This window comes from Paenibacillus sp. J31R109 (assembly GCF_059692055.1).
This window is the reverse complement of record NZ_JCAUAR010000002.1, coordinates 288,358-346,028: the sequence shown is the minus strand read 5'-3', so window position 1 is coordinate 346,028 and position 57,671 is coordinate 288,358. Positions and strand designations below refer to the sequence as shown.

Sequence of the window (57,671 nt, the reverse complement as noted above, 5' to 3'; positions counted from 1 at the left end):
CATCCTTCTTTATGTATCCGACATTATTCTAAAATTAGGAGCATTTACCTTAGGATCGTTTAGGTTCCTATGATAAAATTTAACTTACATAACCACTTTTTGTATATGAAACGGAGCTGCTGGAATTCATGAGAATAAACAGGAATTTCGTAATCATTAGCCTCGTTTTGGTGGGAATAGCCGCCATTTATTATATGTATCGCGTTACTCTGGGGGATAGTCTGCAAAGACAGCCCAATAGCCAATACAGTGAGACCATGCAAATTTCAATAAATCGAGATTTGTTAGTTAGTTTTATCCAAAATAAGCTTACTAGTAAGTATGGCACTTATACAAATCTGCTGGATACGGATCAAAATGGAGCCGCGGCATCAGGACACGAGGTCTTAAGTGAATCCGCAGGACTCTGGATGCGCTATTACGCGATCACAGGACAACAAGATAAGTTTGATGCACAGTGGCAGCAAGCCAGGCGTATTTTTGATACATCGATTGGCTTTAGTTACCGTTTCAGTCCCAAACCCAATAGACTGTATCCGATGAATGCAAGTGTTGATGATTTGCGCATCATTCGTGCTTTAGATGAAGCTTCAATCGCTTTTGGGACGAAGAGCTATAACAAGGAAGCCAAAGCTTTTGGAAACCGTTTGTATGAACATAATGTTGTGAATGGTCAATTGCGAGATTTCTATGATCCCACCTACAAAGTGACCAATTCGTTCCTTACTTTATGCTACATAGATGCGGCATCTTTGGAAATTGCTTCGGTATCTAGGAAGAAAAAAACGACACTTGAATCAAACATGCTGCAGATTGCCCAGAATGGCTACTTGTCAGATGCGTTCCCATTTTACCAAACACGCTTTGATTTCACTACGAATCAATATCAATCTGAGAGTATCAGTACCGTTGAATCATTGCTAACGATTTTGAATTTGGCTGAAGTTCAGCAACAAAAAGCGGCAAGTATTCGTTATATCAAAGAACGAGTCAAAGCAGGGACTTTATACGGGCAATACGATCTGAACGGAAAACCTTTAAACAACATTAGGTCAACAGCGATTTATGCAATATCGGCTATGATTGGCTCGGTCATCAAGGACCAAGAGTTGTATACAGATAGCATTCTCCAAATGAATGAGTTTCAAATACAGGATCCTCAGAGTCCGCTATATGGCGGATTCGGGGATACCCGCAATGGACAAGCCTATTCCTTCGATAATTTGATGGCGTTGTTAGCCTACGTGTATTGACAGAAAGGAGTACGATCACATGTGGAACAATCGCGTGGTGAAAACCGTGCTCCGTATGGTGTCTCCAGCCAGTTTTGCCGCTATTAGCGTGCTCCTAATTACGGTGATTGCACTGTTTACGCCTCCCTATATTGGGATGGCTGATAATGGGGACTATGCACGTATTTTGAATGGTCTATACGTGAACGATCCTACCTATACGAGCCAATACTTTGGTTATTTTATCAAAACTTTTGGTATTTTTCAGTACTATAACGAGAATAGTGCTTCTATATTTTCCACACAAACGTTTTTTATGAAAGCCGCTATTCTCATCAATCAACTTTTGTATCGGGAAGATATGTTTGATATTCGCTTTCAAGCGGGTATGTATGTGATGTTATATATAGGTGCGATCTATTTGCTCGTCGAAGCACTGACTTGGAAAATGTCAAAGAAGCTAGGCTATTTGATGGCTGCCCTCGTTATTTTTATGTTAGGTGATACAGGGTATACAGCTTATTTTAGCTCATTTTATGGAGAGAGCGTAGTATTGATCATGACGGTGTACATGGTCGCTTTCGGCGTACTTCTCTATCGAAAACGATATAATGACTATCTGATGATCATCTTATTTGTCCTTAGTGCCATGATTTTGACAGCAAGTAAACAGCAAAATGCTCCTGTTGGTATGATTGCTGCTCCTATTGGCATGTTCTTCATTTATTTAAGGAAGAATGCCTTGTACCGCGTCATGACATCTGTATTGCTTATCGCATTACTTGGTGTTGGTGTTGGCACCTACGTGCTCATACCGAAGGAGTTTGTCAATATTAACAAATATCATGCCATGACCCGAGGCGTACTCATGGGCGCAGAGAACCCAGAGAATACCCTCAAAGGATTTGACATCGATAAACAATATGCAATTTTGAATGAAACCGAATATTTCGATGCCTATACGACGGTAAATGTGGAATCGGAGATACTTCAGAAACAGTTCTATAGTAAATATGGTTTCGTATCTATTTTAACTTATTACATGATGCATCCGAACCAAGCTGGTCAAATGTTGAATTTGGCTGCGCGCGACGGTTTCAGCATCCGACCCAAAGCCATGGGGAACTATGAGCGATCTGTGGGTAAACCATTTGGCGCACAGACCGTGTTTTTCTCAGGATATAGTCTACTAAAGAGTGCGGTTGCTCCTAAAACGTTCGGTTTTGTTTTACTATGGATCTTAACGATCCTAGGACTTTATTTACCTTCCTTTATATCAGCTATTAGGTCACGTTTATGGAGGAATGCTATCAGGTTGCCACTGATTCTGATGCTAATAGGGATTGGTCTTTCCGGGATTTTTGTGTCGATCATAGGCGCCGGGGACGCGGATCTTGCTAAACATGAATTTTTATTCACGTTAATTTTCGATTTAGTATCATTGATTACGGTTGTAGATCTCTTCGCAAAGCGGCTATGGAGCCAAGAAACGTGAGCCGCCATTGGATGGAGAAGGGAGGAGACCAAAAGGCATGTTGAAGAGAAACAAATTAAGTACTTCGTTATTGGTATTCGTTCAATTATTATTTTTTTTCTGCTTACCTAAAGTTACCTCTGCGAATCCAGTGGTGACAGCTCCTGTTTTGATTGTTTATGATAGCTTAGCTATCGGCACACCGTATGAAGGGAATATCGAAGCGCTGCAGCGTATACTAGCATCTTTTAGTTCCCAGGTAACGATAACTTCAACGGATAAATATGAGGCAGGAACGCTTCAGAAATTCAATAAAGTAATTACTATCCATAACTTGGAAGACATTCCGCATTCATCTGAAGCTTTTGACCGTGATATGAAAAGTTACTTTGGAGATTATATGCATATAGGGTATCAACTCCCACAGCTTGTTGCTCAAGAAATGGGGGTAGAGGTACAACGGCACGCCAACGATACTCTGAAAATTACCATGGGTCAACTTACAGAAGATTCAATAATGGCAAAGGACATCTCGTATATCACGAAGTTTAAGGGAACCCCTTATGGGTCTAGCACTTCTGACAACGGGAATGTCAGCTATCCTTTTGGCGTGATTCAGGGCAAAAATGCTTATATTCCATACATGGTGAAAGGGAATGTCAGCGAACTGGCAACGTCCTTCGTCATGAAGGATTGGTTACATGTGAATACGACAGGGCAAAACTATGTTTTGCTAAATGAGATATATCCATTCTCAGATTTGGATTTGCTTAATGAGGTTGCCGATCGGTTATACAATGCTGGAATTCCCTTCATTGCGAGTGTTCAACCCGTGTTTAGCAACTTCCAATTCCCCGCGATGCAGCGATATTTGGAGACATTAAAGCACATGCAATCGCGAAATGGCAGTATTGTGGTGAATGCACCCGTTGTTGCATCAACAATAAGTCCAGACATCGCTGGGTTAAAATCACAGATGAGTGCTTTTCTTGACGTATTAGCCCAAAAAGAAATTGTTCCTCTTGGCATTAGTTCAGAACTATATTGGACCTATGATCAGCATTATACGGATTATGGATTGTCGATCTTCGATTCAGGCATTGTTTATGATAATCGTAATATTAGATATCACACACAACGAAATACTTCAAGTGTCTTTCAATCAGCGATGTATACCATCCAGGGGAAGGACATAAACAAGTATGTGAACGCATCTAAAATACGAGATTCCTTACCAATGAACACAGCGTTCGTATATCCGTTTCCAATTGATCGTAAAGAAATGGAAGCCACACTGGACACGTTATTAACAAGCTGGACGACATTTTCTGACTTTAAGAATGCGGAGCATACGGTGAGGACGGCAACGAATGAATTGGCTTCGCATAACGGCCACTTGCAAATCAATGGACAAGTTATCGCATTGAACAATAAGATGGCTGAGGTTGACGCTGATCACACCTACGTGCAAGAAGTGAAGAAAAGCTTTAAGACTTTATTTTCAGTCCAAAATAACATCTTTATAGCCCTTATCCTAATGACGCTTCTTATTTTCATGGTATTTCTCATTATTGGTTACCGTCTGTATAGACGCAAATTCATGCATCAGGAGAAGTCATTATGACAATCGCAGATATTCTCATGCTAATCGCCGTCTTCTGTATTTGGTCGCTCCTCTTGGTCAATGTGGGTTTGATTGTCGCGGGGTACATGTACTATATACAAATTGAGAATAAACCAGTTGCTCCCGTGGAAGGGGAGTATCCCTTCGTAAGTATCATGGTGCCTGCGCACAATGAAGCGAAGGTCATTACCAAAACCGTAGAATCTCTGCTGGCTCTTTCGTATCCACATGATCGTTATGAGATTATCGTCATCAATGATAATTCCTCCGATAATAGCAGTGTGTTATTAGGTAAGCTGCAAGAGAATTATCCTGGGCGCAATCTGATCATCTTGAATACGGATAATGTGGTAGGGGGAAAAGGGAAGTCCAATGCTTTGAATTTGGGTCTAAAGGTGAGCAGAGGAGAACTTATTGCCATTTATGATGCAGATAACACGCCTGAGAAAACAGCGTTACTTTATTTAGTATCTGAAATTACCCAGGATGCAACGTTAGGAGCTGTTATCGGGAAATTTCGAACACGTAATCGAGATGCCAGCCTATTAACTCGTTTTATCAATATCGAGACGTTATCTTTTCAATGGATGGCGCAGGCAGGACGATGGAAGTTATTCAAGTTGTGTACGATTCCCGGTACGAATTTCATTATTCGGAGGTCGATCATCGAGCAAATGGGTGGCTGGGATGTAAAGGCAATTGCGGAAGATACCGAAATTAGTTTTCGTATCTACTTGATGGGATATAAGATTAAATTCCAGCCCAAGTCGGTAACGTGGGAGCAAGAACCTCAAACCGTCAAGGTTTGGTTTAAACAGCGAACAAGGTGGGCCAAAGGCAATATTTATGTCATTGTCAAAAACATACCCTTGTTATTTAAACGATCAGCGAAGAACATTCATTTTGACATTTTATACTACCTCTCCATTTATGTCTTACTGTTAACCTCACTAGTGATGTCTGATTTACTTCTAATACTTCATGCATTGGGTTATGTGAGAACAACGATAGCAAGTTTTAGTTCCTTCTTATGGGGGCTGGCCATCATCTTATTCATTGTAGGAACATTTATTACGCTTGTGACTGAAAAAGGGGAAATGAAACTTTCTAACGTTTGGATTATTATGCTCATGTATGTGTCCTATTGTCAGATGTGGATGGTTGTAGCTGCATATGGCATGTACGCTTATTTGAAAGATTTGGTTTTCAAGCGAGAAGCCAAATGGTATAAAACCGAGAGGTATTAGATAGGGGGGATCATTGATGAGAAAACGATGGCTGTTGATTGCAACCGTTGGTCTGTTTACCTTGCTGCATGTATGTCAATCTTCAGCTTGGGCTGAAGAAATTACCCCTACTGGGACTAGACAATACCAAACTAATTTTGCAGATACATCGTTAATTGGTGGTGTAACCTATACGCAGCAGTTTTTTCAAGTTGAAAACTATTGGAACGTAGAGAGTGTAGAGATTCATCTTGACTATGAAGTTTCACGCCTTATGCAGAATGACCGTTCGAGTGTGACGCTATCGTTGAATGGGAAGCCATTTCATTCTTTTCGTCCGGTCATGCAAGAAGCGAAACAGCAGCAGTTGACGGTATTAGTACCCGTAGCGTACATCGTGAAAGGTGGGAACACGCTAACGGTTCAAGGACATTTCGAAACAACTTCACCTCTTGCAGTCAATGCTTGTTTGCCCACGGATACGAAAGATAATTGGTTACAGATTGCCAAAACCTCGCGGATCTCTGTGAACTACACGAATACTCCGATTCAAACGAGTATCCGTGATTTTAATGAACATTTTATCGGTTTGGATACGATTAAAGAAGGTCAGAATGCCATTGCAGTTACAGAAGGGGAAAGCAATTTGTCTGTACTTGAGGCGGCAACCTACGCGCTTTCTGGATTCGCAAAAGTAAATCCTGTGTCGGATAATGGGATTCCGATTGTTTCCTATAATACGAATAATTTGAAGTTGAAGCAGGCAATCATTCTTATCTCGTTCTATAATGATCTACCTGAAGAAGTGAAGTCGGCTTTTCAAGCGGAGAATCTTGATAAAAAGGCTTTAATTAAATTGGTTACCGTTGCGGGACGTCCAACCTTAGTAGTGACTTCAACGGACACTGCGATGCTAGTAAAAGCGGGGCGCTTAGTAGGAAACCAAGCTTTGCTAAGTCAACTGGATACAGATCGAAAAGAAGTAGATGGAGCGACAGAGGTAGAGACACCAGCAGTAAGCATTAGCCGTAATATCACCTTAACGGAAACCGGTGATAAGCTTCAAGGAGATCATCATCGTGAGAAGGAGTACTACATATCACTCCCTGGTAACCGTTCGATTGCAGAGGCGAGTAAATTAAGCATTAAGTATCGATATGCCAAAAACCTAGATTTCGACCGCTCCATGGTGACTATTCTAATTAATGATACACCTATTGGCAGTAAGAGGTTGTCTACCGAACTTGCAGACAATGATCATATGGATATTACGATTCCTAAAACGCTGAATAGTAGTGGGAATTTTTCTGTAAAAGTTGCTTTTGATTTGGAACTTAAGAATGCAGGATGTATAGAGAATCCGGATCAAATGCCGTGGGCGTTTGTTGACAAAGATTCCATGCTGCAGCTGAATACCAAAGATAGAGCGGATATGCTGTTTAACAATTACCCTTATCCATTTTTGCGCGATGGCAGCTATAATCAAGTGGCCGTCGTACTGCCTAAAGAGCATGATACATACTTATATCAAACGATTTCGAACATCTTCAACTTGTTAGGTCGTTATGCACAGACGAATACCGGGGAAGTCCTATTTTATCAAGATAATGTCGCGGTATCACAACTTAAAGGCCGCGAGATTATCGCCATCGGCAGTTATCAGAATAACCAAGTCATTCGAACGAATAATGATAAGTTATATTTCCGATATAACCAAAGTGGGACGGGCTTTATGTCCAATGAAAAAATGAGCATCGAGGCTAACTATGGCAAGCAAATTGGTTCCTTACAATTGATCGATTCGCCTTACGCTAGCGGCTTCGGTCTGCTTGCTATTACAGGAAGTCGCACAGAGTACGCCTATCTGGCATCTAAGCTGATCGGTTCAGAAGGAACCCTATGGAAAGTATTCGGTGATGGCGCTGTAACAGATATAGATGGCCATATCGAAGCTTTTCGATTTAAAAAAGTTACAACGGCAGAACCACCTTCAGTACTTAACGATGTCATGGAGCGTAAAGATGTGTTAGGTTTCATGATTGCAGTCGTCCTTGTTGCTTTAATAGTGCTCCTTTCACTCATTCTATTGATCCGCAAGTATCGGAAGAAGCGGAGGGATCGATCATGAGGCGAATACAGGGCAATATGGTTTCGGATGGCGCATTCATTTTGCTGATTATTGTCTGTTTTATTTGTATTGTATTTACGGCGGGGAATCCCAACCTCTATATTCAAAATATTATATTTCTGAATATCGCCTTATTAATTGCGATTGTTACTTACTTTACCAACGTAACAACGGGATTAATATTGAATATAATTTTCATCTTCGGTTACGGCACATACACGCTCTATCAAACGATTGTTGTAGGCGGGCTGATCAGTACACAAAATTACTTCTGGCTCATTATGACACCCTTATTCACCATTTCAACGTGGTTGCTTACCTACGGGAACCGTCAGCTTCAATTGGAGAATGAGCAGTTACAGAAGGCCAACAAGTACCTGGCAACCGTAGATGCCAAAACGAGCTTAAAGAATACCTTCTCGTTTCAATCCGACGCGACCATCTTCATGGCATTGTCTGTTCGTTATCACATTCCGTTAACCCTGTTAGTCTTCAGTGTGAAATACTGGGATGAGATTCGGCGTATTATTGGGGAAGAGCAGCTGATGGAAGCGGTCCTTGACCTTTCTCAAATGAGTCAAACTAGTATCCGAACGAATGATTCCCTCTATTTGCTGAATCAGGAGAATCCGATGTGGGGGATGCTGTTGTTTACGGATCGACCTGGCGCATCAATCGTGATTGATCGGCTCAGGAATAACGTCGAAGAACGAAACCGGAACGAATACAGAGACAAATTTCGAGTAGAGCTTATTCTGAAGATGGGGGCAGTCGAGTATGATGCGCAGCAGGTATCAAACCCCTTGGAATTTATTACACTAGCTAAAAAGCAGGTGGAATTTGATGTGTAGGTGGGGGATAACACTCCATAAATGTAAAAGGTCCAAATCTCATTAACAGAGATTTGGACCTTTTATTTACTTTTCCATTTGTGCAGCAAGAATTGAAATGATTAACAAAACAGAGAGAAGCAAATACTACCTGAGATATGCTTGACACAATAGGAAGTGGAACGGAGGAGACGTATTGTCGATTGTGACCAGCCTGAAAAATCATTTTCATCAAGACAGGGAATATATTTCACGCCATTTATGGTTTGGCAGTGATTCTATAACGTTTCTAGGATTAAGGACGCTTATTAATTTCCCACATTCTCTAACCATTGTACGTGAACAGTTACAGCATGTAGATGGTTTAGATCACACAGCAGAAGTTAGGCTGAGAGGGCTTGGTCATGATGTATCCGACTGCACATTGGACGAGATTATCTCAGAGATTTTAGATGGCATGCTTATTGCCGTACATGAGCCAACTGCTACTTATATTAGTATCATCCCGGTCGCACAACCGATTAACCGTTCAGTTTCCGTACCATTAACTGAAAACGTGGTTAGGGGGTCAAGCAGCGCTTTTAACGAGGATATTGAGCTCAATATCGGCTTGCTTCGAAAGCATATAAATTCAAGCGATTTGCAGATTGCAACGTATCGATTTGGGGAAGTATCGCAAAATTGCGTGGTCGTATCGTATTTGAATACAAAGATTGATCCTGCACTTCTTCGTTCTATCACCAACGCGATCGAAAAGAATTTGCATATGGATGTTAGCAATGTGCAAGAACTATCGCAAATGTTTGGTTTTTCAAACTTTACACTAGTAACCCGTTACAATACGACTGAACTGCCACAGAGTGCGGCACGAGCTTTGAAAAATGGTAAAGCGGTACTCTTTCTTGAGCGATTACCTTTCGCATTGGTATTACCCAGCCTTGTTTCTGATTTGTTCGTGACGGCTGATGATGCCAATCACCCGCATGTGTTTGCTGCGGCCCTTAGCTTCATTCGTATTATTGGCGCACTGATAACGCTAATTATCCCAGGATTGTATGTGGCCTTAGTTTCCGTGAATCCGGATGTGCTGAGATTTGAGCTAGCGCACTCTATTGCCAAGAGTAGGATAGATGTTCCTTACCCAGCGATTGTAGAGACCTTACTGTTACTGTTTGTCCTGGAACTAACATTAGAAGCTATCATCCGACTTCCTCCGAGTATAGGACCAACAATAACTATGGTAGGGGGGATCGTACTAGGACAGGCTGTCGTATCGGCGAAATTAGTAAGTAGTTTGCTCATTATCGTATTGGCGGCTACGACTATTTCAAGTGCGACCGTCGTCGGCTATCAAAATGGGCTCACGATACGTTTGTTTAAATATGTCTTATTGATTCTATCCGCAATCTTTGGTGTCCTTGGTCTATTATTTGGGTTCGTCATTATTTGCTCCTATTTGGCAGGCGTCAAATCACTGGGAGTTCCGTATCTGCAATTGAAAAATCCAGAAGGTGAATGAGATGAGTAAAAACTTACAAGTGGCTGTTATCTACATCATAACCCATTTAGGGTTGATATTCTTTGTGTATCCGACGGATATCTTAGCGAGTACACGTGAAGCCTATTGGATACCTGTTGGCTTAGGTTACTTCATCCATATTACCGTCATATTTACTTATCTGAAGGGGCTTAGTTATTTTGGAAATCAGAATATCCTCCAAGTATTGATCAACAAGAATAAAGTAATTGTTTGGTTAACATTAATTCCTGTTTTTCTATATCTTTCATTGGTGATAGTGATTACAGTTAGGGCTTATGCTGAAATTATTTCAATTGTTTTTCTAGCTGACACACCGCTTTGGATTCTTATGTGTTTGTTGCTAGGGATTCCTGTATTTATGGTCATCCACGGTGGAGTAAGAGCACTATTAAGAGCAGGTCTTTTACTAGCAGTCCTGTTTCTCCCTCCCATGATATTTGTTATGGTTTCAACGTTTCAAAACATCGATCTGAATTATGCACTTCCACTGATCCCTAAGGATCGTTCCAGGCTTTTCGCATTTCTAACCAACTTTTCGTATTATAAAAGCTTGTTTGCATTCGCGGGAGGCTTTCTATTTCTGGGCTTTATTCCCTCCTATATCACCTATAAACCCAAAACCATTTATCTAAGCAGCATTATTCTCTTCATTTTTTTCCTTCTTTCGGTGTATATTCCTATCCTAACATTAGGGGAAGAAACCGCTAGACAGCTTGCATTCCCCTTTATTTTCACAATTGATACGATAGAAATTAACTGGCTGATGTTTGATCGAATTACGATTTTTTTTCTATTGAGTCAAATCGCGTTTGTCCTTCTTTTTATCGCAATGACCCTATGGCAAATCGTATGCTTAACCCGATGTTGTCTAAAAAAAATGAAAAATCACTATCTAGTAGCTGCCACTGCCATTGTCGTGTTCATCATATGCTTGTTCATACCTGATTGGGTTCATGTTGAATTGCTGTTGCAGTGGAATTCATTTCTTAGATTGTATGTTTCAATCTTTGTTCCGACTGTCATTTTCATAATAGGGTATCGACATCAAAAACAAGTCAGAGAGAGTTGACGTGAAGATTATGCTGAAATGGATCGTTGCCACACTCCTACTTATTATTCTCACCGGCTGTTGGGACAACAAAGACATTAATCATCGCTCTTTACCGATCGCTATGGGTGTTTCTTTCGATGAAGGGAAATATACGGTGTATCTCGATATTCCAAAAGTAAGTGAAACGGATGCCATTCAAGTTGTTTCGGATCGTGGTGACACGATCAACGAAATCATTGATCGCATTAGCATGAATATGGAGAGCGAAATTGATTTGCTCCATTTGAAAATCATTATTGTCGATAAAGAGTTTGCCAAACATGGGTTAAATGACGGTGTGGCAAGCCTAATTCGTTCGCGGCATGTGTCCCCAAAAACATTGTTCGTCATTTGTGATGAATCGCCAGATCGTTTTTTTCAAAAAATGGATAAACATTCCTATGACGGGACCCTAATTTATGATTTTTTTCAACGAAATAGTGGGTTGAGTCCTGAAATTGCCTATACACAAACGTGGAAAATATTTAGGAGCATCCACTCCTTTACCAACGATGTGGTCATCCCCATCATCAAATCAGGAGATTCGACGGTGATAGAAAGCACAGGCTCGGCCATCATGAAGAATGGCAAAATGGTGGGCCGACTAAGTAATGAAGAAACCTTACTTATCAATGTGTTTAATGGCAAGCAAACGCAGGGAAAAATCGAAGTGATGGGTAAGGGGACCGTTCAAATTGTAAGTAACCATCTGATGCATCGGAGTATTTTCGTCAATAACCAGCCTACGTTGAAAAGTAAGCTAAGCTTAAAAGTAATCCTGCTGGATACGAAAGATAGTCCTTCGCTCGATTCCATTAAATCAGATTTGAACAAGCTAGTTCTAGAACGATTCGAACACTTATTTGAAAAAATTAAGCTAGACGGCGCAGATGTCTTGGGAATAGGGCAACATTTTCGAAATGATTTGACGCGATCACAACTGGAAGTTTGGCGAACAGAGTATTTTACAAATTTGAAAATCGATTTGCAGGTCACAACCACGATTCGAAATACCGGGAATTTAAAAGCTACGTAAACTTAGAAAATGGTGGACTAAGAAGCTGTCTCAGCAAGGTTGAAGAACCTTTGCGGATGGCTTTTTTGTCCTGCAAAATAAGTTGATAAACAGCCAGAATTCTATGAGTTTCGTCCATGCATTGGTATTTTAGGGAACATATAATATAGGAAATAGAAACGGTTTCCGCTATGAAAGAGGACTGGATATTCATATTTTGGAGGTGTGACGCTTGTGAGCAAACTTGCCGAGTTAATGAATCATGTTGCCATTGTTGGTATGACGAATATCGAAAAAGTACAAGTTGAGTACTTAAACGAAACTGAATTGACAATAAAATTCAATATAGGTGACGGCGCAATTCAAAGAATATTCGAGTTTGATAAATTTGTTGCAACGGTTGATTGGGCTCAGGTCAAGGAAATTGATATTGAAGAGTACCGCGGAAGAGAAGTGAAACTTAGATTTTATGTGGCTGCGATAGGGCAGATCGGGGTAACAGGAGCTTCTGGAGAGACAGTAGAAATGGGAACTACGGGAAGTACAGGAACGGATGGAACTACAGGTGAAACAGGTGAAACTAGCGAAACTAGTGAAATTGGTGAGGAGATAGCTACGGATGCAACGGGGGAAATGGGTGTAACAGGTGAAAAAGGAATTACAGAAGCTACAGTTACTAGTCTTACAACAGGTAAGTTGAAAAGAAGAATCCGTCGATGGATCACAGCGGTGCGTATCTACTTTATTAAGAACACAAGAACATAGGATTAATTTACCTCACGATTATGTATAATGGTTCTAAACGACTATGATTATGAGGTGATGGCAATGATTCAAGTTAGAGTCTTTTCTAGTTCGAATAAAATGCTTGTACAAGATGATGCCAATAAATTCTTGGCTGGATTACCAGAATCATCCGTTGTCGATGTTAAGTTTTCCTCTTCTGATGGGTCTTTTGATATTTTAGTTACTTATAAATCGTAGATTTGGTATAACACAAAACGATATATAAACAGCCTTAGGACGATGGCCGTCCTAAGGCTGTTTATGTTTCGTTTTTCCTTTAAGAATTGTCAGTAATAGGCTAGTTGACTTCATCACTAAATAGCGTTATATTGTAGATGTAGTTAATCGACGATAACTATTGTCGACGTTATGTTTGGCGAGCCGCGCAATGGTTATTATCTGAATCGCGGCTGAACTACTTTCATCTGTGAAATATTGAAATGGCACAAAAATGATGCCCTTTTGCCGACGCCAAGTGAATTTGCCATTATCACTCGGATTAAAAGAGGTTACCTAATACAATATAAAGGAGTAATGACACATGGAAATGAGATTGGATTATACAAAAGTGCGCCCTGAATCTTTGCAAGCACTATTAAAATTGGAAGGGTATGTGAAGAAAAGCGGTCTTGACCCTAAACTGGTGGAGTTGATTAAACTTCGTGCCTCTCAAATCAACGGCTGCGCCTATTGTCTGGATATGCACTCCAAAGATGCGCGTGCGATGGGGGAAACGGAACAGCGAATTTATTTGCTCAACGCTTGGAGGGAAGCCCCATTCTACACAGAATCTGAGCGAGCAGCACTTGCATTAACAGAAGCTGTGACCCAAATCTCTATTGGTGGTGTATCGGAGGAGTTGTTTGAGAAAGTCCGTAGACATTTTGATGAAGAACAGTTTGTTGATTTGATCATGGCAATTAATGCGATTAACGCTTGGAATCGTATAGCGATTTCAACAGGTATGCTCCCTGGCGATTATCAGCCACCAGCAACGAAGTAAAGATCTTGAAGGGGAACTCACTAATTGTTTGAATGATGATACCTAATACAATATAAAGGAGTAATGACACATGGAAATCAGATTGGATTATACAAAAGTGCGCCCTGAATCTTTGCAAGCACTATTAAAATTGGAAGGGTATGTGAAGAAAAGCGGTCTTGACCCTAAACTGGTGGAGTTGATTAAACTTCGTGCCTCTCAAATCAACGGCTGCGCCTATTGTCTGGATATGCACTCCAAAGATGCGCGTGCGATGGGAGAAACGGAACAGCGAATTTATTTGCTCAACGCTTGGAGGGAAGCACCATTCTACACAGAATCTGAGCGAGCAGCACTTGCATTAACAGAAGCTGTGACCCAAATCTCTATTGGTGGTGTATCGGAGGAGTTGTTTGAGAAAGTCCGTAGACATTTTGATGAAGAACAGTTTGTTGATTTGATCATGGCAATTAATGCGATTAACGCTTGGAATCGTATAGCGATTTCAACAGGTATGATCCCTGGCGATTATCAGCCACCAGCAACGAAGTAAAGATCTTGAAGGGAACCGAAGTTAATAGATATAAAGCAGCCCGCCTTTAGAACAAGGTTGAGCTGCTTTTTTCTAAAGACGCGGATAAAGTGGCTAAGGTTCATGTGACAATTTATTGTTTCGAAGGAGAGTCAAGATGAATAATTATAAAATTCTGCTGTTTGATCTAGACGATACCTTGTTAGATTTTGGCGCTAACGAAACGGACTCATTAACGAAGTTGTTTGAACAATTTGGATATCAGTTTTCTGACGAATTGTTTCAAGTTTATAATAGCGTGAATAGGCGACTATGGGCCGATTACGAAAATGGAAAGGTTACATTAGAAGTTGTGCTCAACAATAGATTCTCTGAAACGATGTTAAACCTCGGTACAGTTGTTGATGGCCTGGAATGGGAAGAGAAATATAGAGATTTGTTAGGGAACGGCAGTCAGCTTATGGAAGGTGCTTTAGAAGTGTGCCAGAGGTTATCAGCTTCCCATCGACTGTTCATAATTACGAACGGGATAACAATAACACAGAAAAAGCGATTAAAGCAGGCAGGCTTATATGAATTTTTTGAAGATATTTTTGATTCGCAAAGTATAGCCTTTCAAAAGCCTTCTAAAGAATTCTTCGATCATATCATGAACCGTATCCCAGATTTCAATAAGGAAGAAGCACTTATCATTGGCGATACACTGAATACGGATATCAAAGGTGGGATCTTGTCCGGTATTGATACATGTTGGATGAACCAAAAGAATCAAGTAGCGGATGACCAAATTAAAAGTACCTACACAATCACCAACTTAGTAGAGCTTTATGATATTTGTTGATCAAAAATCTCTATAACGACTGATAATAATTATCATTATTGGTTACAATAGATGTAGAAACATAAAAAGAGGCCAGAACGGCCTCTTTTTACTCAAATTCTAAACTTTGGATTCAAACGTACGACAATCCGTTTCTTCTGAATTGCGCGCTTGATTGCTGCCGTGGTGGCTCACGATTGCAATTGATTTCGCATTACATTTGTTCTCATTGGCCCAGTATTTGCAGGAATTCACTTCACACATTACATCTTTTGCCATGTCCTTTTCACCTCCCCTACCTCATAGGGTGGGCGAAAAGGACCTCTTTTTATACATCGCATTCAAAATAGATTTCACATCCCTATTCACACCTACACAGATCATCTTCATATACTTGAAGTAAGAGATCAAAGATTTCAAGGGGATGAAGATATGGCTGGGAAGGATGAGCTTCAAACCTGTGTCAGATGTAAGTACGTTGCAGGGAAAGAAGACAGGTACTGCATACGTTGTGGGGCGCCGCTCAAAAATAAATGTACGAAAGAAAAATCCCTGATGCATAAGGGATGTTATAAGGTTAACAAAGCGGATGCGAAGTACTGTGCGGATTGTGGGACGGAAACGACGTTCAGTCAATTGGGGTTTATCTAATAAAATAACCTGAGGTAAGGACCCTGTCCTTCCCTCAGGTTATTGTCTTTCTTCTGCAAGGATGCCAGTTTACTTCTTCTGCAGCACAGCCTGCCATAAATCAGCTGAATCATAGCCTAGTCGCCAAGCAGCAACACCAGCGATGTCGTACTTTTTGGCAATGTCCATACGCGCTGTAACGGTCGCTTGATTCTCTAACCAGAGAACGTACGTGTAGCCATTCTCTTTGTACTCGACACGGTATTGTCCAAATTCACTGTCCCATGTTTGGGTGGTTGATTTCGAAGCCATTAAAGCAGGGATGTCTTTCATGAGTACGGTGCGGTTACCGACCAATGCACCTTTGGCATCTAACTGCCATTCACGTACATAATAGGGAATGCCAAGAATAATTTTATCACGTGGAATCCCATAAGAAAGGAACTCTTGAACGCCTCCATCTGCCCAAGGAATACCCGCAACGGAGCCTGCTGATGTACTTCCCTTCCAATACTGGTCGTAAGCCATGATGACGACGTAATCGACAATGGCACCGAGTTTCTCATGGTCAAAAGCGGATAGATGATTCCATTTCACGCTGCCGCGCGGCAGATCAATCGAGATGACTAATCCTTTGGCATGCGCAGCTGATGTTAATTTGGAAATAAACGCTGTGAACGCATTGCGATCCGAACCTGCTAAACTTTCAAAATCCACATTGATGCCTGGAACACCCAACTGGACAGATCGGTTAACCAAAGCTGTAATGAACTTGTCCTGAGCTGCGGTGTTCGCCAAAAATTGTGTGGTTAACGTAGAGCTAAATTGGTTACTAACTAATGGATAGACGGTATAGCCATTCTTCTGCAGCCATTTGACCGTATCCACATTCGACGTATCCTTCAAATTGCCACTGTTGTCTGCCAATTCGAAATAAGAAGGGGAATCGACATCTAGTCCAAGTGTGTTAGAAACATGAGCTTTAATCGTCTCTGCACCTGAACTGCCATTCCAGCCCCAGACTTGAAGTTTTTTGAAATTATCCCATAATATCCGATGCTCCAAGGTTTGAATCGAAGAATTACTGTACTGTTTACCATAGGATAAAGCTTCGGGTAAGGTTTTAAATTCGCCAATCAGATTCGTACTTTGATACACTTGATATGACGCATAGTTGTTCCAAATTTTACGACCTTCTCGGTAAATGGCGCTATGTCCCCATAGCTTTGCATAATTGATGGCGTCATCAATGGAAGTGAATTCCTCAAGGAAAGCGTCATTTTGAAAAACTTTATAGGATTTAAGATTGCTGTAAACCGTTTGCTTAGTGTTGATATTGACGACAGTGGAGTTCCCCCAATTAAGAGCTTCGTTGATTGCATCTTCCAAAGAGGCAAATCCCCAATTAGGTGCTGAAAAAGTTCCTTGATACACCTTGTATACCACACTGCCCGCGCTGTTTGCCGCTTTTTCCGCTTGCGGGATGTTGTCCCACACCCACTTATTCGAATCAATATCGATAATATGAGCGCCGCCCCACTTTTTAGCCTCAGCGATGGCATCAGGTAGACTAGTAAACTTCCATGAATCTTGTGTAATCTCATTTTGATAGACTTGGAAGCGGGCGTAATTGTTCCACACCCAACCCGTGGATTGTAAATCCCGCACACTTGCGTTCGTCCATTTTTTAGCTTCAGCGATGGCTTCATTCAGAGTGGCGAATTGCCATTCCGGCAGGGTGAGATCTTGCTGATACACTTGATAGCGAGGGAAATTGCTCCAAATCCAAATACGAGTGCCAATTTCTTCAACATGACTGTTCGAAAACCATTTCGCATACGCTTCGGCCTGTGCATACGTTGCAAATTCCATAAGTACTTGATTGTACTGAAAGACGCGGTATTTCGTCGTTTTGTCTATACTAGATGGACCATTGCTTGCTGCGAAAACTGTTGAAGGCACCGTCATAGAGAGAAGTAATGTGCCGCTAAGTAACCATTTTCCTATTTTCATTCATTCCGCCTCTTTCTAGTAAGCTACTCTATTGGACGCATGAAAAGGTAGATTGGTTGCGCTTTCGACCCCATGGAAGTTCATGGATAAAGTATGAAGTTGGACGATGACCCGACTTTTTAGTAACATATGGAGAGAATGGTTTAACCGTGATGAACTTAAAGGTGAGGGGATTTCAAATGACGCAATATCCAGAGGCATACACCGATTATTTATGTTATTTTCACGGAGAGCGGGATTATTTCGAATGTCATGAAGTTATGGAAGAATATTGGAAGGAACATCCCAATGACCCGGCGAGGTTAACGTACGTAGGACTTATTCAAATTGCTGTAGGCATGTATCACAGTCGTAGAGGAAATTACGCAGGAGCTGTGAAAATGCTGCAAAGTGCTGCGAAAAACTTGCAAGCTGAAGATGTGCGCACTTTGGGGTTAGATGATGTGGAACTGCAAGCAAGAATTGCGCAAGCATGGCAAGCGATCGGAACTGACAATTACCAATTTGTCGATATGAATTTGCCTATTGCAGATCCTGAATTGCAGGATTTGTGTATGGAATTATGTCAGCTTAAGGGCTGGACTTGGCAAGCGCCGAGCCGGCTATTGGACGAGATGATTATTCATAAACATACGCGAAGAGATCGGACTGAAGTGATTGAAGAGAGGGCAAGACAACATCATATTCGAAAGGAATTAGGTGGCAAGGAATGAGTTCAGAGGGTAAAATTCTAGTCGTTGAAGATGAACCTAATATTTCCGAGGTTGTCAGGCTCTATTTGGAGCATTCGAATTATGAAGCGATTCAACTGTTTCGCGGCGGCAATGTGCTTAAAACGATCACAAATGAACGGCCATGCTTGGTGTTGCTCGATATCATGCTCCCGGATGTATCTGGTTATGAATTGTGTGAGCAAATTCGCAGGATGGATGCTCCTTACCATCACACCCCGATCATTTTCTTAACGGCAAAAGGTGAATCTTTGGATAAGTTGAGAGGCTTCAATCTGGGAGTCGACGATTATTTAGTGAAGCCATTTGATCCGAATGAGCTAATTGCGCGTATTAAAGCTGTGCTCCGCAGAACCTTGCAAGTGCCAGCTGATATGACGGGGCCACAAAGCTCACCGCGCAAGTGGTTGGAAATGGGCAATATTATGATCGACTTAGAGCAGTATCGTGTAACGGTTGATGGCAACCGAATCGAATTAACGCCGAAAGAGATTGAGCTTCTATTCTTCTTAATGAGCAATCCAGGACGTGTATTTACGCGCGAGGATTTGCTCGGGTATGTGTGGAACTTTGATTTTACAGGAGGAACACGTACCGTGGATGCACATGTGAAAAATCTTCGGAAGAAGTTAGGACAGCATGAGACGTGGAATATCCAAACACTGTGGGGAATCGGGTACTCATTTGAGGTTGTTCAGCATGCTTAAACGTTGGGTCATGGGGAAATACAATAGCTTGTATATTAAAATTTTCCTCTCCTTTCTTGCGACCTGTGTACTTTTTTTTATCGGTCTATTCGTCTTTTGGAATTATTATTTTACAGATCTCTTCTATAAGGATAAAATCGAGCTTCTAGAAAAAAGAAATACAGAAATTGCCCGCTTATTGAATTCGGTTCAGGATGGCACGATTTCTATCCGTGAATTGAAATATACCGTTCGGATTCTCGCCAGAAGTATTAATGGACAAGTCTGGCTCGTGGATGAGAAAGGCAATATCAGCAACGGTTCATCCGATAGTGAAGGAAGAGCCATTCCCAAACAGATGGACACGTTGTTTATTGATGGTTTACATGGTCGTACAGGGCATAGCATGATTAGTCTGGAAACGCCGGAAGGGAAACGAAACTTATTTGCCTTCTATGCTCCGTATCAATTAAATGATCAGCCGATGGTCATTATTCTTCATTTCCCTGCAGGTGACGTGCGTGAAGTCATTTCCGCGGTTCGTCTGAACATTTTATTACCGCTCTTGTTTTCGCTTATTGCCGTTGGCTTTATCTTGTTCATTGTTTCCCGTAAGCTCGCTGGGCCGCTGCAACAGATGAATCGTGCTGCATTAGAGTTGGCACATGGCGATTTCAAGACGCGTGTTCCCGTCAATTCGCAGGATGAAGTGGGACAGTTGGCGAAAAGCTTTAATTTCATGGTGGAGAAACTGGAGGAGTGGGAGGAGACGCGGCAAGAATTTCTCGCCAATGTCTCGCATGAGCTCAGATCACCGCTAACAACATTACGTGGTTTCATCATTGCAATGAATGATCATATTATTCCTCAGGAAAAATACCCGCACTATTTAACTATTTGTGAACAAGAAGTGCAGCGTTTGCAACGGTTAGTAGCGGATCTTCTTGACCTTGCCCAGATTCAAAATGGGGTGGATGTCTTTCGGCTGCGACCCGTCGATATGATTGAATTATTGGAAGATTCAATGGAACTCTTGAAGCCTGCGATGAAAGAGAAACACATTTCTCTACATCTCATTTTGCCCGAAACACATGTTGAAGGATGTTACATACTGTTAGATCCGGATCGTTTTGCCCAAATCATCCATAATCTCATCTATAATTCGTTTAAATTCACCCCAGAAGGGGGGACAGTGACACTCGCATTAGAAGAGAATGAGAAAGAAGTCCATTTGTACATTCGTGACACAGGGGCAGGAATGACGGCTTCCGAATTATCTCGCATTTGGGATCGATTCTACAAGGCAGATGAAGCTAGAACATCCAAAGCAGACGGTATTTCGGGGACGGGGTTAGGTCTCACAATCGTCAAGCATTTAGTTACCGGAATGAATGGTACAATTAACGCGCGTTCCCGTGTTGGGGAAGGGACAGAGTTTCATATCGTATTTGCTAGAAAAGGTTAAAAGTTCACAAAATGGTCACAATTTTATCATACTTCATACACATATTTCGCCTATCCTGTTGCTGATGGATAGGTTTTTTTGTGGAGGTGTATGTTGGTTGAGCAGCAGTACACGCAATAGTTTGCTGTGTGTAATCCTCACGACCTTCTTGGTAGTCGGTTGTACCAGACAGAGTATCGGACAAGTTGGATCCTCTGCCACAGTGGCACCGTCTATGCCTGCTTCAGCCCAAGTCTCGCAAGAGATCCCTGCGGCAGAAGATGTACAAAATGTAACAGAGCAGCAGCTGGTTATGCTATTTCAAGGGTTAATCGTGATGGATCGACAACCGTTATTAGCATTAACAGCAGAGCAATCTCGATCCATTTTGCCCATTGTTCGCAAGAGTGAAGAAGAAGGAAGTATTGACGAATCCGAGCGTAAAGCAGTCATCCAAGTGTTAACGAAAGAGCAGAAAGCTTATCTGGATGAACAATCGAAGCAATTGAAGCAGCGTATCGCAGAACGAGTGAAAGCTCATAGGGAAGCGTTGACAGCGGCGGAGAGGGAACGATATGTAACCGCTTTCGAAAAGAGGAGGAAGTCCGAACAGCAGGTTGAAGCTGGTGTCTCAGAGCGTGTCAACAGCGATACGCCATCTCCTGATTCTCGTGGATTAGGGATCAGCGTCGAGCAGCAATTAATCGAATTACTGGTTTCAAAGTCGTAAGATTGCGTACAAGCGTACAATTGCTAAGGGGGAAGTATCAGAATGAAATTTTTTCGCAGTAAATGGTTCATCTTGATTGTGGCAATCCTCGTTTGTGCTGGTGGTTCCTATGCCTATCTATCGAAAGGAAAGAAATCGAAAGCAGCAGAGACCAAAGAAGTTACAGTAGATGTAAAAAAAGGGAACATTCGCTCATCCGTTTCGGGAACTGCCCAATTTGAGCCAAAGGATACCCAAACGATTTCATCTACAGAGAATGCTATTATTAAATCAATTAATCTGACACGTAATCAGACTGTTAAAGCTGGTGATGTTCTGATCGAACTGACAAGCTCGAACTTGGAAAATGATCTTCGAGATAACCAAACGACTTATGAGCAGTTGGAGAAAGATTTGAACACGAAGCAGCAGCAACGAGGAATTACTGGCGTTACTGCACCAATCAGTGGGAAGTTAACGTATGCCAATATTGATGTTGGCACCACGATTAATAAATCTACGAAAATCGCAACGATTGGCGATGCAAGTACACTAAACGTTACACTGCCATTTTTCGTGGAGGATGCGGGGCAATTACATAAAGGTGATACGATCGACATCACCGTGGATGGCTTTCTGATCACCAAAACAGGCTCAATTACAGCCATTGCCAAAGATCCGAAATCAGATGGCAAAGGCGGAAAGCTTATCGATATTGATATTCAGATTAAAAACGACAATTCTATGGATGCAGGCATGAATGCCATGGGATCGGCAACCATCGGTGGACGTGCAGTTGATTCTCAAGGGAAAGCAGCACTTCAGTATGTGCAGGTTGCTACAGTTCTTGCAGGAACAACTGGCAGCATCTCAACTATGCCGTTCAAAACAGGCGTTATTGTCCGTCAAGGCGATCTGTTGGCCTCCTTTTTGAATGATACCTTAGATGATGATATAACCACGGCGCAAGCTGCACTAGAGCGTCAAAAATTGAAAGTGGATGCAGCACAAGATCGCGTAACTGCACTGAAAATTTTGGCTCCTTTCGATGGTACATTTTCAACAGATTTCGTGAATAAAAAAGTGGATATTCTGAGCAATTTCCGCCCGGGAACAAGGGTTCAAAGCGGCACGCAGTTTGGTACTGTAGCTAGCTTTGCCAAAATGCAGCTCCCGGTTCAAGTGGATGAGCTGGACTTGCCGAACATTAAAGTAGGAATGAAGGCTGAGATTAAGGTTGATTCTTTCCCAGGACGCCCATTCCCAGCTGAAGTGACGCAAGTATCAACAGTGGGTACGACTACGAATGGTGTAACGTTCTATGATGTCATTCTTGCAACTGAAAACAAAGATAATTTGTTGAAATACGGGATGACAGCGACGGGTGAAATTTTGATTCAAGATAAGAAAGATGTTCTGTATATCCCACCAGAAGCGCTTCAACTACAGCGTGGAAAACGCGTTGTAACTGTGAAAAAAGCGGATGGCACGTTAGAAACAGAACATGAAGTGAAAATTGGTATTCGTTCCACAACGCAAATCGAGATCACGGAAGGACTTAAAGAAGGCGATAAAGTTGTCTTGCCTCAAGCTGTAAAAAGACAGCAAAATTTAAGTCAAGACGAGATTAATCGTTTGAGACAACAATTCCAGCAAGGCGCAGGTGGTGCCGGCGGAGCTGGCGGTGGCGGTAACTTCCAGCAATTCCAACAAGGTGGCGCAGGCGGAGCTGGCGGTGGAGGCAATGCCGGAGGCGGAGCTGCACAGCGTACCCAAGGTGGCGGTAATGCTGGTGGCGGAAACAGATAATGCTGCCCTGAAAGGAGCTATTGCGGGATGAATATCATTGAACTAAAAGATATTACGAAAACCTATAGGCGCGGCGAGGAAGATCTTCCCATTCTCCGCAATATATCGTTATCTGTAGCCGAGGGTGATTTTGTCGCCATTATCGGACCAAGTGGTTCCGGCAAATCAACCTTGATGAATACAATCGGTTTGTTGGATATACCAAGCTCAGGCAGCTATACGTTGGATGGTGTAGTGACGGAACGCATGAGTGATAATGAATTAGCTGAGTTACGCAATCAGAAGATCGGCTTTATCTTTCAGCAGTTTAATCTGCTTCCGCGATTGACGGCGATGGAGAACGTTGAGCTTCCGATGATTTACGCGGGTATTTCTAAGAAAGAGCGTAAGGAGCGCGCCAATGCCATGCTGAAAATGCTTGGGATGGGCGAACGCGGTCATCATCGACCAAGCGAGCTGTCCGGTGGTCAGCAGCAGCGTGTAGCCATTGCGCGTGCATTGGCTATCTCACCATCCTTGATTTTGGCGGATGAGCCGACAGGAGCTTTGGACTCACGTACAGGTGAGGAAGTGCTCGAGCTAATCCTACAACTTAATGCGCAAGGCAATACGATCGTTCTCATTACGCACGACCATCATATCGCGGATAATGCCAAACGTGTCGTTGCCCTTCGCGACGGTGTCATCGTGGATGACTATCGAAATGACACGAACAAAGCTTTGTTGCAGCAAGAGGTGAGCGTATGAAGGTAAGTGAACTCATCCGGATGTCGCTTCGGACGATTATTTCAAGTCCGATGCGAACATTTCTCACCATGTTAGGCGTTATTATTGGCGTAAGCTCGGTTGTAACGCTCGTTTCCATCGGTCAAGGAACTTCGGAGGCGATTGCGAAGCAATACGAGAACATGGGAACGAATTTACTTGTGGTTACGGCGACTGGGACTGGACGTGCGACACAGTTAGCCTATGATGATTTGATGAATTTCGAGAATTTCCCGGAATTCAAATCCATTGCACCGACGATGTCGAAGAACGGCTCTAACGTCAAATATGATCGTACACAAGAGAAATATAACGTGCTAGGAACGAATGATCGTTATTTCGACATCATCAAAGCAAAAATTGATAAAGGTCGAAATTTGTCGCCGACAGACCTTGAGTTTCGTTCCAATGTTGCGATTTTGGGCAGTGAAGTGACCAAAAAGTTTTTCGGGACATTAGATCCAGTTGGCGAAAACATCAATATTGATGGTGTTGTGTTCAACGTCATTGGGACGCTCAAAGAAAAAGGATCTAACATTGGGGGAGCTTCTGTCGATAGCTCTGTCATCGTGCCGCTGGAATCGGCAAGACGTCAATTTAAGCTGGGACAAATCCGGACAACGTATATCGAAGCACCTACGAAAGAGGATATTTATACCGCTCAGGAGACGATGAAGCAGTTCCTGACGTATAAATTCAAAAGTGATACAGGCTTTGTTTTAACGAATCAGGACGAGCTATTGAAAGCACGGACAGAAGCAACCAATACGCTTACGAATCAATTAGTAGCGGTTGCGTTGATTTCCTTGCTTGTCGGTGGTATCGGGATTATGAACATTATGTTGGTTACGGTAAGTGAACGTACACGTGAGATCGGGATTCGCAAATCGATTGGTGCGAAGCGTCGAAATATTTTGCTGCAATTCTTGGTGGAAGCGGTCGTTATCAGTGGAATGGGCGGCTTGATCGGACTTCTGCTAGGGATTGGTTTCTCTTATGCACTGCCGTATTTCAGCCCGAAACAGTCAACCAGTCTTTCATTTAATGTAGGCCTTTATTCCTTCTTATTCTCTGTCTTAGTCGGTGTGATTTTCGGTCTATATCCGGCTAATAAAGCATCCAAGCTGCGTCCGATTGACGCGTTGCGTTCTGACTAAATGTAACTACAAGGAGGACTTCCTGTGATTCAACAACGTAAAATGAAAAGACTGCTCAGTCGTTCAGCTTTATTGCTAACTGCTGCTAGCTTTCTAACACTTCCTCTGGCAACCTCAGCTTTCGCTGGTAAGGAAGGTGTATTTCTAAGTGATTCCGTCTATTTCACATTAGACAAAGTGTCGTTATCCGTTGGGGCGGAGGATGGCTCGTTACGTTTCTCACTTGGTTTGAATAATCATAGTGACGCCATCGTCGATTTTAATAATTATGGTGTTAAAGTCATAGATGCGAATGGCATTACGTATACAGCGAAGCTTAATGAGAAGGTAGTAGCACGTGTGAAGGCAGGAGAGACGGGGACGTTTAAATTTACGTCAGAAATTCCGAACAATCTAACCCCTTCCGATTTGAAAGTGGATATTTTCAGATGGAATAATAACACGACATCAGGGATTGGCGCGCTTTCTGTCGAATCTGCGATGGTTGACGGGGGTCAAACGCTGGAGCAGCAAGCAGCTATTAATTTAAAAGAGATTGATACAACGCTAGCTGAAGAAGTTATAGTAACCGCTAAACTAGGTAAAAGTTATAAGGTTTACAAAGACGGTGTGTGGATGGTCTACACGGATCTGACACTTGCGAATGAAAGTAGTTCAAGCGTTAAGCTGCCAGAAGGTCTGGAACTCAATTTCACAGACGGTAAAGGATTGACCTATGGAGCACAGTTTATTGGGAATGTAGGATCATTGCTTCCTGAAGAGCCTGTGACTGTGAAATTGCAGGCAGCTGTACCGGCTTCGATAGATACGAACAAATTGTCTTTGGTTTTTTCACCTAAAGGCAAAGTGAAAACGACGGTACTAGGCACATTGAACGCTGCAAAGACGTTCGCCGTAGGCAAAATTGGTGACAAAGTAGCTTATCCATATACAGAATCGAATGATGATTTGAAAGGTCTCGTCATCTCGACCTCTTGGGCAACAGCCGTTCAACAATCCGATGGGTTGCATGTACAGGCGAATGTGACGTTGACCAACGAAGGTGAAGGAATTATTACGATTCCAAACCTAACAGCTGAGTTCCAGGCGAATCGTGGCAACGTTGGCGTGACATCCAGTGATAACGCGGTACGTACTTCGTATTTATCACCAAATGAGTCCACTACGTTCCGTTTCCAAGGCGTGGTGCCTGCGGCGCTTAACGCAGAAGTGTTACAACTTGTTCTGCTGGAGAAACAAGCTGCTGCTGCGACAACAACACAAACAGGTACAGGCAGCAATGGCAATACGGGGAATACGGATAACAATACAAATAACAATGCGAATAACAATTCGAAACAAGTAGCCTCTCTGCCAGTAGCTGTAACCACACTTGCGGGTGCAGGTGCTGCGAGTGAAGCTACAACCTATGCAGCTGCAGAAGATTACAAAATCGGTGATTCCTTTAAATTATCATCCTCGAATAACATGGATTCCAACTTGGATATGTCGCTCGTTGAGTTGGGTATGAGTGTGAATTCGGACTTTGGTTACAAGACGGTAGTTGGGAAATATAAATTAACGAATAAAGGAACGACAACATTAACGTTCCCGGATTTCCAAACAGATTTAACGAACGAAGACGGTTACACCTATACAGGTGTACGTCAAACCAATGTGGCGAAGAGCATTGCGCCTAACACAAGCTACGTTCTGAACTACTCTTATATGGTGCCTGATACAGAAGATGCGGATAAGCTTGCGCTAAATCTCTATGATCCGAGCCGACTGGCACTTGGCTCATACAAAGCCGAAGTGCAGTCTGTTCCAGCGACGGGGCCTATCTCTGTATATCCATTTACTATCGATTTTGACGACTATACGATTAGTACTACGTATAGCAAAGATGGAGGGTACGGTTACCGCATGCGGTTAGATCTGGATGTGCAGCGACAGGCACAAGTGATCACGGATGCGAATTTCTCCTCGCTCTTGTTTGAGGTAGTGGACATGGAAGGACGTCTACTGAGCTCCAAAACATTGACCTTCACAGGCCAGCAAAAAATAATGTCCGGAATTCAGTTCCTGGAATTCCCGAATTTAAGATCGGAACAAGATACTTCAGGCTCATTTATCAACATTTATGAAGTTGTTTCCACGCCGAATGGAGAAGCAAAACGCTTAATCAGAACGATTAAGCCATAATCGGTAAAGACGAAAAAGAGTAGGTCCAGGGTAAACTGGATCTACTCTTTTTCTCAATGGGAGGCACCGCGGCGGGCGGCGGTCCGCTACTCTGCTGTAACTCGAATTTTTCGACTTACAGCGCCTAAGTGGTCGCTTTCTGTTGCTGTAACTCGAATTTTTCGAGTTACAGCGCCCAAGTGACCGCATTCTGCTGCTGTAACTCGAATTTTTCGAGTTACAGCGCCCAAATGGCCGCATTCTGCTGCCGTAACTCGAATTTTTCGAGTTACAGCGCCCAAATGGCCGCATTCTGCCGCTGTAACTCGAATTTTTCGAGTTACAGCGCCCAAATGGCCGCATTCTGCCGCTGTAACTCGAATTTTTCGACTTACAGCGCCTAAGTCGCCGCATTCTGCCGCTGTAACTCGAATTTTTCGACTTACAGCGCCAAAGTGGCCGCATTCTGCCGCTGTAACTCGAATTTTTCATTCTCTTGTGCACATTTTTTGCAACTAGCCCCCGGAGCTGCTACATTTCTCAGCACATGAAGAGATTTCTGCTTGTTGTCCCAAGAGTGGTAGCAAAAAGGGACCCAGCCAAATGCTGAGTCCCTTTTATACGAAACTGCTGTGCTACAGCAGTTCAGGTGATGGCGGATAGGCCGCATCTACAAGATCCAAGCGACCTGTTTCTGGGTCGATGATCATGCCGTGAACAGGTAGATTTTTAGGTAATAAAGGATGATTTCGAATGATATTCACACTTTTCTCGATGCCTTCTCGTACATCATTGAATCCTGTTAGCCATTTGTTCAGATCAATCCCTGCATGACCTAATGTTTCAATGACATCATCGGAGATTCCTCTGGATTTCGCATTGGCAATGACGTTTGCCGAGTTAAGTCCTGTCATCCCGCAATCGTAATGTCCAATGACGAAAACTTCATCAGCCTGCAACTGATAGACAGCAACAATAATACTGCGCATTAGACTGCCGAAAGGGTGAGAGACGATGGCGCCGGCATTTTTAATAATTTTAGCATCACCATTATGTAGATTCATGGCTTTAGGAAGTAATTCGACTAAGCGTGTATCCATACATGTAACAACGACCATTTTCTTGTCTGGAAATTTCGTGGTCAGAAACTCTTGATACTGTTGCGTTTCTACAAAATCCTTGTTGTAGCTCAAAATTTCATTAATCAAAGACATGGTGTTCCCTCCAGGTAAGTTGTTGGCTGCGTTTCTATGTTGTGCAGCGTTATCGTTTGTCGACTAGGCTCATACCCGCATTGTAAATCTGATTATTACTCTTTAGTATATAGGATTTATTGGCTTCGTGAAAGTCGATTTTCATATTCTCCTCGAAAAAGATCTCGTCCTTCGCTTTATATACCAATGGGAAAAAGTCGGTTACAGCCTCAGCATCCTCAGTTTTTGCCTCAGTTACCAACCATAAGGTAGGCACGCCGTTGACGGAACACCCACAGCCTTCCGTATCAAAAACGAGTTTAAGTAAGGTGTTGTTTTGATTCAAATATGGTGACAATCGTTGTTTCGCTGTATCCGTAAACGTGATGTTCATTCCGGTCATCTCCCTTGTTAAGTTGCACCCCAAACAGCCAGTCATTCCAAGGCATTATTATATTGTACCACATCTAGATGGAAATTTGATTCTATCCCTCGTAGGAAGTATGATAAATATTGAAAATGCTTGCGATGTTAGTTTTCTATCGAAAACTTGAAGGAGATGAGCACATGAGTGTTGGTGTTGTAAATGCGAAATTGGCATCGTTCAAATCTTATGTTCGTAAAATGAAGCAGTACGAAGAGGCAATCTCTTTGATTTATTGGGACATGCGGACAGGTGCTCCGAAAAAAGGGATTGAAACGCGTTCCGAAGTTGTCGGTGAGCTCTCCACCGAGGTGTTTCGGATGTCTACGTCGGATGAAATGGGTAGTTATCTCGACTTTTTCATGCAGCCAGCTGAGCTGGACCAATTAGATCCCATTTCCCGCAAAATGGTGCAAGAATGCAAAAAAGAATATGACCGCAGCAAAAAAATACCAGCTGAAAAATATCAGGCATATGTTGTATTGACGTCTCAGGCAGAGTCTGCTTGGGAAGGCGCGAAGCATAATTCTGATTGGGCGTCCTTCCAACCATTTTTGGAGAAAATTGTAGCGACTACACAAGAATTTATCGAGCTGTGGGGCTATGAAGGGCATAAATATAACACATTGTTGGATATGTATGAGCCAGGAATGACAGTAGAGAAGTTAGATGAGGTATTCGGCACCCTACGGGAAAAAGCAGTTCCATTGCTAGGGCGGATCGCCGCTTCAGCCAACCAGCCTAATCGTACCTTCTTAGATCAACAATTCGATATTGGTAAGCAAAAGCAATTCTCGCTATCAATTTTGAAACAAATGCAATATGATTTCGAAGCAGGTCGCCTGGATGAAACTGTCCATCCTTTTGCTACAGCACTGAACCCAGGAGATGTACGTATTACGACACGTTATTTGCCCAATGATATCACTTCGGCCTTGTTCGGGACGATTCATGAAGGCGGACATGCGCTGTATGAGCAAAATATTTCAACAGACCTCGTTGGAACGAATCTGTGTACAGGTACTTCCATGGGGATTCACGAATCGCAGTCCCGCTTCTGGGAAAATGTCATCGGCCGCAGCAAACAGTTCTGGGATCGCTACTATGGTGAGCTGCAGACGACGTTCAGCGGGCAAATTGATGATGTTAGTGTCGAGGATTTCTATCGTGCCATTAACCATATTGAGCCATCATTAATCCGAATTGAAGCGGATGAGCTCACGTATAACTTACATATCATGATTCGATATGAGCTTGAAAAAGGGTTATTCAACGGTACGATTGCCGTAGCAGATCTTCCAGCGGCGTGGAATGCGAAATACGAGGAGTATTTAGGGGTAACACCACCGAATGACGGAGAAGGCGTCCTGCAGGATGTGCATTGGTCTGGCGGCGCTTTCGGCTATTTCCCATCGTATGCGCTTGGGAACATGTACGCGGCGCAATTCACGAACACGCTCCGGAAAGAGCTGCCGAACTTTGATAGCTTAATTGCTGAAGGCAATCTGGCACCTATCAAAGCATGGTTGACGGAGAAAGTGTACCAACACGGTAAACTGCTCACGCCGAATGAAATCATTCAACAAGTTACAGGTGAACCGTTAAATCCGGAATATCTGATTGCGTATTTGGAAGAGAAGTACGCCGAAGTATACGGAATTTAAAGGATTTCAGTAAGTAAGCACATAGTAGCTATAGGAAGTATTAGAAACAGCTTTCGGTTGACGGTGATTCCGTCAGGGGAAGCTGTTTTTTCGTGTTGCTGCTTGTGTGTCATCTCCAAACCCACTGCATGTCTTCGTACGCACGCACAAAAGCACGATAGCATCGTCATCATCTTCGTCAAATTTTCCAAATTTTATGGACGCCACAAGGTTTTTTGTAAGAACTATTAACCGACGTCTGGGCTCTTGCATATGATACAGTACAATTCAAATCGGAGGGACGTCTTATGAACAATCGGAAAAGATGGGGATTCACACTATCCGTCGTTCTGCTCCTAAGCATAATTGCTTCTGCGTGTGGAACCAAAACGGAAGAAACGACGAAGGTGCGCATTGGTGAGGTGACGCGTTCCTTGTTCTATGCACCGCAATATGTCGCGTTATCACAGGGGTTTTTCAAAGATGAAGGGCTTGATGTTGAGCTCACAACGACACCAGGCGGAGATAAAACAATGACCGCACTGCTCTCGAATGCAATCGATGTGGCACTAGTAGGCTCAGAAACTTCGATCTACGTATCACAGCAAGGCTCGGATGATCCTGTCATCAATTTTGCCCAACTTACGCAAACAGACGGAACTTTTCTCGTAGCACGCAACAAAGTGGATAAGTTGGATTGGAACGCCCTCAAAGGGAAAGTTTTCCTAGGTCAACGTAAGGGCGGAATGCCGCAAATGGCAGGCGAATTCACCTTAAAGAAGCACAACATTGATCCACAAAAGGATTTACAGCTGATCCAAAATATTGATTTTGCTAACATTGTTTCGGCATATGCTTCAGGCACAGGGGAGTATGTACAGCTTTTCGAACCGCAAGCGTCCATTATTGAAAAAGAAGGCAAGGGGTATGTGCTGGCATCCTTCGGGGTAGAAAGCGGACATTTACCGTATACCGTCTTCATGGCGAAGCAAAGCTTTTTGAAGTCGAATGGGAGCACGATTCAGAAGTTCACGAATGCCATTCAACGGGCGCAGCTGTGGGTTGCTGCGAAAAGTGTGGATGAAATCACCGAAGCGGTATTGCCATATTTTAAAGATATTGATGTCGCGATTGTCAAAAATGTAGTGAAACGGTATAAAGATCAAGGTTCCTTTGCTCCAGATGGCATTGTGGATGAAGCCGAATGGAACAATTTACTCGATGTTATGGCATCAGCTGGCGAACTGAAAGAGAAAGTAGCTTGGAGTAAATTAGTGAATAATTCCTTTGCGGAAAAAGCGAAAACGAATGTGAAGAAGTACTAAAAGAAAATACCCGCAAGATGGAGAAAAGAGGAGGTTAGGCGCCATGGAAACAGCTGTGCAAGTGGGGGATGTCACGCAGGTATATGTCACAGAAGAGCGAGCCACGCTGGCCCTCCAAGGAATTTCGTTCGACATTGCCAAAGGCGAGTTTGTCAGTTTGATTGGTCCTAGCGGTTGTGGCAAAACAACGCTCTTATCCATCATTGCGGGACTCCTCCCGCCGACCTCTGGCAGGGTCACCGTAGCCGGTCATCATGTGCAGGGGCCATCGGCAAAAGTAGGCTACATGCTGCAGCAGGACTACTTATTTCCTTGGCGAACGATTGAAGCTAATGCTTGTATGGGGTTGGAAATCGCAGGCTCACTGACGAAAGAGAAGAGGCAGGGGGCGCTTCACTTATTGGAAGAGATGGGTCTGCTTGCTTTCAAAGATTATTATCCCGCGCAGCTATCAGGCGGTATGCGGCAACGCGTTGCGCTCGTCCGAACCTTGGCAACGGAACCGGAATTGCTGCTATTGGATGAGCCATTTTCCGCACTGGACTATCAGACGAAGCTGCAGCTAGAAGATTTGGTTGTAGAGACGCTGCGCGCAAAGAAGAAAACCGCGATTCTAGTCACGCATGATATTTCAGAAGCGATTGCGATGAGTGACCGCATTATTGTGTTGGCGCCGAATCCAGGGCGTATTCGCAGAACCTTCGAAATGCCAGACGTAGTTCGGGCAGCCGTACCTTTTGAAGCGAGAGAATTGCCTGAATTTCATGTACTATTTCGACAAATTTGGCAGGAATTTGGGGGTGTGCAGCATGGATAATCTAGATGAGGGGCACATCCTCAAAGAGCAATCGAATGAGAAATTAAAGCAGGATGTACATCAGCGTTTTCTAAAGGCCAGAAAGCGAGAGACGAAGTGGGTTCGACTTTTTCAAGCAGCGATTCTACTTCTGTTTTTATCCATATGGGAAATTGCATCGCGATTGAAATGGATTGATGTGCTGCTTTTTAGCTATCCATCTAAAGTATTTCAGCTGCTCTGGGAGAAGTTGCTTGACGGAACGCTACTTCCTCATGTCGCTGTAACCGTAGAAGAAACAATTATTGGGTTTTTCTTGGGTACCCTTTTCGGAACAGCCTTAGCGGTCGTGATTTGGTGGTCTCCTTTTCTATCGCGGATATTGGATCCCTATATTGTCGTGTTAAATAGTATGCCGAAAGTAGCGCTAGGGCCCTTATTTATTGTAGGCTTCGGGCCTGGACTGCTTTCGATTATCGCGACAACACTTTCGATTACGGTTATTATTACGACACTTGTTGTATACGGAAGCTTCAAGGAAGTGGATCATAATTACATTAAGGTTGTAAAATTATTCGGTGGCAATCAGCGTAAAGTTTTTCTCAAAGCCATTTTCCCCGCTTCGTTCCCCACTATTGTTTCTACGCTGAAAGTCAATGTTGGCTTGGCCTGGATCGGCGTCATTGTCGGAGAATTTCTAGTGTCCCAGAAGGGGCTGGGATACTTAATCATATATGGCTTTCAAGTTTTTAATTTCACTTTAGTGATATCCACCTTATTCGTAATTGCTTTAGTCGCTACGGTGATGTACCAGCTTGTTGCCAACCTAGAGAAGAAACTAACGAAACATCGGTAATAGAGAGAGGCTTGCCACAACACTATGTAAAATGAAATAATGAGCCCATAGAATAACCTGTAAAGAGGTGAAAACGCTATGGGCTTTCGTGTGCTCAAAACAGCTGTTGCCGTCATAATCGCGATGTACTTGGCGTATATATTAGGGGTTCATACGCCAGGGGCAGCGGGACTTCTTGCCATTCTGGGTATTGAAGTGACGAAGAAGAAAGGCATTCAGAGTGCCCTACACCGTATCGCGGCATCCATTTTGGCTTTATTCATTGGTTCCATATTATTTAACGTGTTTGGCTTTCATATCTGGGTGGTTAGTTTGTTTATTCTTATCGTGTTTCCCGTTCTCGTTCGGCTTCGGATTACCGAAGGGGCTGTAACAGGAGCGGTCGTGATGCTGCATCTCTTTGCTTATGAGTCGGCGGATTGGCATTCCGTGCTCAACGAGCTGATTTTGTTAGTCATTGGACTGGGATCAGCGACCCTGATCAATATCGCCTACATGCCGAAGGCAGACACCTCACTGAACGCGCATAAACGAAAAATTGAGGAGTTATTTTCTGTCATCTTTATCAACATTGCCAAGCATCTCCGGGATGATAAAGTCATTTGGGATGGAAAAGAGCTGCTGGAAGTTAGTGAGGAAATCGAAAATGGCGCTTTAATGGCCAAACGTTCGATGGACAATACGTTGTTATTCGGCTGGGATCCTTATTGGCGAGTGTATTTCTACATGCGTGGGGAGCAGCTGGAATCGATACATCGCATGATTGATCTAGTGGCCGGCGTGTATCAGACTTTACCTCAAGGAGAGTTAGTCGCTGCGATCTTCGAAGATATTAGCCAAACTGTCAAGGAAGACTATTATACAGGGGCTGCGGAGAAAGAATTACAAGAGCTGGTGGCTCGATATAAATTGATGCCTTTGCCTGAGAGTCGTGAAGAATTCGAAGTGAGATCAGCGATTTTACAGCTTAACAGGGAGTTAATGCACTACTTAGCTATTGCCAAAAAGCAAAAAAAACACCGTCCAGAAGCGGGTTGACTCTGACAGATATAAGTATTTTTGAATCTCAAAAATAATATAAAATAATTGTCACTCTAGACTACTGTCCTGCATACACTTGTAATGAATGATTGTATGGAGGAGGTTGAAAGGATGTCATTAGATAAAGATTTGCAATGCAGAGAGATCATTACAAAAGCTGTCTGCGGTAAAGGTCGCAAATTTTCTCATGTAAGTCATACCGTGACTCCGCCTTATTCTCCAACCAGTATTTTGGGCGCTTGGATTATTAATAACCAATTCGAGGCTGTCCATTCATCTGGAGAGGGCGTAGAGGTAGTTGGTACTTACGATATCAACATCTGGTATTCTTACGATCGTAACACCAAAACAGACGTAGCAAAAGAAACTGTATCGTATGTAGAAATTGTTGGACTAAGCTACTTAGACAAAAAACATAAGTCGGCGACAGCCGAAGTATCAGCTGTCGCGACGCAGGAGCCGAATTGCGTTGAAGCCAGCATCTCGTCTAGCGGCACCGGCGTAACCATTCGGGTGGAACGTGAGTTCCAAGTAGAACTCATTGCCGAAACAAAAGTCTGTGTAGTCGTTTGCACCAACGGCTGCAATGACTTCGACGACAAGCACGTGGATTTCGATGACAGTAGCGATGGGGATTTTGAGGATCTGGACGCCGATCTGCTCGAGGATGAACTGGATTAAGGGAGCTTTCAGAAATTCGATACTTGATTTCGGAAAGTCTCCTAAGGAACTTTATACGCCAGTATATGCGGGCTAAAAGGGTTCGGCAGAGGGCATTTGCCCTCTTTTTTGTTGTATTCGCACTTTTGGGCAGGATGCGCTTATAACTAAGCAGCAAAGTTAAAAATGAGGGGGTGTTTGCGTGGAAACCTTCTTCCTGCATGCTCAGGAGAAAGACGCACTTGAGCTTGCTGAACGAATCCGGATACCTAGTGGATCTAGGCTTCCTGAGAATTGGCAAGGACAGATCGTACTGCATTGGGGAGCCGCACATGATGAATATCCCTACCTGGCTGCTCTGCAGCCCATTAAAGCGATCATGCGCGCTCAGAATCGAAGGAAGCGGGAGGAGATACTTCAGCTTCATGGGATGAAAACAATGGCATCTCATGCTGCTTCAGCTCAGGGGAAAAAGGAACAGAAGCCATTTATACTTAAATATAAAGTGGCTGTTTTTCACTTGCAAACGCTTCTCATTTATGAAAAAAAAGAGACCGTTCTGCTTGCTGAGAAATCCTTGCAACATCAGAGACAATATCGTGTGAACGCAGCTTACATAGAAGTCGGAACAGCTCAAATCAATTTCCACGCACGCAGAGCGAGCCGGGAATCCGTTAAAGCTATTTACGCACTTGGCTTAGACTACGGCCTCGTCACCATCGGTATCACGCCCAGTGGGCATACGCTCGTGCTGGATGTAGATCCCGTTCCCAAGTTGAACGGGAGATTAGTACAGCTCTTTGCGCAAGCGATTGATCAGTATGATCAATCGCTCACTAAAGAGCTGGAACGGAAAGAGCGAGCCATGCTCGGCTGCGACCCCGAATTCCTGCTCGTGAATCCGCAGGGGAAGGTCGTATTCGCCGACCGCTTCTTAACCCGGGAAGGCGCTGTGGGCAGCGACGCCATCGTATTGAGCGGCCATCGCGTGATTCTGCCGCTAGCAGAGCTGCGCCCACAGCCCAGCGTTGATCCGCTGCAGCTTGTAAAGAATGTGCGAGTGACCATGGGGATTGCTGCACGGAAGATTACCGACCATAGCCTAGCTTGGTGCTCTGGCGGCATGCCCGTGCGAGGCTACCCGCTAGGCGGTCACATCCATTTTAGCCGCTGCTGGATGAATGTACATCTGCTGCGGGCCCTGGACAATTATCTCGCGCTGCCGCTGATTTTAATTGAAGACGAATCAACGCGCGGTCGACGTCCAAGATATGGCTATTTAGGTGACTTCCGCAAAAAGTCACATGGCGGGTTCGAATACCGAACACTGCCAAGCTGGCTTCAGACTCCTACCATTACACGAGGAGTGTTCGCACTTGCCGCCTTGCTTGTGAATAATTACTGGCGTTTGCCGCGGAAGCCGCTGCAAGAACTCGATATCCAAGCGGCTTATTACAAGGGTGATAAGAACAGGCTTCAGGTTGAGGTTGCCAAGCTTTGGAAGGATTTGGAGCAGCTCAAGGGTTATGAGCTCTATGCAGGGGCATTGGAAGGGCTTCGATTACAGATAACCTCCATGCTGCCGTGGCGCGAGATGGCCGACATTCGGGTCGCTTGGAAAATTGCACCCGGTGTGCGTAAAGAAGCTTTTGACGAAGAAATCATGTTATAATAGATTATCTATTGCATCCTAGAGTTAGAGATGAATAGTAGAAGGTTAACTGTTGGTTTTTCTAAAAATGTGTGCAATGTGAAAGCAGTACACAAATTCCATTGTTCTGCTTGCCCGGGGACGATTTACCTGCGGTAAGCAGAATGATTTCTATGAGTTTGTGTATCGTTGAAAATAAGATTACTAGTTTCATAGAGTTCACTATTTACTTTGTAATAGGTTGGAGGAACACGAGTTGGCTACATATACGCCGATGATTCAGCAATACTTAGCCGTAAAGGCACAGGTGCCAGATGCTTTTTTATTTTTTCGTCTTGGCGATTTTTATGAGATGTTTTTTGAGGATGCCATTAATGCATCGCGTGAACTAGAAATTACGTTAACAGGCCGTGAAGGTGGCGGTGAAGAGAAAATTCCGATGTGCGGCGTTCCTCATCATGCGGCTGACAACTATATGTCCCGCTTGATTGAAAAAGGTTTCAAAGTTGCCATCTGTGAACAGGTCGAGGATCCTGCAGAAGCCAAAGGTGTTGTACGACGCGAAATTGTTCGGATTGTCACACCAGGTACCGTGATGGACAGTAAGTTGTTAGGCGAATCCGTCAATAACTACATCGTTTCTTTGGTAAATCAAGCCCATGGATACGCGTTTACAGCTTGCGATATTTCAACAGGTGAGCTGTATACGACGCAGCTGCCTCCTTCTTGGGAACTCGTCGCAGACGAGTTGAATGTGTATAATCCGTCAGAAATTATTACGAATCAAGCTTTGTTGACTACGATTCGTGAATCGGGTGCAGCTTGGGGCCGTAACATGGTCCTGACGGAGTGGACGAACGCGGATGAAGCTTTGCTTGATGAGCATTTCGCTGAAGATGCTGCGCTAGCGGACTTATCCAGTATTAGTCGACAAGGTGTCGCTTTATTACTTGCCTATTTGAAAGAAACACAAAAAAGAGCACTTACCCACGTAAAGCACATTCGTATCTATGAGCCGGATCAATTCATGACCATGGATCCATTTACGCGCCGCAACTTAGAACTCGTTGAAACGGTACGAGAACGCGCCAAAAAAGGTTCATTACTATGGCTTTTGGACAAAACCGTAACCGCCATGGGTGCACGTATGCTGCGCCGCTGGATCGAGAAGCCGCTGATGAACGTGGCTCGTATTGAGGAAAGATTAGAAGCCGTCAATCTCCTCTACAATCAATTGATTGTACGTGAAGACGTGAAGCAAGCTCTGAAGGAAGTCTATGACTTAGAGCGCCTAGTTGCCCGCATCTCTTATGGCAATGCCAATGCTCGCGATATGATTGCGCTGAAGCACTCCTTACAGCAAGTTCCGATGCTCCAGCAGTTATGTGCCACATCCGGATCCGAAACACTGCGGAAGCTCGTTGAAAATATGGATGTTTGTGATGACGTCATGTCGTGGATTGCCAATGCCATTGAAGACGAGCCACCGGTTTCGATTCGTGACGGGGGAATGATTCGCGAAGGTTATCAGCCTTACTTGGATACGCTTCGTGAGGCTAGCAAGAACGGGAAGCAATGGATTGCTGAGCTGGAGCGTCAAGAACGTGAAGCAACGGGCATTAAGTCGCTCAAAATCGGCTACAACAAAGTATTCGGATACTTTATTGAGGTCACGAAGGCCAACATGTCCGCTTTGCAAGAAGGCCGCTATGAGCGTAAACAGACGCTAGCGAATGCTGAGCGTTATGTAACGCCGGAGCTCAAAGAAAAAGAAGCGCTCATTCTGGAAGCGCAAGATAAAATGATTGATCTGGAGTATGAACTATTCACGGAGCTGCGCGACCGGATTTCGGGGCATATCTCCAGACTGCAAAAGCTGGCGGAGGTCATTGCCACCGCCGATGTGTATCAATCGCTGGCAACTGTCAGCGCGGCGCAGCATTTCCGCAAGCCGGAGATCGGCGAAGGCTTCGATCTTGAAATCATAGACGGCCGCCACCCGGTGGTGGAGGCTGTCATCCAGGACGGCTCGTTCATTGCGAACGGGACGAGCCTGTTGCAAGAGCAGGGCCGCATCCTGCTGATTACCGGACCGAATATGGCCGGTAAGAGCACGTATATGCGGCAGGTTGCTGTGATCTGCCTCATGGCGCAGATCGGCTGCTTCGTGCCTGCGAGTTCCGCGCGAATTCCGGTCACAGACCGGATCTTCACGCGGATCGGCGCTGCCGATGACCTTATCGGTGGGCAGAGTACGTTCATGGTCGAGATGATGGACATCCAGGTCATGACCGAGAAGGCGACAAGTCGAAGCCTCGTCATCATTGATGAGCTGGGCCGCGGCACCTCGACTGGTGAAGGCATGGCGATCGCTCAGGCCGTCATCGAATTTCTTCACGATCAGATCGGCTGCAAGACGCTCGTGTCAACGCATTTCCATGAGCTCGCGCATCTGGAAGAGAGCCTTGGCCATCTGCGCAATCACTGCATGGCTGTGAAGGAAAGCGGCAGGCAGGTAACCTTCCTGCGCAAGCTTATCCCTGGGGCAGCCAGCACAAGTTACGGCATCTACTGTGCCGAAATTGCCGGGCTGCCGGATGCGATCATTCAGCGCTCATATGCGCTGCTGAATGGCTTTGAAGAACGTGCAGCAGCAGCGCCGCACGTACAAGTAGCCACGAGGGAACCCGTGGCTGCAATGACGACTGCCACAGCTGAACCTGTGGCAGTCCCGATCCGTCAGCTGTCCCTCTTCGAGGAGGACAGCCCAGCTGAAGTTGCCGTCAAGAAGAAGCATGACGGCAAGTCTCAACTGGTGCTTGACCAGTTGAAGGGGATTGATCTTATCAATATGACGCCGCTGCAGGCGCTCAATTTGGTGTATGAGTGGAAACAAAAGCTACAGTAAAATCAAGACTGGGATACTAATCTTACTTTTTTTATTATCAGCAGTTATTCAACATTCATCTTCAGATTTCAATTGAACGGAGATAGCCATATGAAAGTATCACCACTTCGTAAAAAAGCATTGAAAGCAACGTTAGCCCTAGCATCGACGCTAGCCGTCGTTATGCCTGTGAGTGCCATGGCACAAGAGGATTTGAATACGGTTCTCGTTCGAAAAACACTGGTGGAAAACCATGTGAGCGGCGTCTCCTTAGAGGCGCTTGAGAATAAAAGCATTGAGCAAATGATCGAGAGTTTGAAGGATCCTTATACAGTGCTATTCAGCCCGCAGGATTATGGTCAATTTTCAAATACCCTTGAGAACAGTTTTGAAGGCATAGGCTGTGTGATTGGGCTCGATGATAAAGGCGTATATGTGTCGAAACCAATCCCAGGTTCTCCAGCAGCGATTGCTGGCTTACAGAAGGATGATTATATACGTGCTGTGGATGGCGTTCCTGCCTCTACGACGTCAATTGACGAAGTTCGGAACAAAATCATCGGTGTTGCTGGGACGAAAGTGAAGGTTACCGTTTTGCGCGGAGATAAAGAATTAACGTTCGAGATTACACGCCAAGCTGTGAACTCCCCTGAAGTCTACAGCAGCTCCTTTACCAATGGTGTTGGGTATATTCAAATTACGGACTTTTCCGATGAAGCTGACGAGGAATTTGACAAAGAACTAAGTGCGCTCCAGGAAAAAGGATTGAAGTCGTTAATCTTAGATGTGCGTGACAATCCCGGTGGTTATCTGGAAACAGCGAGGAATATTGCGAAGCATTTTGTAAAAGACGGCGTCCTCATTCATACGAAAGATCGGGATGGTGTCGATGATCCTGTTAACATTACCGGGGGTAATCCACTAGGGATTCCTGTTTATATTTTAGCTAATGAAAATAGTGCCAGTGCTTCTGAAGTGCTCTCAGGCGCTCTTCAGGATTATGGGGTTGCGGAAGTAATCGGAATGCAAACCTATGGGAAAGGAAGCGTGCAGCAACTATTTGAGTTTCCGGATCATAGTGTTTTGAAGGTTACGGTAGAAGAATACCTAACACCCAAAATGCGGAAAGTGAACAAAGAAGGCATTGCACCAGACCTACAAGTTGATGGTGTATCTGCACAATTTATCACAGCTCTTCATGAATCTGGCATATCGGATATTCAAGTTATGATCAAGAAACATGGTGCTACTTATAATGGGGTTGATGTCGGCTTTGGCTTTGGCAGCTTCCAAGAGAATGGCAAGTTTTATGCTTCTGCAAGAGGACTTGCTGCTTTAATCGGAGCAAAGATTTCATGGAATAATGCGGATCGAACCGTTGATATCACAGATAACAAAGGAACGCATGCATTTCCAATTGAAGTGGATAAATTGATGATTGTAAACGATGTGAGTTATATCAATGTCGATCTCTTCGATGATTATTTCCCACAGCTGAAGGTTAACGTTCAAGGGGATACGGTTTCAATTCAAGGTACAAAGGGGAACTAAATCAATGGGCAAAATTCAGCTCTTAAGCGAGCATATTGCGAACCAAATTGCAGCAGGTGAAGTGGTGGAACGACCTTCATCGGTCGTGAAAGAGCTGGTTGAAAACTCGGTTGATGCGGGAAGTACCCGTGTTGATGTCACGATTGAAGAAGGTGGATTGAGCCTTATTCGGGTGTCGGATAATGGCTCAGGCATGGCGCTTGAGGATTGTGAATTAGCCTTTCAGCGGCATGCGACGAGTAAAATCGCGACGAGCAAGGATCTATTCTCCATCCGCACGCTGGGCTTTCGAGGCGAGGCTTTGCCCAGTATTGCTTCAGTCTCCAGATTGGAGTGTGTGACAAGCGCGACTACGGATGGACTAGGCCGGAAAATCGTCATCGAAGGCGGCACGATTCGCAGTGTGGAAGAAACCGCAGCTTCGCGCGGTACGGAAGTGACGGTACGGGATTTATTTTATAACACGCCAGCTAGATTGAAATATATGAAAACGATCCAGACGGAGCTTGGGCACATCTCTGATTATTTATATCGTCTTTCATTGGCTCATCCGGGGATTGCTTTCATGTTAAAGCATAACGGAAATGTGCTGCTCCAAACGTTAGGCAACGGGGATCTGCTGCAAGTCATTGCCGGTATCTACGGCACGGCGATTGCCAAACAAATGCTTCCTCTCCAAGTGGAAAGCTTGGATTATACCATCACGGGCTTCGTAGCGAAGCCCGAAATGACGCGCGCGAATCGCGGCGGCATCTCGACCATTGTCAATGGTCGGTATGTGCGCAACTTCGCGCTGAATCAAGCACTGCTGCAGGGGTATCACACCCTGCTGCCGATCAACCGCTATCCCGTTGCTGCGCTGCATATCGGGATGGATCCTGCGCTTGTGGATGTCAACGTGCATCCATCCAAGCTCGAAGTCCGCTTCAGTAAGGAAGCGGAGCTAACGGCACTGATCGAAGCCGAGGTGAAGCGGCTATTTGGGCGACAAGTCTTGATCCCTACGGGAGTCAAGGCGGCAGCCGCTCCGAAGGGCGCTTACGTCCAGGAGCAATTGGAGCTTACTCGCACGGTGGAGCCTCCGAAGGAAACACGCAGCACATCCATGGATTTGGATGCGGAGTTTTTTAAAGACCATAAGGATCCAGATGATACGAATAAGCTGAATTTGAAGGAACCAAGAGTTGCGCAAAGCACGGAGAAATCTTGGATGCCACCGCTGCCACAGATAAAGGAAACGGCACCAGCATATCAGCAGCATGCATCATCTCCAGTGACGCCTGCGCCATCTCCAGTGACGCAAGTGACAACCACAGAGGCACCAGTGGCCTCACGGCCGCCATCCACTAATCAAGGATACACGTCCTCCAGTAATGCACCTTATCGCAATACCTCTATTCAGCAGCAACGACGCACGAATGAGGCGTTTATGGATTTGATGCCTTCCAATGAGGATAGCGACGCGCCTAAGCTGCCGACGTTTCCGAGGTTGGACCCGATAGGACAAATGCATGGCACTTATTTGATCGCTCAGAATGAAACGGGCTTGTACCTCATTGATCAACATGCGGCACATGAGCGCATCAATTATGAATATTTTTATGAGCGTTTTGGCAATCCTGCTGAGGCGAGCCAAGAATTACTCGTTCCAATTACATTGGAATTTACACCATCTGAGGCGGGTGTCATTGCAGATAGGCTTGCCCTATTTGAGCAAGTAGGCGTGTTTATGGAAGCTTTTGGCGGCAATACGTTCCTGGTGCGTGCGCATCCACATTGGTTCCCATCTGGCGAGGAGAAGTCCATTGTCGAAGAGATGTGCGAACTAATCATTTCGGACCGCAAGGCGTTGGATATTGCTAAACTGCGTGAAAAGGCGGCGATCATGTGCTCCTGCAAGGCTTCTATTAAGGCTAATCAAAGTCTTAGCGTTGTCGAGATGGAGATGCTCATTGATCGACTTGCTGGCTGTAGAAACCCTTACACGTGTCCACATGGACGACCAATCGTAGTAAGTTTTACAACGTATGAGTTAGAAAAAATGTTTAAGCGAGTGATGTAACCCTGTGCTAGTGACAACTTCGTATAACCCGTCTGCCGAATTGGCAGCGGAAGCCGCACGATTATCAGCTTTATATGGTGGCCGAATCGTGCCCCGGAAGAAGTATTCTTTGGAACTTCTTAGGAGAAATTATAAGGATAGTTCCGTTCTGCTTGTGACAAGAGAAGAGATCAGGTACTATGAAGAAGACCACCCTGCAACTTTTTTCCATCCTAGCATGTCCCTCGTACGTGTCAAACGGATGCAGCGAGGCGAGCCTGATTTACTCATTGAGGCATCAGGAGCAAGTCCAGGAGACCATATCGTGGATTGTACAGCGGGATTGGCGTCAGATGCGATCGTCTTCTCTTATGTTGTTGGTGAGGAAGGGCGAGTTACAGCTCTGGAAAGTGAAGCGATACCGGCCATGCTCATCCAAGAAGGATTGGCTCAGTATCAGTCAGAAATACCGGAGTTGAATGCAGCGATGAGACGCATTGAGGTTAGGCGGACAGATCACCTTTCTTATTTGCAAAAGTTAGAGACGCAGAGTGTGGATGTTGTTTATTTTGATCCTATGTTTCGCAGTCCGATTGAGGAATCGCACGCGATATCCCCACTTCGGCATCGTGCGAACGATGAAGCTGTTCGTTTGGCTTCGATCGCAGAAGCAAGACGCGTCGCGCGCAAAAGTATTGTGCTTAAGGAAAACAGAGAAAGTTCGGAGTTTGCCCGGCTCGGGTTCGAGCATGTGTTACGATCAACAACGAAAACAACGTATGGAGTGATTCGATTGTGTTAGCCCCATCTCCCAAGCCGAAATTACTCGTGCTACTTGGTCCCACCGCAGTTGGCAAAACCAAGCTCAGCTTGGAGATTGCGCAGCGCTTCAATTGTGAAATTATTTCTGGTGATTCGATGCAGGTTTATCGCGGCATGGATATCGGTACCGCCAAAGCGAGTGAAGCGGAGCAGCAGATCGTTCCGCATCATTTGATTGACATTCATGATCCGTCGTACTCCTTTTCTGCAGCCGAATTCCAAGAGCGGGTCAAAGGTTTAATCCATGACATCCACTCGCGTGGCAAGCTGCCTTTTATCGTAGGTGGCACAGGATTATATATCGAATCGGTTTGTTACGATTATCAATTTACCGATGTCAGCATGGATGAGGAATTTCGGCAAGCCCAGGAAGCCTTTGCGAATACGCATGGGGAAGAGGCCCTGCATGCCAAGCTGCGGGAGATCGATCCTGAGAGTGCAGAACGTCTGCATGCGAACGATCGAAGACGCGTCATTCGAGCGCTTGAGATTTTTCATATCTCTGGTGAAACGATGACCGCTCATTTGGCCTCCCAGAAAAAAGAATCCCCTTACGAACTATGTATTATTGGGCTAACGATGGATCGAGCTCTTCTTTATCAGCGCATTGAAGAACGCATCGATGCGATGATTGGGGAGGGATTGGTCGAAGAAGTTCAAGCGCTTCTATCTGCTGGCACCCCAAAGTCAGCGATTTCGATGCAAGCACTTGGCTACAAAGAGATCGTTAGCTATCTGGAGCATGAGCTAAGTTTCGAGGATGCCGTGACCCTGCTTAAGCGGGATACACGTCGATTTGCGAAGCGTCAATTGTCTTGGTTTCGGCATATGAAAGACATTGATTGGGTTGATGTGACGGACATAGCAAATTTTTCTGCCCATTTCGAAATGATTAGTGATATACTAGCAGGAAAGTTTGTACATAAAATAGAATATAATTAACAAATATCACCATTAGAAAATAGCGCCGTGAAGGCGAAAGTTTCTTTCCATTAAGGGGGACCTACTGATGAATCGATCCATTAATATTCAGGACAATTTTCTAAATCAGCTGCGTAAAGAAAGCATTCCTGTTACTGTTTATTTAACGAATGGCTTTCAAATTAGAGGACTTATTCGTGCATTTGATAACTTCACCATCATTATTGACAGCGAAGGACGTCAACAAATGGTGTACAAGCATGCCATCTCTACCTTCACACCACAGCGTGCTGTTTCGTTAATGGCAGCTGCAGAAGCATCGGAATAATTGGGTTTTCGCTTCAATTTGCAACTTTTTAATGGACTGAAACGTCTAACCGAATAGAAACTTTTGGGAGCAACCTTGTATAAAGGTTGTTCTTTTGTTGGTTTCATCTTCTAAATAGAGAGAAACGAAACGTAAGGGAGTTGGTGAATATGGATAAACCTACGAGACGTCCATCCACGCCGCAAACCAAGCCAAGGGAGTCCAAACAGAGCAATAGTAAGGGATCCAAGAAAAAGCGATTTAGTGCACGTAAGTTCATTATGGGTACCATCATTGCAGCAATCGTTGCTGTCATCTGTGCGACAGGCATCTATATTGTTGTCATTATGAGCGGCTTCAAAATTTTGGATGCAAATATTGATAAAATTATTTCCACGACAGAGTCGACACTTATTTATGCACAAGAGGAAGGCAAAGATAAGGATGGGAAAGACAAACCTGCAACAGAGATCTCAAAAATTTATCGCGGTGAAAATCGGGAAAGCGTCAATATCAAAGACGTTCCAGAACGACTGCAGCAAGCTTTTATCGCCACAGAGGATCGTCGCTTCAATGAACATTCCGGGGTAGATCTACGGGCGATCGGCCGCGCATTGGCAACGGATATTATACACATGAGCTATGTGGAAGGTGGAAGTACCATCACACAGCAGCTTGCCAAAAACGTATTCTTAAGCTCTGAGAAAACCGCATTCCGGAAAGGTACGGAAATGTCGATCGCCTTTGCGCTCGATGAACGGTTTACGAAGGATGAGATTTTAGAAAAATATTTGAATCGTATTTTCTTCGGGAGTAACGCTTACGGTATTAAAGCAGCAGCCAAGGTGTACTTTGGCAAATCCAATTTGAATGACTTGGAAGTATGGGAAATGGCGACTCTTGCCGCGTTACCCAAAGCACCTTCGAGATACTCACCATTAACACATCCTGATTTATCCAAGGAACGTCGAGCTGTTGTTCTAAGGCTGATGACGGATCAGGGTTACATTACAGAGGCTGAGCGTGCGAAAGCCGCTGCTGTTGATTATGTACCGCCTGTCACTGGAAACACGGGGACCAAAGAGTATGCTTCTTTCGTTGACTATGTTGTTAATGAAGCAGAAGACATGTACGGTATTGAAGAAGATGAATTGTTGACCAAAGGTTATCGCATTTACACAACGATGAATATTAAAGCGCAGCAAAACATTGAGAAAACTTATGCGAATCCGAGTTTCTTCCAAAAGGACGCAGCTGATGGTCAAAAAATTCAGAGTTCGATGGTCATTTTGGATAATAAAACCGGTGGTATCATGGGTTTAATTGGTGGACGCGATTATAAAACCAAAGGGTTCAGTCGTGTGTACTCGAAAAGACAGCCAGGATCTTCATTTAAACCAATTGCGGTGTACGCTCCTGCTTTAGAAAGTGGGAAATATACGCCATATTCGTTACTTGATGATACGCAGACTTCTTTCGGCTCGTATACACCACAAAACTATGACCGCCAAACACATGGGCAAGTGACGATGTTCGAAGCCGTCAAGAAATCCTACAATCTAGCACCTGTCTGGTTATTAAATAAAATAGGTGTTCGGACGGGGATTGATTTTGCTAATAAGTTAGGTACGACCTTAAACGCTCAGAAGGATCAGAATTTAGCGGTTGCGCTAGGCGGTCTTACGGATGGCGTATCGCCATTGCAAATGGCGACAGCTTACACGGCCTTTGCCAATCAAGGGGTTCAAAACAAAACGCATGCGATTCTACGTATAACCGATTCACAAGGTAAAGAAGTTGCGGCATACAAGCCGGAGAAAAAGCAAGTCATGCAGCCAAAAACTGCCTACTACATGACCTTGTTGTTGCAAGGTGTAGTAGAAACGGGTGGTACGGGTGTCAAAGCGAAGTTGAATCGGCCAGTCGCTGGGAAGACGGGATCTACAGGACTTGATATTAAAGGCATTGAACAGTACGATCGAGATGTCTGGTTCGTGGGCTATACGCCTGAATGGACTGCGGCCGTGTGGGAAGGCTTTGATAAAGTCGATTCCAAGCATTATGTGTCGGTAGGAAGCGGCAGCACAGCTGCTATTTTCAAGGAAGTCATGACGCTGTCGTTAGCGGGTAAGACAGTTACAAACTTTGTTAAGCCTGCAAATGTCGATGATTTGAAAGAACCGCCGACGGGGATTGCCGATGTATCAGCCGTTTACGTGCCAGAAACGAAGCAAGTGAAAATAGCATGGACTTCGCTAGGCGATAAAGTTAGCTACCAATTGTTCCGTAAAAGCTCAACTGAGGCCGAAGCGCAAATGATTATTCAAACACCTAAATCGCAAATTGAAGATACGACGATAAACAGTGGAGAAACCTATCAATACTACGTCGTTCCGATGGAAACAAGTTCGAATACGCCAGGGGCGAAGTCGAATGTAGTTACCGTCGAAATTCCAAAGGATGATTCGTTGCCGAATGGAGGGCTTCCATCTCCAACACCATCGATATCACCTTCACCTTCGCCAGGGAGTGGGACCAGTCCATCTCCGTCACCTTCTGGGAAGCCAGGTCCTTCACAGACGCCGGTGCCGACGATTAAGCCAGGTAATGGGAATGAAACAGGGCCTAGCCCGACGCCTAGTCCATCTATGAGTCCGAAGCCGACACCAACGCCGACACCTTCTCCCGGTAAGCCAACGGATGACAAGCCGAAGAGTGGGACTTAGTTGGCAAAGTGAGCCTGATAAGGCCCCAAAAGGGCCTTATATCTCAGGCGAGCCGAGGCGGACAAGCAAATAACGCCCAAAAGGGGCGTTAAAAGGCAGCCTGCTCGCCGCAAAGCGGTTGCTCGAGCATGATAAGGCCCCAAAAGGGCCTTATCTCTCTAGCGAGCCGAGGCGGACAAGCAAGTAACGCCCAAAAGGGTCGTTAAAAGGCAGCTTGCTCGCCGCAAAGCGGTTGCTCGAGCCTGACTCGCCGCCATGCAGTCGCTCAACTGGCACTTACGTCCTGCAATGCCAATCTAATTAACTGGAGGATCCATCAATGAAATTTGCCACCAAGTCAATGAATTACAAAATGTTAATCACTGCTTCCTTGCTTACGCTGACGCTACTCGCTTCAGCATGCGGGAACAAACCAACAGAAACGACTGGCGGGACTTCATCGCCGAGCACATCCTCTCCAACTGCAGCAGCATCGCCGGCGACATCACCTGCTGGAGCGAAGCAGTGGAGCAAAGCTCCTGATATGATCATTGATTCGAACAAAACATATCAAGCTGAAGTGACTACTTCCAAAGGGACGTTCACCATTGATCTTTACGCGAAAGAAGCGCCAAAGACGGTAAACAACTTCGTCTTCTTATCCAAAGAAGGCTTCTATAACAACGTAACGTTTCACCGGATTATCAAAGCCTTCATGATTCAAACGGGAGATCCCCAAGGAACTGGCAGAGGGGGGCCAGGTTATAAATTTGCGGATGAGTTGAAGACGACTCATAAATATGAACCAGGTACTGTGGCAATGGCTAATTCAGGTCCGAACACGAATGGCAGCCAATTTTTCATTTGTTCGGGTGCGGATTGCTCTAATTTGAACAGTGCGCCGAATTATTCGATTTTCGGAAAAGTCACAGCAGACAGTATGGCCACAATTTTGAAAATCGCAGAAACACCAGTAGAAATGGGTGGAGAGTCCACGCCAAGTAAGCCAAAAGAAAAGGTCACGATTAACACCATTACCATCAAAGAAAAATAAACTAACATAAACAACGCTTTCATGCTGGATAGGAGTGGATCTCATGAAACAACCGTGCTTATTGTTCCATGGATTTACAGGTGGACCTTATGAGGTTGAGCCGTTAGCTCGGCATTTACGAGAACGTGGTCAGCTATGTGAGGTACCGATCCTACCCTGGAATGGAGAGAGCCGACATCAGCTTCACGCGTCGCGTTGGGAAGATTGGGTGCAGGCTGCCGAGAGGCATGCGGACAGAATGACAGAAACCTATGGGTCCTTTGATATGGTGGGATTTTCAATGGGGGGTCTTCTAGCTGCTTATTTATCCGTTCGGTACCCTGTGCGCAAACTTATTTTGTTAAACACAGCTGTCATCTATGTTAGCCCAGGCAGACTGCTGAACGTCCTCCGTGATGAATGGAAGTATCAGCGGAAAATTACTTTAATAAAGGGGAAATCAACCCCACTCGTTGCCACTTGGCAATTCACGAGACTTGTTCGACATCTGAAGCCAGAGCTGAGTCAAGTGAATAAACCTACACTCATCGCGCAGTCGGAAAGAGACCAAGTGATCCATCCGCAAAGTGCGCGATACATTTATAGCAAGCTGAGAGGGCAGCGAGAGCTGCATTGGCACGCTAAATCGGATCATTTGATCTGTTTGAGCGAGGATGCACCAGCCTTATTTCGGCAAGTAAGTGCATTTTTGGATAAGGAGTAGGTTGGATGCCGGTAAAGCCTAGCATGAACAAGAAACAAAGCGCTATCAATCCCGCGCCAACGAAGAGGAAAGCCAATACGAGTAAAAGCAAACGGCCATCGAAGTTGTATCGTTTATTTGTAAGGACATTTCAAATTACATTGATCTCCTTTACACTACTGGTGGCCTGGCTTGTTTTTATCCAGTGGAAGGTGCAAGTAGGGCCGCAACAGACTTTGCCGAAGCAGGTCGATGTCGGAATTGTATTAGGTGCTTCTTTACGCAATGATACACCGAGCCCAGGTCTGCAAGAACGGCTAGACTTAGCCGTGGATTTGTACAACCAAGGGCGTTTCAAACAACTTATCGTTACCGGTGGATTGGATCACAATGGCTCCAAGCTAACAGAAGCTGAGGGGATGCGGGACTATTTGGTGAAAAAAGGGGTGCCGAAAACAGGCATTTTAATCGAGCCTAATGCAACGAGCACCTATGAGAATTTACTGTTCAGCAAACAAATGATGGATGAAAAATCACTTGTGAGTTCAATTATCGTTACCCATAAGTTTCATGGCTCACGGTCACTTGATATTGCCAAAACACTGGGCTACATAGATCCGTTTGTCTCCACAACAAAATCAGAAGTACTTTTTATGCCTTATCATGATACGAGAGAAACGTTGGCTTACACGAACTGGTACTTAACCAAATTGCAATTGAAGCTTGGGTTAAAATAAAGAAAGCATGACAGGAAAGCGGAGAACCGCTGTCTGTCATGCTTTTTCTCATCTAGCCATTCACGATAGTGCCACCGTTAATATGAAGAATTTGCCCTGCCATATACGAGGAATCCTCGCTGGCTAAGAATACATAGCTCGGAGCCAATTCACTAGGCTGACCTGCTCGTTTCATTGGTGTCGTAGAGCCAAAGACCTCAACTTCCTGTGCTGTAAACGTAGAAGGGATCAGAGGCGTCCAGATCGGCCCAGGAGCGACCCCATTCACTCGAATGCCTTTAGCATTCAACTGGAGGGAGAGTGAACGTGTGAAGGTGACGATGGCGCCTTTCGTTGATGAATAATCAATTAATTGCTCGTGTCCGTGGTAGGCAGTAATGGAAGCAGTGTTAATGATAGCACTGCCAGACTTCAAATGAGGAAGCGCGGCTTGCGTCATATAGAAGTAGGAGAAAATATTCGTACGAAACGTTCGCTCCAGTTGAGCGGATGTAATATCTGTAATGCTTTGCTTAGGATGTTGTTCGGCTGCATTATTCACCAAGATGTCGAGCTTCCCGAACTCCTTGATAACTTGGGAGATGACTTGTTTGCAAAAGCTCTCTTCACCAATGTCACCTGCGATGTGCAGACACTTCCGGCCAGCTTGCTCTACGTGTTGATGTGTTTCTTCCGCGTCCTTATGTTCATTCAGGTAAACGATGACAACATCTGCACCTTCTTTCGCATAAGCAACAGCAATGGCGCGACCGATTCCACTATCACCTCCCGTGATGATGGCCACCTTATCCTTGAGTTTACCTGCGGGTTGATAACTAGCCTTCTCAAATTCGGGAAGCGGCGTCATGTCAGATTCGATGCCAGGCTGGTGGTTCTGGTGCTGTGGTGGGAATACGGGTTTCTCCTTCGTGGCAGTCATGTAATCGGCTCCTTTCATCCAACGAAATTCTTTGTTAGGATGATACAAGAGCAGCCAAATCATACTTCACACGGTAATGATAGCCATATTTCGTTTGATATCCCAGGTTCTCATATAAAGAAACGGCTGGTGAGTTGTCAGTAATAACTTGTAAATATTGCTGTGTAGCGCCTTGAGTAATACTCCAAGCTGTCATGGCATGAAGGATGGCGTATCCGTAGCCTTTGCCGCGATGCTCTTCGTGCACAATCACATTGACGAAACCAGCCCATTTGCCCTCTACGATGGCTGTGCCAAGTGCAACGATTTGCCCTTGTTCCTTCAGTGTGATAAAAGCCTTAGGTGATGGCATCCGATCACATAACCCTTGATAGAAGCTCCTACGTTCTTCTGGGTACTTTTCAAGGTATAGGAAGGCATCCAACCACTCTGGAGTTAACGTTTCTGAAATCATTACATCAAGTGACAAGGAGTTAGGATACTTTTTCTGCATGCACGTTAGTGCTGTAGCAGCTACGCATGCACTCTCAGCCGTCATCATTAAACAAGGCGTATCGAGTTCATAACCTTGATCTTGCAACAGGCGATCCAAATGCTCAGGTGATGCATGACTGATATGGAAAATAGCAGGTAGCCCGTGACTATGGTAAAATTGTTCAACACGTGAAAGCCAATTATCCTCACGCGGGTAAGAACCAACTGCAAAAACGCTGTTTGCCCGTTTGGTTATACCCTTTGAAGCTCTGACATGCCAGTGATCCACCATGGAACTAGTTTCTGCAGGCCAAGTATTGGCTGCTATGCGATCAATAAATTCGAAAAAATCTCTTTCTGTTTGCATGAAATGTAACCTCCATCCCCATAAACTATTACATAAATATACATTTTAATGCATAAAAATTCAATGATGAAAAATCAAATGTACCTACATTAGACGATTGGATTTCATTTTCGGAGGTAAACAAGAATGGAACTATTATTGCGATCGGCGACGTTGGAAGACTTCAATGCGGTGAACGCCATCATTCGAGAAGGTCAGGAAGAACATGCGGAGGCATTGCCAGATCGATTTACCCGACTTGATCATGTTGTAGCAATGGGATGGTACAGGAGCTTCTCGGCGAAGTCGGACAAGGAGATCATTGTAGCGGTACTTGGTTCTGACGTGATCGGTGTGGCTATGCTGGAGATGAAACAGAGTCCGAACTATGAAGCGTTAGTTCCACGCAAGTATGCCTACTTAAATGAACTTGCAGTAGCTTCCACGCACCAGCGGCAAGGTGTTGGCAGGAAGCTCTATGAGGCTGCTACCCGATGGGCGCGAGAACGCGAAGCTGCATCTCTTGAGTTAAATGTTTGGGAATTTAATGAGCGAGCAATGTGCTTCTATGCATCCCTTGGTATGCTGACCTTAAATCGCACCCTTACGACAAAACTAATGGATTAGAATAAAGGAGAATAAGTATGCTTTTTATTGATAATGAAGGAATTACAGATCCGAGGATCAATCTGGCTATTGAAGAATTTGCCCTGCGACAGCTCCCAGCTGGCGAAAGTTATTTGCTTTTTTATATTAACGAACCCTCCATCATCATCGGTAAAAATCAAAACACGTTAGAAGAAATTAATCCTGAATATGTCAAAGCGAATAACCTGCACGTTGTCCGTCGTTTGTCTGGCGGAGGCGCGGTATACCACGATCTGGGCAACTTGAATTTTAGTTTTATTACCCAAGATGATGGGAACTCTTTTCACAATTTTCAAAAGTTTACGGCACCTGTGGTTGAAGCACTGCATGGACTTGGTATCGAAGCGGAATTAACTGGTCGCAATGATATTCAAGTAGGGGAGCGCAAAATTTCGGGTAATGCGCAATTTTCAACGAAGGGGAGAATGTTTAGTCATGGCACGCTTCTGTTCGATTCGGAGGTAGAGAATGTCGTGTCAGCCCTTCGTGTTGATCCGGATAAAATTCAATCGAAAGGGATTAAATCTATCCGCAGCCGGGTTGCGAATATCGTTGAATTTCTGAAAGAACCTCTGACGATGGAGGAGTTCCGAGTGAAGCTTCTTACCTCTATTTTCGGAGTGAATGAAGCATCTGTGCCAACGTACACGCTTACTGAAGAAGACTGGAATCAGATTCATCTCATCTCAGAAGAGCGTTATCAGAATTGGGATTGGAATTATGGCAAGTCACCCAAAAGTACGGTTCAACATGCGAAAAGAATTGAAGGCATTGGTCGCATCGATATTCGGCTAGCCATTGAAGAAGGACATATTCAGCAAGTTAAAATATTTGGTGATTTCTTTGGTGCACATGATGTGGCTGAGTTGGAAGAGAAGCTAGCTGGTACACGGTATGAGGAAAAAGCAGTGCTTGAACGCTTGTCAGATGTGGAGTTAAAACGATACTTCGGCGCGTTGGATAAGGAGATATTCATAGATTTGCTTATGTTAACCTAAGTATAAAAGGAACAAGTAACAGCTAACCGTGTATAACTATGCTGGCTACGGTCTAAAATGATGTTTCCAAGCGTAGGATGGTGGATACGAACTAATAAACCATCATGTAAACGAGGTGATCCTCATGAGTGGTAGAAGCTTGCCATCCAGACAAATCAACATCGTTTTACGGCAGCCGGAACCAGGCAGTCAGCGGCGTACTGTTGAGGGATCGGGTGGGCAGTCAGGAGCTGTACCCCTTGCCGACGCCGAGCCAATGATTTCTGGCAAAAGGACGCCAATGGAGGGGCCGCTATCCGATATTTTCAAAGAGCTGAATCAGCTAATAGGCTTAGAAAATGTCAAAGAGCTGGTACATGAAATTTATGCGCTCCTCCAGATTTCACAATTTCGTGTTGAAGCTGGACTTATGAGCAATGCTCATGTGTACCATATGATTTTCAAGGGTGCTCCTGGAACTGGGAAAACGACAGTAGCACGGCTTCTAGGCCGCATGTTTCATGCTATGGGCGTACTGAGTAAGGGACATTTCATTGAAGTGGAACGAGCAGACCTTGTAGGTGAATACATCGGGCATACCGCATTGAAAACACGCGAACTGATGAAAAAAGCGATGGGCGGCGTCCTATTTATTGATGAGGCATACAGCTTGGCACGTGGCGGCGAGAAGGATTTTGGCAAGGAATCCATTGATGCGCTAGTCAAAGGCATGGAAGACAAGAAAAATGAATTTATCCTGATTTTGGCTGGCTATAGTGATGAAATGGAGCAATTCTTAGCGACAAATCCTGGACTTCCTTCGCGCTTTCCCATTCAAATTGAATTCGAGGATTATGCCATTGATCAACTGATCCAAATCACGGAGTTGATGGCGAAGGATCGGGAGTATGTGCTCTTGCCGCAAACCCTTGCGAAATTAAAGCAGCATCTCGCTGAGGAGAAAGCGATGACCTGGCGGGCGTTCAGTAATGCGAGGTATGTTAGAAACATTTTGGAGAAAGCGATGCGGCATCAAGCAGTTCGGTTGCTTAGTCAGTATGTGAACACACCCTCCAAAATCGAACTGATGTCGATTCGTCCGGAAGATGTGAAATTTAAATAAGGATCGTGGAACCATTTAACTGTGAAGGTTAGATGGTTTTTCTTGTTGTTTTTAGGCAATACCAATTTATGGATCGAAGCTCGAGGAGGAAGTCCGTTATAATCGAATTTTCCTGAGAGGCAAATTGACTTTCCTAATCATTTCCTACACAATAATGAAGGAATAGGCCAGTAGGGCCTTATTTCAGTCATTTTAAGTCATTTGCAGGAAGTTAAAGGAGACGACTATGAAAACAACTTCACATATGGTAGAGAAAGACATCGATGACAGAGCTGTGCTCGTCAGTTTGATTACACAGAAACAGAAGAAAAATGAGCTTTTGGCAGAATATTCATTGCAAGAGTTAGTGAAGTTGGCAGAAACTGCTGGCGTTCAGGTGCTGGAGACAATGACACAGAATAAAGAAGCCAAGGATACCAAGTGGTTTATTGGAAAAGGAAAGGTCGAAGAATTAAAGCTGATGTTAGAAGAGCTTGGCGGAAATACAGCGATATTCGACCAGGAACTGTCAGGTGCACAGGTACGTAATTTGGAAGCAGCACTTGATGTGAAAATTATTGATCGTACGCAGTTGATTTTGGATATCTTTGCCCAACGTGCCAAAACACGTGAAGGGATTATTCAGGTTGAATTAGCGCAGCTAAGCTATCTGTTGCCGAGACTTTCAGGGCAAGGTAAAAACCTGTCTCGTCTAGGCGGTGGTATCGGAACGAGAGGTCCCGGTGAATCGAAGCTGGAAACCGATCGCCGGCACATCCGTGGGCGCATTGACGAGCTAAAGGCACAGCTGGAGGAAGTTGTTCGTCACCGTACACTGCACCGAGAACGTCGTAAGAAGAGCGGTGTATTCCAAGTCGCTTTAGTGGGGTATACCAATGCAGGGAAATCTACGTTGTTGAAACAACTAACGCAGGCGGATGTCTATATTGAGAATCAACTTTTCGCTACCCTAGATCCAACATCACGCACAATGGTATTACCAAGCGGGAAGGAAATCGTTCTTACAGATACAGTAGGTTTTATTCAAAATCTTCCCCATGATCTTGTCGCTTCGTTCCGCGCCACGTTGGAGGAGGCGAATGAGGCTGATTTGATTCTTCATGTGGTAGATAGCTCGACGGATATGCGTGTCGAGCAAATGCGTGTCGTGCAGGAAGTGTTGGAAGAGCTTGGCGCTCATCAGAAAGAACAAATCACCATTTTTAATAAAATTGATCTTTGTCCTGCGGAAGATCGGGAAATGCTTACAACGGAAGGCGAATTCATGAAAATGAGTGCCTACACGCCTGACGATCTAGAGCGTCTTCGTAATACGATTGAAGATAAGCTGATGGGCGATAGCAAGGAATTCCGCATTCCAGCTAATAAAGGGGATATCATTGCCCTCATGTATCGCATTGGCGAGGTACTTGAGACCGATGTGGATGGGGAAGACATGATCTTCAAGGTTCGAGTGAACAAGGAGGATTATGTCAAACAGGCCTATCTGCTGGTAGATTACGATCAATCGGTAGAGAAAAAGTCAGAGCAGGATGAGAACGAGGGAGAGAGCAACTAAGATGCATTTCGGGGAAAAAGTACTAGCAAGAATGGAAAAGGCGGAACAACGCGTAGAGAGCGCTTTTCGTCAAATCGAGAAAACCATTGATCGTAATCAATGGAAGGTCATTGAAGCCTTTCAAAAACATAAAGTAAGTGATTATCATTTTGCTTCATCGACGGGGTACGGGTATAATGACCGCGGCCGAGAAGTTCTTGATCTTGTCTATGCGGATGCGATGGGAGCGGAAGCGGCACTTGTGCGTCCTCACTTTGTATCAGGCACGCATACGATTGGTACGGCTTTGTTTGGCGTGCTTCGACCTGGCGAACATCTACTTTACATCACGGGTAAGCCTTATGATACGTTGCACAAGGTCATTGGTAAGCCTGGCGATGGCACAGGCTCTCTCCAAGACTTCGGCATCGGCTATGACGAAGTCGAGCTCTTGGAGGACGGCTCTCCGGACTGGTCCGCCATCACTGCAGCCATTCAGCCGAACACGAAGGTGATCGGCATCCAGCGTTCACGCGGCTACTCGTGGCGGCCGTCGTTCACGGTCGAACAAATCGGCGAAATGGTCCGATTTGTTAAAGAGATCAACCCAGAGCTGATTGTCTTCGTGGACAATTGCTATGGCGAATTCACAGAGCCGCAGGAGCCGACGCAGGTTGGCGTCGATCTCATGGCTGGCTCGCTGATCAAGAACCCCGGCGGCGGCATCGCCCCTTCGGGCGGCTACATCGCCGGGCGAGCTGACCTCGTCGAGCTCGCCGCATACAGACTGACCGCCCCCGGTATTGGGGGCGAGGTCGGTGCCATGCTCGGCGCGACGCGAGCTATGTTTCAAGGGCTATTTCTTGCCCCGCATTTGGTGGGGCAAGCCGTCAAAGGCTCGGTCTTCGCGGCAGCGATCTTCGAAGACCTCGGCTTTGTTAGCTCTCCGCGTTGGGACGCGCCGC

At 44.6% G+C, this 57,671-nt stretch carries 52 protein-coding genes (1 of these 52 running past the window's edge); 44 read left to right on the top strand and 8 right to left on the bottom strand.

Annotated features, from left to right (window positions below; translation table 11 throughout):
• Nucleotides 1-128 precede the first annotated feature (128 nt).
• From AC58QT_RS07205 to AC58QT_RS07140, 14 genes are all read left to right on the top strand, one after another.
• Entirely contained in the window at nucleotides 129-1,253 is a 1,125-nt protein-coding gene (locus AC58QT_RS07205) for a hypothetical protein (RefSeq protein WP_497408354.1), read from the top strand.
• A 19-nt stretch (nucleotides 1,254-1,272) separates the two neighbouring features.
• Nucleotides 1,273-2,727, top strand: a complete 1,455-nt coding sequence (gene wsfD, locus AC58QT_RS07200; protein WP_497408353.1) for a glycan biosynthesis hexose transferase WsfD — start codon at nucleotides 1,273-1,275, stop codon at nucleotides 2,725-2,727.
• A gap of 37 nt (nucleotides 2,728-2,764) precedes the next feature.
• Nucleotides 2,765-4,330 (top strand): hypothetical protein, encoded by a 1,566-nt coding sequence (locus tag AC58QT_RS07195; RefSeq protein WP_497408352.1) that lies wholly within the window; start codon nucleotides 2,765-2,767, stop codon nucleotides 4,328-4,330.
• Complete coding sequence (locus AC58QT_RS07190) at nucleotides 4,327-5,577, top strand: glycosyltransferase family 2 protein (RefSeq protein WP_497408351.1); 1,251 nt, start codon at nucleotides 4,327-4,329, stop codon at nucleotides 5,575-5,577. Before AC58QT_RS07195 ends, AC58QT_RS07190 begins: the two co-directional genes overlap by 4 nt.
• 16 nt (nucleotides 5,578-5,593) lie before the next feature.
• Nucleotides 5,594-7,684: a cellulose biosynthesis cyclic di-GMP-binding regulatory protein BcsB gene (locus AC58QT_RS07185; RefSeq protein WP_497408350.1), complete on the top strand. Its 2,091-nt coding sequence runs from the start codon at nucleotides 5,594-5,596 to the stop codon at nucleotides 7,682-7,684.
• A complete protein-coding gene (locus tag AC58QT_RS07180) occupies nucleotides 7,681-8,535 on the top strand; it encodes a GGDEF domain-containing protein (RefSeq protein ID WP_310223728.1) in 855 nt (284 codons plus the stop codon). Before AC58QT_RS07185 ends, AC58QT_RS07180 begins: the two co-directional genes overlap by 4 nt.
• Nucleotides 8,536-8,719: 184 nt before the next feature.
• Entirely contained in the window at nucleotides 8,720-10,033 is a 1,314-nt protein-coding gene (locus tag AC58QT_RS07175) for a spore germination protein (RefSeq protein WP_497408855.1), read from the top strand.
• Between the two features lies 1 nt (nucleotide 10,034).
• Nucleotides 10,035-11,123, top strand: a complete 1,089-nt coding sequence (locus AC58QT_RS07170; RefSeq protein ID WP_497408349.1) for a GerAB/ArcD/ProY family transporter — start codon at nucleotides 10,035-10,037, stop codon at nucleotides 11,121-11,123.
• A gap of 10 nt (nucleotides 11,124-11,133) precedes the next feature.
• The gene (locus AC58QT_RS07165; protein WP_497408854.1) at nucleotides 11,134-12,180 is read left to right on the top strand and encodes a Ger(x)C family spore germination protein; all 1,047 of its coding nucleotides are present in this window, start codon (nucleotides 11,134-11,136) and stop codon (nucleotides 12,178-12,180) included.
• Between the two features lie 213 nt (nucleotides 12,181-12,393).
• Nucleotides 12,394-12,924, top strand: coding sequence for a hypothetical protein (locus AC58QT_RS07160; protein ID WP_497408348.1), 531 nt, complete (start codon nucleotides 12,394-12,396; stop codon nucleotides 12,922-12,924).
• 63 nt (nucleotides 12,925-12,987) lie between these two features.
• Nucleotides 12,988-13,143, top strand: coding sequence for a sporulation protein Cse60 (locus tag AC58QT_RS07155; RefSeq protein WP_397340217.1), 156 nt, complete (start codon nucleotides 12,988-12,990; stop codon nucleotides 13,141-13,143).
• Between the two features lie 343 nt (nucleotides 13,144-13,486).
• Entirely contained in the window at nucleotides 13,487-13,948 is a 462-nt protein-coding gene (locus AC58QT_RS07150) for a carboxymuconolactone decarboxylase family protein (protein ID WP_497408347.1), read from the top strand.
• A gap of 70 nt (nucleotides 13,949-14,018) precedes the next feature.
• On the top strand, nucleotides 14,019-14,480 hold the full coding sequence (locus AC58QT_RS07145) for a carboxymuconolactone decarboxylase family protein (RefSeq protein ID WP_497281922.1): 462 nt from the start codon (nucleotides 14,019-14,021) through the stop codon (nucleotides 14,478-14,480).
• 136 nt (nucleotides 14,481-14,616) lie between these two features.
• On the top strand, nucleotides 14,617-15,300 hold the full coding sequence (locus tag AC58QT_RS07140) for a YjjG family noncanonical pyrimidine nucleotidase (protein WP_497408346.1): 684 nt from the start codon (nucleotides 14,617-14,619) through the stop codon (nucleotides 15,298-15,300).
• A 99-nt stretch (nucleotides 15,301-15,399) separates the two neighbouring features.
• On the opposite strand, the gene AC58QT_RS07135 is transcribed toward AC58QT_RS07140, so the two are convergent.
• Together AC58QT_RS07135 and AC58QT_RS07130 are read right to left on the bottom strand one after the other, a co-directional pair.
• A complete protein-coding gene (locus AC58QT_RS07135; RefSeq protein WP_310223739.1) occupies nucleotides 15,400-15,558 on the bottom strand; it encodes a DUF1540 domain-containing protein in 159 nt (52 codons plus the stop codon).
• Between the two features lie 441 nt (nucleotides 15,559-15,999).
• Nucleotides 16,000-17,922 (bottom strand): glycosyl hydrolase family 18 protein, encoded by a 1,923-nt coding sequence (locus AC58QT_RS07130; RefSeq protein WP_497408345.1) that lies wholly within the window; start codon nucleotides 17,920-17,922, stop codon nucleotides 16,000-16,002.
• 179 nt (nucleotides 17,923-18,101) lie between these two features.
• Between AC58QT_RS07130 and AC58QT_RS07125 the strand changes: the two genes are divergently transcribed.
• From AC58QT_RS07125 to AC58QT_RS07090, 8 genes are all read left to right on the top strand, one after another.
• Nucleotides 18,102-18,635, top strand: coding sequence for a DUF309 domain-containing protein (locus AC58QT_RS07125; protein ID WP_310223747.1), 534 nt, complete (start codon nucleotides 18,102-18,104; stop codon nucleotides 18,633-18,635).
• The gene (locus AC58QT_RS07120; protein ID WP_310223749.1) at nucleotides 18,632-19,360 is read left to right on the top strand and encodes a response regulator transcription factor; all 729 of its coding nucleotides are present in this window, start codon (nucleotides 18,632-18,634) and stop codon (nucleotides 19,358-19,360) included. Before AC58QT_RS07125 ends, AC58QT_RS07120 begins: the two co-directional genes overlap by 4 nt.
• Entirely contained in the window at nucleotides 19,353-20,804 is a 1,452-nt protein-coding gene (locus AC58QT_RS07115) for a sensor histidine kinase (RefSeq protein WP_497408344.1), read from the top strand. The genes AC58QT_RS07120 and AC58QT_RS07115 overlap by 8 nt, the downstream gene beginning before the upstream one ends.
• A gap of 97 nt (nucleotides 20,805-20,901) precedes the next feature.
• Nucleotides 20,902-21,513, top strand: coding sequence for a hypothetical protein (locus tag AC58QT_RS07110; RefSeq protein ID WP_497408343.1), 612 nt, complete (start codon nucleotides 20,902-20,904; stop codon nucleotides 21,511-21,513).
• Nucleotides 21,514-21,555: 42 nt separating this feature from the next.
• Entirely contained in the window at nucleotides 21,556-23,301 is a 1,746-nt protein-coding gene (locus tag AC58QT_RS07105; protein WP_497408342.1) for an efflux RND transporter periplasmic adaptor subunit, read from the top strand.
• Between the two features lie 27 nt (nucleotides 23,302-23,328).
• Nucleotides 23,329-24,048, top strand: coding sequence for an ABC transporter ATP-binding protein (locus tag AC58QT_RS07100; protein ID WP_310223756.1), 720 nt, complete (start codon nucleotides 23,329-23,331; stop codon nucleotides 24,046-24,048).
• Nucleotides 24,045-25,223, top strand: a complete 1,179-nt coding sequence (locus AC58QT_RS07095) for an ABC transporter permease (RefSeq protein ID WP_497408341.1) — start codon at nucleotides 24,045-24,047, stop codon at nucleotides 25,221-25,223. The genes AC58QT_RS07100 and AC58QT_RS07095 overlap by 4 nt, the downstream gene beginning before the upstream one ends.
• Before the next feature lie 24 nt (nucleotides 25,224-25,247).
• Complete coding sequence (locus AC58QT_RS07090; protein WP_497408340.1) at nucleotides 25,248-27,407, top strand: hypothetical protein; 2,160 nt, start codon at nucleotides 25,248-25,250, stop codon at nucleotides 27,405-27,407.
• 86 nt (nucleotides 27,408-27,493) lie between these two features.
• On the opposite strand, the gene AC58QT_RS07085 is transcribed toward AC58QT_RS07090, so the two are convergent.
• The 3 genes from AC58QT_RS07085 to AC58QT_RS07075 form a co-directional block, all read right to left on the bottom strand.
• Nucleotides 27,494-27,739 (bottom strand): hypothetical protein, encoded by a 246-nt coding sequence (locus AC58QT_RS07085; protein ID WP_497408339.1) that lies wholly within the window; start codon nucleotides 27,737-27,739, stop codon nucleotides 27,494-27,496.
• 282 nt (nucleotides 27,740-28,021) lie between these two features.
• Nucleotides 28,022-28,600 (bottom strand): beta-class carbonic anhydrase, encoded by a 579-nt coding sequence (locus AC58QT_RS07080; protein WP_497408338.1) that lies wholly within the window; start codon nucleotides 28,598-28,600, stop codon nucleotides 28,022-28,024.
• A gap of 49 nt (nucleotides 28,601-28,649) precedes the next feature.
• On the bottom strand, nucleotides 28,650-28,973 hold the full coding sequence (locus tag AC58QT_RS07075; RefSeq protein ID WP_497408337.1) for an iron-sulfur cluster biosynthesis family protein: 324 nt from the start codon (nucleotides 28,971-28,973) through the stop codon (nucleotides 28,650-28,652).
• Between the two features lie 173 nt (nucleotides 28,974-29,146).
• Between AC58QT_RS07075 and AC58QT_RS07070 the strand changes: the two genes are divergently transcribed.
• The 14 genes from AC58QT_RS07070 to AC58QT_RS07005 all read left to right on the top strand — a co-directional run bounded on the left by AC58QT_RS07070 (nucleotide 29,147) and on the right by AC58QT_RS07005 (nucleotide 48,230).
• A complete protein-coding gene (locus tag AC58QT_RS07070) occupies nucleotides 29,147-30,667 on the top strand; it encodes a carboxypeptidase M32 (protein WP_497408336.1) in 1,521 nt (506 codons plus the stop codon).
• A gap of 287 nt (nucleotides 30,668-30,954) precedes the next feature.
• Nucleotides 30,955-31,971 (top strand): ABC transporter substrate-binding protein, encoded by a 1,017-nt coding sequence (locus AC58QT_RS07065; protein WP_497408335.1) that lies wholly within the window; start codon nucleotides 30,955-30,957, stop codon nucleotides 31,969-31,971.
• 43 nt (nucleotides 31,972-32,014) lie between these two features.
• Entirely contained in the window at nucleotides 32,015-32,788 is a 774-nt protein-coding gene (locus AC58QT_RS07060) for an ABC transporter ATP-binding protein (RefSeq protein WP_497408334.1), read from the top strand.
• Complete coding sequence (locus AC58QT_RS07055) at nucleotides 32,781-33,623, top strand: ABC transporter permease (RefSeq protein WP_497408333.1); 843 nt, start codon at nucleotides 32,781-32,783, stop codon at nucleotides 33,621-33,623. Before AC58QT_RS07060 ends, AC58QT_RS07055 begins: the two co-directional genes overlap by 8 nt.
• Before the next feature lie 78 nt (nucleotides 33,624-33,701).
• Nucleotides 33,702-34,661: an aromatic acid exporter family protein gene (locus AC58QT_RS07050; protein WP_497408332.1), complete on the top strand. Its 960-nt coding sequence runs from the start codon at nucleotides 33,702-33,704 to the stop codon at nucleotides 34,659-34,661.
• Nucleotides 34,662-34,775: 114 nt separating this feature from the next.
• Nucleotides 34,776-35,345, top strand: coding sequence for an outer spore coat protein CotE (locus AC58QT_RS07045; RefSeq protein WP_497408331.1), 570 nt, complete (start codon nucleotides 34,776-34,778; stop codon nucleotides 35,343-35,345).
• Between the two features lie 181 nt (nucleotides 35,346-35,526).
• The gene (locus AC58QT_RS07040; RefSeq protein ID WP_497408330.1) at nucleotides 35,527-36,996 is read left to right on the top strand and encodes a putative amidoligase domain-containing protein; all 1,470 of its coding nucleotides are present in this window, start codon (nucleotides 35,527-35,529) and stop codon (nucleotides 36,994-36,996) included.
• Nucleotides 36,997-37,231: 235 nt separating this feature from the next.
• A complete protein-coding gene (gene mutS / locus AC58QT_RS07035; protein WP_497408329.1) occupies nucleotides 37,232-39,883 on the top strand; it encodes a DNA mismatch repair protein MutS in 2,652 nt (883 codons plus the stop codon).
• A 90-nt stretch (nucleotides 39,884-39,973) separates the two neighbouring features.
• The gene (locus AC58QT_RS07030; protein ID WP_497408328.1) at nucleotides 39,974-41,413 is read left to right on the top strand and encodes a S41 family peptidase; all 1,440 of its coding nucleotides are present in this window, start codon (nucleotides 39,974-39,976) and stop codon (nucleotides 41,411-41,413) included.
• Between the two features lie 4 nt (nucleotides 41,414-41,417).
• A complete protein-coding gene (gene mutL, locus AC58QT_RS07025) occupies nucleotides 41,418-43,475 on the top strand; it encodes a DNA mismatch repair endonuclease MutL (protein ID WP_497408327.1) in 2,058 nt (685 codons plus the stop codon).
• A 4-nt stretch (nucleotides 43,476-43,479) separates the two neighbouring features.
• Complete coding sequence (locus AC58QT_RS07020; RefSeq protein WP_497408326.1) at nucleotides 43,480-44,256, top strand: class I SAM-dependent methyltransferase; 777 nt, start codon at nucleotides 43,480-43,482, stop codon at nucleotides 44,254-44,256.
• Entirely contained in the window at nucleotides 44,247-45,218 is a 972-nt protein-coding gene (miaA, locus tag AC58QT_RS07015; RefSeq protein WP_497408853.1) for a tRNA (adenosine(37)-N6)-dimethylallyltransferase MiaA, read from the top strand. Before AC58QT_RS07020 ends, miaA begins: the two co-directional genes overlap by 10 nt.
• 67 nt (nucleotides 45,219-45,285) lie before the next feature.
• Complete coding sequence (gene hfq / locus AC58QT_RS07010) at nucleotides 45,286-45,525, top strand: RNA chaperone Hfq (protein WP_029193229.1); 240 nt, start codon at nucleotides 45,286-45,288, stop codon at nucleotides 45,523-45,525.
• A gap of 149 nt (nucleotides 45,526-45,674) precedes the next feature.
• Complete coding sequence (locus tag AC58QT_RS07005) at nucleotides 45,675-48,230, top strand: transglycosylase domain-containing protein (RefSeq protein ID WP_497408325.1); 2,556 nt, start codon at nucleotides 45,675-45,677, stop codon at nucleotides 48,228-48,230.
• 150 nt (nucleotides 48,231-48,380) lie between these two features.
• Here AC58QT_RS07005 and AC58QT_RS07000 read toward each other — a convergent pair whose 3' ends face one another.
• Nucleotides 48,381-48,506, bottom strand: a complete 126-nt coding sequence (locus AC58QT_RS07000; protein WP_497408324.1) for a hypothetical protein — start codon at nucleotides 48,504-48,506, stop codon at nucleotides 48,381-48,383.
• Between the two features lie 43 nt (nucleotides 48,507-48,549).
• Between AC58QT_RS07000 and AC58QT_RS06995 the strand changes: the two genes are divergently transcribed.
• Genes AC58QT_RS06995 through AC58QT_RS06985 form a run of 3 tightly spaced genes read left to right on the top strand, consistent with a single transcriptional unit; the run spans nucleotide 48,550 to nucleotide 50,682 of the window.
• On the top strand, nucleotides 48,550-49,263 hold the full coding sequence (locus AC58QT_RS06995; protein WP_497408323.1) for a peptidylprolyl isomerase: 714 nt from the start codon (nucleotides 48,550-48,552) through the stop codon (nucleotides 49,261-49,263).
• A gap of 43 nt (nucleotides 49,264-49,306) precedes the next feature.
• Nucleotides 49,307-49,966 (top strand): alpha/beta hydrolase, encoded by a 660-nt coding sequence (locus AC58QT_RS06990; protein WP_497281869.1) that lies wholly within the window; start codon nucleotides 49,307-49,309, stop codon nucleotides 49,964-49,966.
• A 5-nt stretch (nucleotides 49,967-49,971) separates the two neighbouring features.
• A complete protein-coding gene (locus AC58QT_RS06985) occupies nucleotides 49,972-50,682 on the top strand; it encodes a YdcF family protein (RefSeq protein ID WP_497408322.1) in 711 nt (236 codons plus the stop codon).
• 52 nt (nucleotides 50,683-50,734) lie between these two features.
• Here AC58QT_RS06985 and AC58QT_RS06980 read toward each other — a convergent pair whose 3' ends face one another.
• Both AC58QT_RS06980 and AC58QT_RS06975 read right to left on the bottom strand, forming a co-directional pair.
• Nucleotides 50,735-51,601 carry an SDR family oxidoreductase gene (locus AC58QT_RS06980; RefSeq protein WP_497408321.1) on the bottom strand — a complete coding sequence of 289 codons (867 nt, stop codon included), beginning with the start codon at nucleotides 51,599-51,601 and terminating at the stop codon, nucleotides 50,735-50,737.
• Nucleotides 51,602-51,635: 34 nt separating this feature from the next.
• Nucleotides 51,636-52,442, bottom strand: a complete 807-nt coding sequence (locus AC58QT_RS06975) for a GNAT family N-acetyltransferase (RefSeq protein WP_497408320.1) — start codon at nucleotides 52,440-52,442, stop codon at nucleotides 51,636-51,638.
• Between the two features lie 126 nt (nucleotides 52,443-52,568).
• On the opposite strand from AC58QT_RS06975, the gene AC58QT_RS06970 reads away from it, so the two are divergent.
• The 5 genes from AC58QT_RS06970 to AC58QT_RS06950 form a co-directional block, all read left to right on the top strand.
• A complete protein-coding gene (locus tag AC58QT_RS06970) occupies nucleotides 52,569-53,048 on the top strand; it encodes a GNAT family N-acetyltransferase (protein ID WP_497408319.1) in 480 nt (159 codons plus the stop codon).
• Nucleotides 53,049-53,065: 17 nt separating this feature from the next.
• The gene (lplA, locus tag AC58QT_RS06965) at nucleotides 53,066-54,067 is read left to right on the top strand and encodes a lipoate--protein ligase (protein ID WP_497408318.1); all 1,002 of its coding nucleotides are present in this window, start codon (nucleotides 53,066-53,068) and stop codon (nucleotides 54,065-54,067) included.
• Between the two features lie 124 nt (nucleotides 54,068-54,191).
• Nucleotides 54,192-55,169, top strand: a complete 978-nt coding sequence (locus AC58QT_RS06960; protein ID WP_497408317.1) for an AAA family ATPase — start codon at nucleotides 54,192-54,194, stop codon at nucleotides 55,167-55,169.
• A gap of 226 nt (nucleotides 55,170-55,395) precedes the next feature.
• Nucleotides 55,396-56,727, top strand: a complete 1,332-nt coding sequence (gene hflX, locus AC58QT_RS06955) for a GTPase HflX (protein WP_497408316.1) — start codon at nucleotides 55,396-55,398, stop codon at nucleotides 56,725-56,727.
• Between the two features lies 1 nt (nucleotide 56,728).
• On the top strand, nucleotides 56,729-57,671 hold the 5' portion of the coding sequence (locus AC58QT_RS06950; protein ID WP_497408315.1) for a methionine gamma-lyase family protein. The gene runs 308 nt beyond the window's last position; 943 of the gene's 1,251 nt are visible here — the first part of the coding sequence; its start codon is at nucleotides 56,729-56,731; its stop codon lies off the right edge, out of view.

Excerpts from the sequence above, each read along its gene's own strand:
- AC58QT_RS07205 (WP_497408354.1), top strand. The coding sequence starts at position 129 with ATGAGAATAAACAGGAATTTCGTAATCATTAGCCTCGTTTTGGTGGGA.
- wsfD (WP_497408353.1), top strand. The coding sequence starts at position 1,273 with ATGTGGAACAATCGCGTGGTGAAAACCGTGCTCCGTATGGTGTCTCCA.
- AC58QT_RS07195 (WP_497408352.1), top strand. The coding sequence starts at position 2,765 with ATGTTGAAGAGAAACAAATTAAGTACTTCGTTATTGGTATTCGTTCAA.
- AC58QT_RS07190 (WP_497408351.1), top strand. The coding sequence starts at position 4,327 with ATGACAATCGCAGATATTCTCATGCTAATCGCCGTCTTCTGTATTTGG.
- AC58QT_RS07185 (WP_497408350.1), top strand. The coding sequence starts at position 5,594 with ATGAGAAAACGATGGCTGTTGATTGCAACCGTTGGTCTGTTTACCTTG.
- AC58QT_RS07180 (WP_310223728.1), top strand. The coding sequence starts at position 7,681 with ATGAGGCGAATACAGGGCAATATGGTTTCGGATGGCGCATTCATTTTG.
- AC58QT_RS07170 (WP_497408349.1), top strand. The coding sequence starts at position 10,035 with ATGAGTAAAAACTTACAAGTGGCTGTTATCTACATCATAACCCATTTA.
- AC58QT_RS07165 (WP_497408854.1), top strand. The coding sequence starts at position 11,134 with ATGCTGAAATGGATCGTTGCCACACTCCTACTTATTATTCTCACCGGC.
- AC58QT_RS07155 (WP_397340217.1), top strand. The coding sequence starts at position 12,988 with ATGATTCAAGTTAGAGTCTTTTCTAGTTCGAATAAAATGCTTGTACAA.
- AC58QT_RS07150 (WP_497408347.1), top strand. The coding sequence starts at position 13,487 with ATGGAAATGAGATTGGATTATACAAAAGTGCGCCCTGAATCTTTGCAA.
- AC58QT_RS07145 (WP_497281922.1), top strand. The coding sequence starts at position 14,019 with ATGGAAATCAGATTGGATTATACAAAAGTGCGCCCTGAATCTTTGCAA.
- AC58QT_RS07140 (WP_497408346.1), top strand. The coding sequence starts at position 14,617 with ATGAATAATTATAAAATTCTGCTGTTTGATCTAGACGATACCTTGTTA.
- AC58QT_RS07135 (WP_310223739.1), bottom strand. The coding sequence starts at position 15,558 with ATGGCAAAAGATGTAATGTGTGAAGTGAATTCCTGCAAATACTGGGCC.
- AC58QT_RS07130 (WP_497408345.1), bottom strand. The coding sequence starts at position 17,922 with ATGAAAATAGGAAAATGGTTACTTAGCGGCACATTACTTCTCTCTATG.
- AC58QT_RS07125 (WP_310223747.1), top strand. The coding sequence starts at position 18,102 with ATGACGCAATATCCAGAGGCATACACCGATTATTTATGTTATTTTCAC.
- AC58QT_RS07120 (WP_310223749.1), top strand. The coding sequence starts at position 18,632 with ATGAGTTCAGAGGGTAAAATTCTAGTCGTTGAAGATGAACCTAATATT.
- AC58QT_RS07115 (WP_497408344.1), top strand. The coding sequence starts at position 19,353 with ATGCTTAAACGTTGGGTCATGGGGAAATACAATAGCTTGTATATTAAA.
- AC58QT_RS07105 (WP_497408342.1), top strand. The coding sequence starts at position 21,556 with ATGAAATTTTTTCGCAGTAAATGGTTCATCTTGATTGTGGCAATCCTC.
- AC58QT_RS07100 (WP_310223756.1), top strand. The coding sequence starts at position 23,329 with ATGAATATCATTGAACTAAAAGATATTACGAAAACCTATAGGCGCGGC.
- AC58QT_RS07095 (WP_497408341.1), top strand. The coding sequence starts at position 24,045 with ATGAAGGTAAGTGAACTCATCCGGATGTCGCTTCGGACGATTATTTCA.
- AC58QT_RS07080 (WP_497408338.1), bottom strand. The coding sequence starts at position 28,600 with ATGTCTTTGATTAATGAAATTTTGAGCTACAACAAGGATTTTGTAGAA.
- AC58QT_RS07075 (WP_497408337.1), bottom strand. The coding sequence starts at position 28,973 with ATGAACATCACGTTTACGGATACAGCGAAACAACGATTGTCACCATAT.
- AC58QT_RS07070 (WP_497408336.1), top strand. The coding sequence starts at position 29,147 with ATGAGTGTTGGTGTTGTAAATGCGAAATTGGCATCGTTCAAATCTTAT.
- AC58QT_RS07065 (WP_497408335.1), top strand. The coding sequence starts at position 30,955 with ATGAACAATCGGAAAAGATGGGGATTCACACTATCCGTCGTTCTGCTC.
- AC58QT_RS07060 (WP_497408334.1), top strand. The coding sequence starts at position 32,015 with ATGGAAACAGCTGTGCAAGTGGGGGATGTCACGCAGGTATATGTCACA.
- AC58QT_RS07055 (WP_497408333.1), top strand. The coding sequence starts at position 32,781 with ATGGATAATCTAGATGAGGGGCACATCCTCAAAGAGCAATCGAATGAG.
- AC58QT_RS07050 (WP_497408332.1), top strand. The coding sequence starts at position 33,702 with ATGGGCTTTCGTGTGCTCAAAACAGCTGTTGCCGTCATAATCGCGATG.
- AC58QT_RS07045 (WP_497408331.1), top strand. The coding sequence starts at position 34,776 with ATGTCATTAGATAAAGATTTGCAATGCAGAGAGATCATTACAAAAGCT.
- AC58QT_RS07030 (WP_497408328.1), top strand. The coding sequence starts at position 39,974 with ATGAAAGTATCACCACTTCGTAAAAAAGCATTGAAAGCAACGTTAGCC.
- mutL (WP_497408327.1), top strand. The coding sequence starts at position 41,418 with ATGGGCAAAATTCAGCTCTTAAGCGAGCATATTGCGAACCAAATTGCA.
- hfq (WP_029193229.1), top strand. The coding sequence starts at position 45,286 with ATGAATCGATCCATTAATATTCAGGACAATTTTCTAAATCAGCTGCGT.
- AC58QT_RS07005 (WP_497408325.1), top strand. The coding sequence starts at position 45,675 with ATGGATAAACCTACGAGACGTCCATCCACGCCGCAAACCAAGCCAAGG.
- AC58QT_RS06995 (WP_497408323.1), top strand. The coding sequence starts at position 48,550 with ATGAAATTTGCCACCAAGTCAATGAATTACAAAATGTTAATCACTGCT.
- AC58QT_RS06990 (WP_497281869.1), top strand. The coding sequence starts at position 49,307 with ATGAAACAACCGTGCTTATTGTTCCATGGATTTACAGGTGGACCTTAT.
- AC58QT_RS06985 (WP_497408322.1), top strand. The coding sequence starts at position 49,972 with ATGCCGGTAAAGCCTAGCATGAACAAGAAACAAAGCGCTATCAATCCC.
- AC58QT_RS06980 (WP_497408321.1), bottom strand. The coding sequence starts at position 51,601 with ATGACTGCCACGAAGGAGAAACCCGTATTCCCACCACAGCACCAGAAC.
- AC58QT_RS06975 (WP_497408320.1), bottom strand. The coding sequence starts at position 52,442 with ATGCAAACAGAAAGAGATTTTTTCGAATTTATTGATCGCATAGCAGCC.
- AC58QT_RS06970 (WP_497408319.1), top strand. The coding sequence starts at position 52,569 with ATGGAACTATTATTGCGATCGGCGACGTTGGAAGACTTCAATGCGGTG.
- lplA (WP_497408318.1), top strand. The coding sequence starts at position 53,066 with ATGCTTTTTATTGATAATGAAGGAATTACAGATCCGAGGATCAATCTG.
- AC58QT_RS06960 (WP_497408317.1), top strand. The coding sequence starts at position 54,192 with ATGAGTGGTAGAAGCTTGCCATCCAGACAAATCAACATCGTTTTACGG.
- hflX (WP_497408316.1), top strand. The coding sequence starts at position 55,396 with ATGAAAACAACTTCACATATGGTAGAGAAAGACATCGATGACAGAGCT.